We start from the raw sequence: 56,791 nt of genomic DNA, 5'->3' as shown, positions 1-56,791 counted from the left end.
GTCTCGCTCGGCCTGACCGGGCGACGCCGTGCGGCAGCCCTTGTCGACCCAGCCCTGGATCAGGCGCGGCTCGTCGCGCAGCAGCCCCCAGCCCCGGCGCAGCAGGGTCAGCGGCGGCTTGCGCGACTCCCCGAGGTCGCGCAGCAGGCGGAACCAGAACGTCATGAGCCGGGGCCTGCGCAGGCAGATCGCGTCGGCCAGGATGCCCTCGGCCCGGCAGGCCGCGACGAGCTCGGCCGCGAAGATCCCCTCCGCGATCACGAGGCGCGACCCGCTCACGTCGAGCTGCGTCGTGCCCGTGCGGCGCGACGTCGGGATGTCGTACACCGGGACGTCCGAGCGACCCGTCGTGACGAGCGCGAGCAGCGCCTCCATGGCGCTCGCCGAGTCCCAGCTCCCGGGGGAGTCCCAGTCGACGATCCCGAAGCGCTGCGGCATCCCGGGGTGGTCCACGTCGTGGTAGAAGTCGTCGAGCTCGACGACCGGCAGTCCCAGGCGCCGGGTGAGCGACGTCTTGCCCGAGCCCGACGGCCCCGTCAGCAGGACGATCCGACGGGGTGGGACACGCGTGCCCTCGGGCAGGTCGAAGAGGCCGTTCGTCACCCGACCATTCTCCCAGCCCGCAGACGCACCTGGTGCGCGGCGCCGTCGGGCACGGGCTGGGTCCGGCGCGGGCGCCGAACCTGCACTTTCGGTGGGAGCCCGTACGGGAGTACGTACGTACCGAACCGTGTGGGCGCCCCTGATGTGGGCGCCGCGACGCGCGGCCTAGCGTGACGGCACACGATGCCGCGGCAACGGTGCCGCAGCCGTGCTGGGGAGGCGGTCGATCATGCAACGCAGCAGACGGTCCGTGAGGCGGTGGCTCGCAGGAGTCGCCGCGACGGCAGTGGTGGCGGTACCGCTCGTCGCGCAGGTACCCGTGGCGTCCGCGGCCGAGGCGTGCGCGCCGGCGTGGTCGGCGTCGTCGGCGTACACGGGCGGGAGCGTCGCGTCGTACAGCGGGTCCAACTACAAGGCGTCCTGGTGGACCCAGGGCGAGACGCCGGGGACGCAGCAGTGGGGGGCGTGGAAGATCGTCGGGCCCTGCGGGACGGACCCCACGGGGACGACCGGCGGGACGACCGGCTCCACGGGTGGGACGACAGGGACGACCGGTGGCACGACCGGCTCCACGGGTGGGACGACAGGGACGACCGGCGGCACGACCGGCTCCACGGGCGGCACGACCGGAGGAGACCCGACCGGCGCCGACCCCGGCACCCCCATCTCCACGAACCCGCAGGAGAAGTGTCGCCCCGACGGGCTCGCCGTCAACAAGACCGTCGACGTGCCCTACTGCGACGTGTACGACGAGGCCGGGCGGGAGAAGCTGCCCAACGGGCTCGACCGCCGCGTGATCGGGTACTTCACGTCGTGGCGGACCGGCAAGGAGGGGACGCCGTCGTACCTGGCGAGCGACATCCCGTGGACCAGGCTGTCGCACATCAACTACGCGTTCGCGCACGTCGGACCGGACTCGAAGATCTCGGTGAACGCCGAGTCGGCGACGAGCGAGGCGACGGGCCTGACGTTCGCGGGCGCCGAGAACGCGCTCGACCCGACCGTCCCCTACAAGGGCCACTTCAACCAGCTCACCAAGTTCAAGAAGCAGCACCCGGGCGTCCGCACGCTCGTGTCGGTCGGCGGCTGGGCCGAGACCGGCGGCTACTTCGGGGTCGACGGGAACCGCGTCGCCTCCGGTGGCTTCTACACCCTGGACACGCAGGCCGAGTACGACGCGTTCGCGGCGTCCGCGGTCGCGATGGTGCGGACCTACGGGTTCGACGGGATCGACATCGACTACGAGTACCCGACCTCGAACGTCAAGGCCGGCAACCCGGACGACTTCCAGATCGCGGACGCCCGGCGCGGGCAGCTCTGGAAGAACTACGAGCAGCTCATGAAGACCACGCGCGAGGCCCTCGACAAGGCCGCCGCGCAGGACGGCGAGTACTACATGCTGACCATCGCGGCCCCGGCGTCCGGGTGGCTGCTGCGCGGCATGGAGGTCTTCCAGATCATGCCGTACCTCGACTACGTCAACGTGATGTCCTACGACCTGCACGGGACGTGGAACGACTTCGTGGGCGGCAACGGCGCCCTGTTCGACGACGGCAAGGACGGCGAGCTGGCGGCCGCAGGCGTCTACGGTGCGTACGACGGGATCGGGTACCTCAACGCCGACTGGGCCGCGCACTACTTCCGCGGGGCCGTGCAGGCCGGGCGCATCAACATCGGTGTCCCGTTCTACACGCGCGGCTGGACCAACGTGCAGGGCGGGACCAACGGCCTGTGGGGCAAGGCGGCGCTGCCCGACCAGACCAAGTGCCCGCCGGGCACCGGGCCCTCGCTGGGCGGCACGTCCAAGTGCGGCAACGGCGCGGGCGGGATCGACAACATCTGGTACGACGTCGACAAGGCCGGGGCGAAGATCCCCGCGGGCGGCAACCCGATCTGGCACATGCTGAACCTGCAGAACGGCAAGGTCGGCTCGTACGCGGCGGCCTACGGCGCACCGACCGGTCCGCTGACCGGGACCTACCAGCACAACTTCGACCCGGTCACCAAGACCGAGTGGTGGTGGAACGCGCAGACGAAGTCGTTCATCTCGGGCGACTCCGACCAGGCGATCCAGGCCAAGGCCGACTACGTGGTCGCGGGTGGCTACGGCGGTCTGATGATCTGGGAGCTGGCCGGGGACTACGGCCTGGACGCGGCGAGCGGCGAGTACGGCATGGGTGACAGCCTCGTGACGCGCATGCACTCGACGTTCTCCACCGCGGCACCCTACGGAGCGGCCAAGTCCAAGACCGCGACGCCGGCGCAGGCGATCGACCTGGGGGTGTCCTTCTCGGAGTTCGCGCTCGGGGACAACAACTACCCGATCAACCCCCGGGTGACGTTCTCCAACAGGTCGACGGTCGCGATCCCGGCGGGGTCGACCATCGCGTTCGATTTCGCGACGACCACGTCCGCGACGATCGGCGAGCAGAACGGCTGGGGCATCACGACGGTCGCGGGGCACTCGGGCAACAACGTGGGCGGGCTCAAGGGGGACCTGCACTCGGCGACGCTCAAGGTGCCCTCGGGCGGCATCCCGGCGGGCGGCTCGGCGTACACCAAGCTGTCGTGGCGGCTGCCCATGGCGCAGATCTCGAACGTCCGCGTGACGATCGGGACGAACACCTACGCCACGACCTACGACCACCCGCGCGGCGTGAAGGTCGTGACCCCGGTGGTCTCCGGCGGGACGACGGGCGGCACCCCCGGGGGCACCCCGGGCGGGAGCACCGGCGGTGCCGGGTGCTCGGCGGCCCCGTGGGTCGCCGGGACGGCGTACAACGGCGGAGCGCAGGTCACGCACGCGGGCCACAGGTGGTCCGCGAGGTACTGGACGCAGGGCAACGCCCCCGTGGCCAGCGACTGGGGGCCGTGGAAGGACGAGGGGGCGTGCTGATCCCTTGAGGCCGGTGCCGAGGTAGAGGGATCGCGTCGAGGTAGAGGGTTGGAGCCCTCTACCTCGACGGCGGCCCTCTACCTCGCGCACGTCGCCGGGCCGGCGGGCTCGCGGCCGGGCCACCGGTCGTAGGCTTCCCGGGTGACCTCCGCCGACGCCCTCGCCGCCACCGCCCTCGACTCGATGCGGTCCTGGAGCCCGCTCAGCCCGGCGCAGGCCGCACTGCGCGAGGAGTACGTGGCCTTCGTCGAGGAGGGCAGGGGCGACGTGATCTTCCGTGGCGGCGCCGAGCACCTGACGGGGAGCTGCTTCGTGCTGACCCCGGACCTGCTGCACGTGCTGCTGTGCTTCCACCGCAAGGGCCAGTTCTGGGTCCAGGTCGGCGGGCACGTCGAGCCGGGGGACGAGAGCCTCGCGGCGGGGGCGTTCCGGGAGGCCCGGGAGGAGAGCGGGATCGTCGGGCTGGTGCCGTTCGAGCCCGACGGCGCCCCCGTGGACCTGCACCGGCACGCGCTGTCCTCGCGCTTCGGGACCTGCCTGGTCCACTGGGACGTGGGCTATGCGGCGTTCGCGGAGCTCGATGCCCTGCCCGTGGTCAGCGACGAGAGCGAGGCCGTCGCGTGGTTCCGGGTCGACCGGCTCCCGCCCGACACGCCCGACGACTTCCCCGTGCGGCTCCGCACCGTCCTCGAGGAGATGACGCACCGCCGTCGGGCGTCCGCCTGACACGTGACCCCAGGGTCATGTGTACGCTTGTACACATGACCTTCCCGGACCCTTCCGACCAGCGCACCATGCGCGAGCGCATGCTCGCGGGCGACCTCTACCTCGCCGACGACCCGCAGATCGCGGCCGACTCCGAGCGCGCCATGTCGCTCAGCCACCGCCTCAACACCCTGGACCCGAACGACGGCACGGCCCGTCGCGAGGTGCTGACCGAGCTGCTCGGCGCGTTCGGCGAGGGCAGCGACATCCGCCCCCCGTTCCGCTGCGACCTCGGCTACCGGACCACGATCGGCGCCCGCGTCTTCGTGAACTTCAACCTCGTGTGCCTCGACGTCGCCCCCGTCACGATCGGTGACGACGTGCTCATCGGCCCGAACGTCCAGCTCCTGACGCCCACGCACCCCGTCGAGCCCGGCCCGCGCCGCGACAAGTGGGAGGCCGCGCAGCCCATCACGATCGGCGACAACGTGTGGCTCGGCGGCGGCGTGACCGTGTGCCCGGGTGTGACGATCGGCGAGAACACGGTCGTCGGCGCCGGGTCCGTCGTGACCCGCGACCTGCCCGCGAACGTCGTGGCCGTGGGCAACCCGGCCCGCGTGCTGCGCCACATCGACGAGTGACCGGCGTGCGCCGCGTCGACCCCGACCGCAAGGACCGGATCGTCGACGCGGCCCTCGACGTGATCGCCGAGCACGGCGTCGCGGGCACGACCCACCGGGTGGTCGCCGCCGCGGCCGACGTGCCCCTGGGGTCCATGACGTACCACTTCGAGAACCTCGACGAGCTGCTGCGCCTCGCGTTCGAGCGGCACGCGGTCCAGGCCGCGGCGCGCTTCGAGGCGGCCATGGCTGCCGTCCCCGAGGGCGGCGACCCGGTCGAGGCGATCGTCGCGCTCGTGTGCGACGAGTCGGGGAACTACCAGCGGGACCTGCTGGTCGCGCTCGAGCTCTACGTGCTCGCGGCGCGCAAGCCCGCCTTCCGCACCGTCACGCAGCGGTGGATGGCCGCGAGCCGGGCCGCCCTGCGCCGGCACGTGGACGCGGACGTCGTGCCCGACCTCGACGCCCTCATCGAGGGGCTCGTGCTGCACTCCGTGCTGTCGACCGGGCCCGACGGGCGGCCACCGCTCGACCCCGAGCGCGTGCGCCGCGCGGTGCGACGCCAGGTGGGCTGAGCACCCGCTCGCGCTGCCGAGCATGCGGTCGTGGTCCGGTTCGGGCTCGATACCGACGCCAACCGCATCCTCGGCACCGAGCGGGGGCCCGGGCAGCGAGGGAGCGAGCGCTCAGCCCAGCAGGATCACGTGGAGCGTCCGCGGCCCGTGCACGCCCTCGACGCGCGAGAGCTCGATGTCGCTCGTCGCGCTCGGCCCTGAGATCCACGTCTGCGGGCGCGTGGGGTGCGCGGCGAGGATCGTCACGGCCTCGGGCAGCGTGTGCACGACCTGCTCGGTCCGCACGACGCACACGTGCAGGTCGGGCACCAGGGTGATCGCGCGTCGCCCCTGGTCGTCCTCGCCGTCCAGGACGATCGTCCCGGTGTCCGCGACGGCCAGCCGCGAGGCGGTCAGGACCGCGTCGACCTGGTCGAGCTCGGCCGCGGTCCGCCGGTCCTCGCGCGAGTCCTGCACGACGGCGGTGCCGTCCCCGAGCGTGCCCGTCCAGCCCGCGGGCACCCCCGGGGGCACGACGACGGAGCGCGCGTCGGCGAGCAGCTCGCCCACGGTGCGGGCCAGGTCGGTCTCGGTCGCGGCCCGGTGCACGATCGCGCGGTAGTCCACGAGCCGGTCGACGAGGATCTCGACCGCCTCGGCCGACCCGGGGGAGTGCTCGCCCGTCGTCCGGTACTCACGTGAGATCGGCGCCTGTGCGGCCACGGCGTCCCCGAGGTGCGCGCCGTCGGTGATGACGGCCGCGCGTACGCGGGCCAGGATGTCGTCGCGCGCGCTCATCGGGGGCCTCCGGTCGTGTCGGGCGAGGCGGGGTCCTCAGGCGAGGCGGGAGGGGCGGGCTCGTGCGCAGCGTGGTCGGTGGCCCACCACTCGCGGAAGCTCTGCTTGGGCAGGACGGGCAGGTCACGGGCGTCGGTCCACCTCGAGCCCGGGAACGGCAGCGACGTGATGCGGCCCTTGCTGCCGCCCAGGACCCGGGTCACGCCGCCGGCCTTCTCGGCGAGCTCGAACCGGCCGGGCTTGGCCATGACGAACGACGCGGCCTTCATGGCCGCTCCCCAGGCCGTGGGTCGGCCCCGGTCCTGGTCGACCTCGCGCGCGCGCAGGTGCACGAGCAGCGACGGGATGTCGATCTTGACGGGGCACACGTCGTAGCACGCACCGCACAGCGTCGAGGCGTACGGCAGCGAGTTGTTGGGGTCCGACCTCCCCGTCGACCCCGTGAGCTGGGGCGTGAGGACCGCACCGATGGGGCCCGGGTAGACCGAGCCGTACGCGTGCCCGCCCACGCGCTCGTACACCGGGCACACGTTGAGGCACGCCGAGCAGCGGATGCAGTGCAGCGCGGCGCGGCCCACCTCGTCGGCCAGGGCCTTGGTGCGCCCGTTGTCGAGCAGGACCAGGTGGAACTCCTGCGGCCCGTCGCCCGGGGTGACCCCCGTCCACAGGGAGGTGTACGGGTTCATGCGCTCGCCGGTCGAGGACCGGGGAAGGAGCGCCATGAAGACCTCGAGGTCCTGGTACGTCGGGATGAGCTTCTCGATCCCCATGACGGTGATGAGGGTCTCGGGGAGCGTGAGGCACATGCGCCCGTTGCCCTCGGACTCGACGACCGCGAGCGTGCCCGTGTCCGCGACGGCGAAGTTCGCGCCGCTGATCGCGACCTTCGCGGAGAGGAACTTGCGGCGCAGGTGCGCCCGGGCGGCCATGGCGAGCTCGCGCGGCGCGTCGGTCAGGTCGGGTGGGGCGTCGCCCATGCGCTCGAGGAAGATCTCGCGGATCTCGGAGCGGTTGCGGTGGATCGCGGGCACGAGGATGTGCGAGGGCATGTCGTCGGCGAGCTGCACGATGAGCTCGGCGAGGTCGGTCTCGAACGCCGCGATGCCCTCGTCGGCCAGCGCCTCGTTGAGCCCGATCTCCTGCGTGACCATCGACTTGACCTTGACGACCTCGGTCTCGCCCGTGGCCTTGACCAGGTCCGCGACGATGCGGTTGGCCTCGGCGGCGTCCCGGGCCCAGTGCACGACGCCGCCGCGAGCGGTCACGTTGCGCTCGAGCTCTTCGAGGAGGTGCGGGAGGTCGCTCATGACGTGGGCCTTGATGGTCGAGCCCGCGTCGCGCAGGGCCTCCCAGTCGGGCACCTCGCCGACGACGGCCGCGCGCTTGGCCCGGATGGTCGAGGTCGCGTGGGCCAGGTTGCGGCGCAGCTGCGTGTTCTGCAGCGCCTGCCTGGCGGCCTCGGGGAAGGTCTCGCCCCAGCGCAGCGGCGCGTCGGGGTGAGGCACGTCGTCGGCCCAGCCGGGGCCCGCGGTGGTGCCGGGAGCGCCGTGGTGCGTGCCGCCGTCGGGCAGGGTCTTCGCGCCCCGACGGGTGGGGAACCCCAGGAAGGTGCTCATCGCGCGGCCTCCTCGTCGTCCGGGCGAGCGTGGGCGCCCGCCGGTTCCGCCACGAGCGTCGGCGCGTCCTGCGTCGAGGCCAGGATCTCCGCGAGGTGCATGGTGCGCACGCCCGTGCGCAGCTTCGAGAGGCCGCCGCCGATGTGCATGAGGCACGAGTAGTCGCCCGCCGTGAGGACCTCGGCGCCGGTCGACTTCACGTTCGACATCTTGTCGCTGAGCATCGCGGTCGACGTCTCGGAGTTCTTGAGCGCGAACGTCCCGCCGAACCCGCAGCAGCTCTCGGCGCCGGGGAGCTCGACGAGGTCGATCCCGTCGACGGCCCGCAGGAGCTGGAGGGGCTTGTCTCCCACACGGATCATGCGCAGCGAGTGGCACGTCGGGTGGTAGGTGACGCGGTGCGGGAAGTGCGCGCCGACGTCGGTCACGCCGAGCACGTCGACGAGCAGCTCGGACAGCTCGTAGGTCTTGGCGGCCAGGGCCTCGGCGGTCGCGCCCAGCTTCTCCTGCCCCACGCGCCGGCACACCATGGCCTGCTGGTGGCGGATCGAGCCGGTGCACGAGCCCGACGGCACGACGATCGCGTCCCACTCCCCGTCGAGCGCGGGCGCGAACGTCTCGACGTGGTTCTGGATGACGGGCACGGCCTCGTCGAAGTAGCCGGTGTTGACGTGCATCTGCCCGCAGCACGTCTGCTGCTCGGGGAAGTAGACCTCGTGGCCGAGGCGTTCGAGGAGCTGGACGGTGGCCCGGGGGGCCTGGGGGAACATCGCGTCGGCGATGCAGGTGGCGGCGAGGGCGATACGCACTGGGGACTCCAGCCGGGCAGGGGGCGGTGGGATTCAGTCTGGTCCCGGCGGACGGCGAGTGCCCGTCGGAGGTGCTGTGCGGCCCTCCCGTCCCCTGCTCGGCGATGAGCAGGCTGTGGTCTGACCACATATTGTCCGAGCCACTGTAGACCATCGCGTCGCTGTGGTCGGACCACATCGGCAGGGTGGGTCAGAACGGGCCCGACACCGCGGCCACGCTCGTCCGGCCAGCCTCGCGCGGCACTACGCTGACCCCGTGCGCACCCACGAGATCGTCCTCGCCCGGATCGAGGCGGACCTGACCGCCGGCCGCTGGGGCCTCGGCGAACGTCTCCCGGCCGAGCGCGCGCTCGCCGAGGAGCTCGGCGTCTCGCGCCCCTCGGTCCGCGAGGCGCTGCGCGTCCTGGAAGCCATGGGCATCGTCCGCACCGCGGTCGGTTCGGGGCCCGACGCCGGCGCCACCGTCATCGACCGGCCCGCCGCAGGCCTCGGTGCAGCCGTGCGGCTGCACGTCGCGTCCGGGACGCTCGTGGTCCGGGACGTCGTGGAGACCCGGGTGCTGCTGGAGACGTGGGCGGTCGGGCAGGCCGCTGCGAAGGCCGCGGGCGCGGGGCTCGCCGAGGCTGTCGCGCTGCTCGACGCCATGGACGACCCCGCCCTCGACGCGGCCCGTTTTCGCGAGCTCGACGCGGCGTTCCACGTGGAGCTCGTCCGGCTCGCGGGCAACGCGCTCGTCGAGGCCGTCATGACCGGGCTCCGCGGGGCGATCGAGTCCTACGTCGAGGCCGGCACGGAACGGCTGGAGGACTGGCCCCGCACCGCGGTGCGCCTGCGCGCCGAGCACCGCACGATCCTCGACGCGGTCGCGAACGGTGACGGGGCGGGCGCGGTCGTGGCCGTGCGCGAGCACATCGAGGGCTTCTACCGCGAGGCGGGGTTGTGAGCCGGACCCCGGGGCGCGGCGCCCGCCCGTGGGCCGCCACGTCGTAGTGTTCCTCTGGGCCTACCCGGTCCGCCGCCCACCCACGAAGGACCCCGCATGACCATCGATCACCTGGACGTCCTCGCCGCGGCGCAGCGCATCTCGGGGCAGGTGCGGCCCGTCGCGCTCGCTCCCATGGACCCGGGTGCCCTGGGTGCCGCGACGGGTGTGTTCGCGCTCGAGCTCATGCAGCACACGGGCTCGTTCAAGGCGCGCGGCGCCCTGAACTTCGTGGGTGCTCACCTCGACGCGGGCACGCTGCCCGAGGCCGGGATCGTGATCGCGTCGGGCGGCAACGCGGGCATGGCGAACGCGTGGGCGGCGCGGGCGCACGGGGTCCGGGCGACGGTGTTCGTGCCCGAGACCGCGCCGCCGGTCAAGGTTGCGCGACTGCGCACGCTCGGCGCAGAGGTCCACCAGGTCGGGTCCGAGTACGCCGAGGCCCTCGACGCCGCGCAGCGCTTCGCGGCCGAGACCGGCGCCCTGGCGTCGCACGCCTACGACAACCCCCTGATCGCGGCCGGCGCGGGCACGCTCCTGCAGGAGATCGTCGCGGCCCGCCCGGACGTCAGCACGGTCGTCGTCGCCGTCGGCGGTGGCGGGTTGTTCAGCGGGGTGGCCGCCGCGGCGCGGCCGCACGGGATCCGGGTCGTGGCGGTCGAGCCCGTCGGCGCGCAGGCACTGCACGCCGCGCTCGACGCCGGCCGCGTGGTCGACGTCCCCGTCGCGTCGGTCGCGGCCGACTCGCTCGGCGCCCGCCGGACGTCCGAGACGGCGCTGTCGCTCGCGCGGCACGGCGACGTCCGCTCGGTCCTGGTGTCCGACGACGCGATCGTCGCCGCGCGCCGGCACCTGTGGGACGAGCGGCGGCTCGTCGTCGAGCACGGGGCCGCGGCGGCGCTCGCGGCGCTCGAGTCGCGCACGTACTTGCCCGATCCCGGCGAGCGCGTCGCGGTCGTGCTGTGCGGGGCGAACACGGACCCGGCGGACCTGGCGCGCTGAGCGGCCGTCAGAGCGAGCGTGGCCCCGGGCGCACGCTCGCCCTGACACCCGTGCCCGACGGCGGAGCGCACCCCGGGGGCCGGCCGGCGTGAGGTCAGGCCCCGCTCTCGATGCCCGACGGCAGTGCGTCGTCGGCCCACGTGCCCGGGGTGCCGACGCGCCAGAGCGGGCGTGCCGCTGCGATGACGGCGACCGTGGCGACGAGCAGCCCGGCGAGCGCCACGAGCGCGGTCCCGATCCCGAACCGGTCGAGCAGCCCGGCCCCGACGAGAGGGATCAGGGGTCCGGCGGCGAGCCCGGTCAGTCCCATGATCGAGGCGAGACGTCCCTGCATCTCGAGCGGGGTGATCGCCGCGGCGTAGCCTGCGAGGCCCGCGTTGACGGCCGGGACCAGGAGGACGGCGAGCGGCAGCACGGCCACGTAGGCGGGGTACGTCTGGAGTGCGGCCATGAGGGTCGCGCCGACGGCGAGGGTGACCAGCGCGGCGACCGTGAGCGCCCCGGCCCGGACGCGCGCGACGAGCCGCGGTGCGAGCACGGCCCCGACGAGGATGCCCACGCCGACGGCGAGGTCGATGACCCCGATGAGGACGGGGGCGACCCCGGTCCGGACGAGCTCGAGGTTGATCCCGACGAGCAGCCCGCCGAACGCGACGTTGATGACGACGAAGAGGCCCAGGAGCGTCCGGAAGAGCGGGACCGACCAGACGAAGCGCAGCCCCTGGCGCAACGCCTCGACGGGTCGGGTCGCGCGGGCCTCCGCGGTGTCGCCGTTGAGGGGCTCGCGCACGGCCCACGTGCATGCCGCGGTCGCGGCCGACCCGATCGCGGCCGCGACGAGGGGGACGGCGTGCCCGACGGCGAAGAGCAGGCCGCCGACGGGACCCGCGAGCAGGCTCGCGACGGCGTCCCGCCCCTGGGACGCGGCGAGCGCCGTCGGGAGCTGAGGGGTCGGGACGACCGAGCGGAAGGCTCCGCTCGTCGCGGGATCGACGAAGGCTCCCACGACCGAGGCGCCGAACAGCACCAGCGCGAGGTGCCAGGCGGTGAGCGATCCGAGCGCTGCCGCGACGCCCACGGTCACCCAGAGCGCGGCGCCGACGGCGCTCGCGGCGACGATGAGCCGGCGCCGGTCCACGCGGTCCGCGACGACGCCGGCCGGGAGCGTCGCGAGCAGGGCCCCGACCTGGCCGACGGCGGCGACGGCTCCGGCCTGGAGGACCGACCCGGTCAGCGAGTAGGCGACGAGCGGGACGGCGAACAGGGCGAGGCCGGCTCCGAGCGACTCGGTCGTCAGCCCGGACATCAGGAGCATGTACGACCGGTTCCGCAGGAGGGGCGGAGGGGAGGGCGGTGCCTCGACCTGCGTCTCTGGCGAGATGGGCTCCTCCGATGCGGGGGAGCGCAGGGGCGAGGCCGCCGGGGCCGCAGGGTGCGTCGAGGCGCGGGGAGGTGGCGGCGTGCTCTGGGTGGTCGACATGCGACACACGGTAATCTCGCAACAACTAATGCGCAATGATCATTGCGCAAGTGGTCGTGCGGACGGCGACGGCGTTGCTAGCCTCGGGGGATGCGCGAGACCTTCCACGTCCAGGACCCCACGGCGCTCCGGGCCGTCGCGCACCCCATGCGGCAGCGGATCCTCACGGAGCTCGCGGCCCTCGGGCACGCCCGGGCTGCGGATCTCGCGCAGGCGATCGGAGAACCCGCGAACTCCATCAGCTTTCACCTGCGGGTGCTGGCCAAGGCGGGCATGATCGCCGAGGCTCCTGAGCACGCTCGCGACCGGCGCGACCGCGTGTGGACCAACGTCGCCGAGAGCTACGTCGTCGACCCCGGGTCGCCCGAGGCCGTCCGGGAGGTCGTCCGCCCGGCGCTGGTGTGGGCCGAGCGCCTGTTCGTCGAGGCGAACGACGAGAAGGCCCGGCGGGGCGACCGGTTGCTCGCGATCAACGCGCTCGTCCTCACGCCAGGGCTGGCCGCGGAGATGACGCAGGACCTGGCGGACCTGCTCGAACGCTGGGCGGACCGCGCGCTCACCGAGGCCAAGGAGTCGGCCGACCCTGCGCGGCGCGCCTACCAGGTGCTCGCGGTGCTGGCTCCCCACGGGCAGGACAGGAGCGACGACACGCACTGAGGTGCCGTCACGTCGTCCCATGCGCCGGGCGTCAGCCGAAGATCTCGTCCTCGAGCAGGACCACGTCGTCGAGGCGGTTGCGCACCGACGTCACGCGCCAGCGGTCCGGGAAGAGCGCCAGGTACTCGCCGTCCTCGCGCTGGAGGACCTCGACGCCCGGCTGCTCGTTGAGCTTCGCGACCCAGTCCTTCGTGGTGCGCAGCGCCATCGAGTAGCCCAGACGGTCGAGCGTCACGGGCGCGTTGAACTCGGTCGCCATGCGGTGCTCGGCGACCTCGAACTGCATGGGGCCGACCACGGCCAGGACGGGCGCCTGGTCACCGCGCAGGTCCGAGCGCAGGACCTGGACGACGCCCTCGGCGCCGAGCTGCATGACGCCGCGCTGGAACTGCTTGTAGCGCGAGACGTCCTTGGCGCGCATGACCGCGAAGTGCTCGGGCGCGAACGTCGGCAGCGGCGGGAACTCGACCTTCTTGTCCAGGTACAGCGTGTCGCCCACGCGCAGGCCGGCGGCGTTGACGAGGCCCACGACGTCGCCCGGGTAGGCCGTGTCGACGATCGTGCGCTCGCGCCCGAAGACCTGCTGCGCGTACTTGGTCGCGAAGGGCTTGCCCGTGCGGGCCGAGCTCACGACCATGCCGCGCTCGAACACGCCCGAGCAGATGCGCGCGAACGCGAGGCGGTCACGGTGCGCGGTGTCCATGCCGGCCTGCATCTTGAAGACGAACGCGCTGAAGGGCGCCTCGACGGGACGCGTGTCCTCGTTCACGGTGACGCGCGGCGAGGGCGAGGGGGCGACGTCGACCAGGACGTCGAGCAGCGCGTGCACGCCGAAGTTCTGCACCGCCGAGCCGAACAGCACCGGGGTCGTCTGACCGGCCAGGAACGACTCCTGGTCGTGGTCGCCGTTGGTGTCGGCGAGCAGCTCGGCCTCCTCGGTCGCGGTCGTCCACGCGTCACCCTCGCGGGCCAGGGCCGCGTCCGGGTCCATGATCTCCTCGGGGGCGATCGTCGTGCCGCCCGCGGTGCGCGTGTAGTGCACGTACTGACCCGTGCGGCGGTCCAGGACGCCGCGGAAGTCGCCGCCGACGCCCACGGGCCACGTGAGCGGCGTCGGGACCAGGCCCGTGCGCTCCTGGATCTCGTCCATGAGCTCGAGCGCGTCCTTGCCCGGACGGTCCCACTTGTTGATGACCGTGATGAGCGGGATGCCGCGGTGCTTGCAGACCGCGAACAGCTTCATGGTCTGCACCTCGAGGCCCTTGGCGGCGTCGACGAGCATCACGGCCGCGTCGACCGCGGACAGCACGCGGTACGTGTCCTCGGAGAAGTCCGCGTGACCCGGGGTGTCGACGAGGTTGATCATGGCGTCGCGGTACGTGAACTGCAGCGCGGCCGACGTGATCGAGATCCCGCGGTCCTGCTCCATGTCCATCCAGTCGGACACCGTGCGCCGGCCCGCCTTGCCGTCCGCGCGGCCCGCCTCGCGGATCGCGTTGGCGTGCAGGGCGAGCGCCTCGGTGAGGGTCGACTTTCCCGCGTCCGGGTGGCTGATGACCGCGAACGAGCGGCGGCGCGAGGCCTCCGCGAGGACGGTCGCCTGCTCCTTCACCGCGGTCGCCGGTGAGGCGGCCGCGGGGGCGGTGGTGCTGGAGGTCGTGGTGGGCTGGTCCGCTGAGGGCACTGGAACGTCCTGTGGCTTCCTGCAGTTTCCTGCGCGATCGAGGTCGAGGGGGCGGGGCGCATCCGCGCGGGACGCAGCACCCAGCTCTCCATTCTCCCGCGAGATCGAGGCCGCGCTGACCACGTGCCGAGCACCCCGGTCGACTGGCCGCGGCGGGGGCCGGGTCGCTCCGCTGCGGAGACCCGCTCACTCCGGTGCGGGGTCGCCCCGGCTGAGCCGGATCTCCTCCAGGTCGAGCCGCGCCTGGACCTGGCGCAGGACGGTGTCGTCGATCGCGCGCTGGTCGCGCAGGCGCACGACCGTCTCGCGCTTGCGGGCCAGCAGTGCGAGGCGCAGCTCGGTGTACTCGTCGTCGAGGCGCACCGCGGGGTCCGGCTCCCCGCCCTCGTCGCCCTCCGCGTCCCGGGCGCGCAGCAGCGTCAGGTGTTCCTCGTACTCACCGCGCAGGCGGTCGACGACCGACGGGTCGGTGCCGAGCGCCGCCGCGACGTCGGGCAACGCGTCGAGGGCCTCCTGGGCGGCCGTCTCGTCGGCGAGCCGGCGCTCGCGGGCGACCCCGTCGTCGTCGGGCAGGCGCGCCCACCGGATCGTGGGGGCCAGCAGGAGGCCCTGGACCACGAGCGTCGTCGCGACCACGCCGCACGTGATGAACACGATGAGGTCGCGGTCGGGGAAGGGCGCGCCCGAGCTCAGGGTCGTCGGTACGGCGAGCGCCGCGGCCAGCGAGACCGCGCCCCGGAATCCCGCGACGGTGCTGACCGCTCGCGCCCGGTTCGTGACGCGCCGCCCGCGTTGGGACGGACGCCGGTCGACGAGGCGGATCGTGTACGCCGAGAGCACGAGGAAGCCGAACCGGACCACGAGGATGACCGCGCACACGACCGCGACACCGACCACCGCCGTCACGAGGTCCTCCGAGACCAGGTTGCGCACCGCGGACTGCGCCTCGAGCCCCACGAGCACGAACAGCGACGCGTTGATGAGGTACGTCGAGACCGACCAGAACGCGACGGTCTGCTGCCGCGTCGCCGCGCGCCCGATCCGCGGCCCGACCTGGCTCATGACCAGCCCGCACACGACCACGGCCAGCACCCCGGACGCCTCGATCAGCTCGGCGAGCAGGTACGCCGTGAACGGGATGAGCAGGACCACGACGTTGCCCAGCAGGGGGTCGTCGATGCGGCGCCGGGCCAGCACCGCGAGCCACGCGACGAGCAGGCCCACCGTGATGCCGCCGCCGTACGCGAGCACGAACAGCCACGTCACGTGCCCGGCGCTGAGCGTCTCCTCACCCACTGTCACGCCCACCGCGACGCCGTAGAGCACGAGGGCGGTGCCGTCGTTGACGAGGCTCTCGGCCCGCAGGACCGTGACCGTGCGTCGGGGCAGGGCCCGCGCGAGGACCCCCACGGCGGTCGCGTCGGTCGGCGCGACGGCCGCCCCGAGCACCCACGCGGGACCCCACGGCAGGCCCAGCGCGTGGGCCGCCGCGGCGACCGCGGCAGCCGTCACGACCACGAGCAGCGTGCTCGTCAGGACGATCCCGCGAAGCGTCGCGCGGATCTCCCGCAGCGAGATGGTGATGGCCTCCCAGTAGAGGAGCACCGGGAGGAACACCAGCAGCATGAGCTCGGGCGGCAGGTGCACCTGCCGCAGCGCCGGGACGAACCCCAACGCGATCCCCGCGACGAGCAGCAGGATCGGGTCCGCGACCCGGGTACGGCGCGCGAGGATCCCGCACACGACGATGACCACGCCGAGGACCACGACGAGCTCGAGTCCGATCACGGCCGCCTCCTCCTGGTCTCGGCCCCGTTGGCGACCCGAAGACCCGGCCGCCGGTACCCCGCGCTACTTCGCCGTCGGGACCGGGTGCCCCTCCGAGGCCTGCACGACGACGATGCCGCGCCCCGTGAGACCGAGCTGGTACGCCTCGCCCGACCCACGGCCGACCGCCGCGGAGAGCTTCGCGGTCTTGCGGATCGTGGACGTGAGCGAGCTCGACCACAGGACCGCGGCCTGCATGTCGACGTACGTGGGCTCGTCGACGTCGAGGACCACGGGCGTCCCGTAGGCCGTCACGGCGAGGGACCCCGTCCCGGTGAACGTCGTGTTGAACAGTCCGCCGCTCATCATGGACGCGCCCTCGACGCGGTTGATGTCCCAGGTCAGGGTGCTCTCGAACGCCAGCACGTTGGACCCGTTGACCGTGACGGCCTCGTCCTCCAGGTGCAGGACGAACACCTGGTCCGCGTCCTGCGCGAGGAACACGTCGCCGCTGCCCGAGACCTTCATGAGGGACATGCCCTCGCCCGTGAAGGCCTTCTTGAACATCTTCGCGACACCGCCCGAGCCCTCGTACGCGAAGTCGACGTCGCCCTGGTAGGCGACCATCGAACCCTGCCGGGCGTAGAAGAACCCGCCCGTGCCTGCGAGGTCGACCTTGAGCATGCGGTCGTTCTGCAGCTGGAAGCTTCCCGGTTCGCCCGGCTGTTCGGTGTGGTTCATGAGTGTGCTGCGCATGGGACAGATCATCCGGCAACGGGGAGACCCGTGCACGTGTCAGCGCTCGACGATCGTCGTCACGACGCCGGTCACGGCCGGTCGTCGCGGCGTGGAACCGAACCCGAACCGGACCGGCGGGTCGACGTCCCGCAGGTCTCCCAGCGACTCGCCGGCCCACTCGGTGCGGGCGCCCGTGATCTCGTGCACGTCCGTGGCGCCGTAGTGCTCGACCCGACCGGGTCCGGCGCTCCCGCGCGTCCGGACACCGCGGAGGAAGACCCGCGCGACGGGGTCGGTGAGGACCGTCGTCCGGTGGGAGGCGGCGACCCGACGGGGCACGACGCGGAGCACGCGGCCGAGCGCGGTGCGGCGTCCGACGTCGACCCGCGCCTCGAGCGGCCCGGCGACGACCTGCCAGTGCTCGGGCCCGTCCCCGCGGCTCACGGTGACCGGGCACACCTCGACCCGGTCGAAGCGGTACGTCGTCGCGACGAGACTCGCGACCTGGTGCGACGGGGCGAGGAGGATGCGCTCGCCGTCGGGCCGCTCCACCATGACGTCGGCGAACGCGCCGAACGGGGACACGTCCCACCTGCCGACGACCAGCCGCGTCCCCGACGCCGTGCCCCACCCGGCGATGCGGCCGCGGAACCGCTGGACGCTCGACATCCACCGAAGCCTAGATCGCCGGAGCGAACCCGGTCGAGAAGACCGCCGCGACGACCGCGACGACGGTCACGAGCACGAACGCCACGAAGAGGGCCCGCTCCGTCCCTGGGCGCCGCTGCCGGACCGGATGGGTCGGGCGGACCGGTGCAGTGGGGGCCGTCGGGCGCGCTGCCCCCGAGGGGCTCGTCGCGGCGTCGTCGGGCATCGCAGCAGTCTGGCAAGTCCGGGACGATCCCGCCAGGCCCGACGGCGCCACGCCCGTCCCGCGCGCGACCGGCGCGCCGCCACCACCTCAGGCCGACCGGAGAGACCATGGCGGGATGAGTGCTGACAGCGAGGTCGCCGACCGGGTACGGGTCGTGACGGGCAAGGGTGCGGTCGAGGGGACCGTCGCGGACGGCGTCGAGCGGTTCCTCGGGGTGCCGTACGCGGCGCCGCCCTTCCGCGGCCGCCGGTTCGCGTCGCCCGAGCCGGCGGAGCCCTGGGACGGGGTGCGGGACGCGACCCGGTACGGGGCCACGTCGCCGCAGTCCCCGTATCCGGGTGCGCTCGGCGAGCTGCTGCCGACCGTGACGATCGACGGCGAGGACGTGCTGCACGTCAACGTGTGGACCCCGGCGGAGCGGGGCACCGAGCTGCTGCCCGTCCTCGTGTGGGTGCACGGCGGGTCGCTCGCGCACGGGTCGAACGCGCTCGCGGGCTACGACGGGACGCGGTTCGCGCAGGACGGCGTCGTGTTCGTCGGGGTCAACTACCGGCTCGGCGCCGAGGGGTTCTCGGTGCTCGACGGCGCCCCGCGCAACCTGGGCCTGGCCGACCAGCTCGCGGCGCTGGCCTGGGTCCAGGACGAGGTCGCGGCGTTCGGCGGCGACCCGCGGCGCGTGACGCTCGCGGGCCAGTCCGCGGGCGCCAACACGGTCGCGGCGATCCTGGCCCACCCCTCGGCACCGGGGCTCGTCGCGCGCGCGATCGTGCAGAGCGGGCCGCTGTCCGCGCAGCCGGCCGCCCGGGCAGGGCGCATCACGCGCGCCATGGGCAAGGACCTGGCCGTCCCGACGACGAGCGCGGGTTTCGCGACCGTCCTGCCCGAGGCGCTGGTCGCCTCGCAGGACCGCGTCACTGCGGGGGCGACCCCGCTCACGGGAGGTCCGGGGTTCGCGCTGTGCCTCGACGACGACCTGGTGCCCCGCACCCCCGAGGACGCGCTCGTCGAAGGGGCCGGGCGCACGATCCCGCTGCTCGTGGGCGCCACGACCGAGGAGTACCGCCTCTGGTTCGTGCCCACGGGACTGCTCGGCACGTTCAAGCGCCTGCACCTCGCGGTGGCCCGTCGCAAGGTGGGGATCTCTGCCCGGGCCGTGCGGCTGTTCCGGCGCAACCGGCCCGGCGCGTCGGTCGGGGTCGTCCTCGGGGCGCTCGCCACGGACGTCCTGCTGCGGGTCCCGCTCCAGCGGGTCGCCGACGCCCGCCGGGCCGTAGGCGCGCAGACGCACGTCTACGAGTTCGCCTGGCGCAGCCCGGTCGCGGACCTCGGTGCGGCCCACGCCGTCGAGCTGGGATTCGTGTTCGACGGCCTGGCGACGCCGGACTCGCGCGCGCTCGCCGGGCCCGACGCCCCGCAGTCCCTCGCGACCGCGATGCACTCGGCCTGGGTGGGGTTCGCGACGACCGGCGACCCGGGCTGGCAGTGCTGGGACGAGTCTCGCCCCGTGCGGGTCTTCGACGGCGAGGGCGACCCCGTTGTCCTCGCGCCGCGCGACGACGAGCGGGCCGCGCTCGACCGTCGCTAGCCGGCGCACGGCCCCGCCGGGCGCCGACCATCTACGGACGGCTACGCGAGGACGAGCTTCTCGCCGTCCACCGGGTGGTCGGCCATCGCGACGCTGTGGATCGCCGGGTCGTCGTAGGTGTTCCAGTAGTAGGTCGCGGTGCTGGAGGAGAAGAGCCCGGTGTAGACCGTGATCTCGAACTCGCCCGACCCCATCGCGGCGCACCCGTCGACCATCGCGACCTGCTGCAGCGTGTGGAAGGCCCTGCTCACGTTCTCCGCCTCGGTCCCCTTGGTCGGGTACTGGGCGTTGACGTAGGCGGCGCGGACGAACCGGGAGGGCGAGTAGTAATCCCCGGGGATGCCGCGCATGTGCGAGCCCGAGCCGAACGGGGTGAGGCGCGCCCTGCCCAGCTCGGTCTCCGGGGGGAACTCCGGGGAGGTGTTGAGGTAGTTGCGAAGGTTCTCGTGGTGCCACGCGAACCCGGGCTGGTTCGTCAGGACGTCGACGTCGTCGTCGAAGACCTGCATGCCCTCGCTCGTGTGCTCCACCACGATCGAGCGCTCCCCGTCGGCGACGATCCAGTGGAGCAGCGAGCTCGGGTACTTGTCGTTGATCGGCTTGTCGACGATCACCACGTGCGCGAGAGCCGCCTCGACCTCGTCCACGCTCGCGAACTGCGAGCACACCCACAGCGGGAACTCGTACGCGGCGACGTTGACCGAGCCTTCGACAGGTCCGGGGGCGTACGCCGCGTACCCCGGGAAGTTGAGCCCGGCCACGGCCAGCCCCGCGTCGTTCCCGCAGTCGAAGTAGAGCGGGGTGTCCTCCTCCACGATGCCCATGCCGATCGTCGCGTGCTCGATGCCGGGCACCGCGCCGAACGGCGACCTCGGCGCGTAGCCGGTGGGGGTCAGCACCACCTGCTGGCCGTAGCCGCTCGTCCAGTCGAGGTTCCGTGCGAGGTAGACGCTGCCCTGGCCGTCCGAAAACCTGATTCCCGTACACATAGCGATGCTCCCGTCGTCGGTGCGGATCGCGGCGGACGCGGCTCGCCATGCCTCCGCGTCGTGCCCCCGTCCTTCCATGGTCGGCTCCGACGGGCGGTCCCGCTCATCGGGGCGCAGGTCCGCTCCCGGGCAGGAGACGCCGACGACTTGGTCGATCCGCCCACCCGGGGGAATGATCGACCCATGCTCACCCTCACCGGAGCCGCCGGCTCGCGCATCGTCGGGATCGGCCACCACCAGCCTGAGCGGACGCTCACCAACGACGACATCGCCCAGCTGGTCGAGACGAACGACGAGTGGATCCGGTCCCGCACGGGGATCGTCACGCGGCACGTCGCGGCCGAGGACGAGACCGTGGCGGACATGGCCACCGCCGCCGCCCGGCACGCCCTGCAGGACGCCGGTGTCGCGGCGAGCGAGGTCGACATGGTCATCGTCGCGACGGCCACGGCGCGTGACCGGTCGCCCAACACCGCGGGCCGCGTGGCGTACAACCTGCGCACGGGTGTCATGCCCGGCCAGTCCACGCCCGAGGAGGAGGACGCACCCGACCTGCGCGGCGTCGTCGGGCCCGTGATCCTGGACGTCAACGTCGCGTGCTCGGGCTTCGCGCACGCCCTGGCGCTCGCGGACCAGGCGATCCGCACGGGCTCCGCGACGACCGCCCTCGTGATCGGTGCCGAGAAGCTCACCGACTTCACCGACTGGACCGACCGCGTGACGTGCATCCTCACGGCCGACGGCGCGGGCGCGTTCGTGGTGCAGGGCACCGACACCCCGGGGATCGGGCCGGTCGCGTGGGGCTCGGAGCCCGAGCTGACCCCCGCCGTGCTCATCGAGGCACCGGACGAGAAGTTCGTGCAGGACGGTCGCGCGGTGTTCCGCTGGGCCATCACGCGTGCGGCGGACCGGGCGCGGGCCGCGGTCGAGAAGTCCGGCCTGACGCTCGACGACATCGAGGTGCTCGTCGCGCACCAGGCGAACCTGCGCATCATCGAGCCGCTCGCCAAGGCGCTGGGCCTCGAGGACAAGGTCGTCGTCACGGACATCACCGAGTCGGGCAACACGTCGGCCGCGAGCATCCCGCTGGGCCTGTCGAAGTGGTGGCACTCGGGCAAGATCCCGGCGGGTGTGCCCGCGCTGCTCATCGGCTTCGGCGGCGGCTTCGCGTGGGCCGGGCAGGTCGTGCAGACGCCCACGCGCTGAGCGTGGTCGGCGAGGACCGCGCCTGACGCAGCCGGCCCGCCGAGACGGCGGCGCACCGGCGTGCCACGCTGGGCGCATGGCTCGTGACCTGCGGGTGCGCCGACTGCGCCGCGAGGCGTGGGGGTTCGTCGTCGGGTCGGCGTGCTTCCTGGTCGGTGCGGTGCCGTTCTACGCGCAGGCCGTGGGGCCCGTCGTGGTCGGGGCGACGTTCTGCGTGGGCTCGGTCTTCTTCACGCTCGCGGCGGCGATCCAGCTCAGCCTCAGCGGTCGCCGCGTGCCGCGTCGGGGCACGAACCCGGCCGACCGCTGGGACTGGTGGGCCGCGGCCGTCCAGCTCGCCGGGACCCTCTTCTTCAACATCAGCACCGCGGCCGCGCTGGGCGCGGCGATCGCCGACCCCGCGCGCCTGGGCGCGGGCTGGCGGCCCGATGCCTACGGGTCGGTCGCGTTCCTCGTCTCGAGCGCGTTCGCGGTCGTCGCGACCCGGGACCGTGGTCACCTGTGGGACACCGACGCGCGCACGTGGCACGGGACGTGGTTGAACCTCGTGGGGTCGGTCGCGTTCGGCGCGTCGGCCGTGGGGGCGTACGTGGTGCCGCAGACGGACTCGCTCGTGAGCGCGTTCTGGGCGAACCTCGGGACGCTGCTGGGGGCGGTGTGCTTCCTGGTCGCGGCGCTGCTGTCGCGACGCACGATCGACGCCCCGGCTCCTGCGGCGTCGCCCGGTCCGCGTCCTGCTGCCTGAGGCGCGGCTAGCGCGGGCTGCGCGCCCGCGAGGACGCGGCGTCCATGCCCTGCACGACGACGGCGCACCGGTCCTCGTCGTGGCTCGCCCCGTCGGCGGCGCGGTCGAGCAGGCGGCGCAGGGTCGCGCGGTCGGCGGCGTCGAGGCCTCCGAGCAGGTCCTCCTCGGCTGCGGCGACGCGGGCGTCGAGGTCGGCGAGGACCTCCCGCCCCTTGTCGGTCGCGACGATGCGCCGGGTCCTGCGGTCGGTCGGGTCGGCCTGCCGCTCGACGAGGTCGCAGTCGACGTACTTGTCGATGAGGTAGGTCATGACGGTCCGGTCGATGCCGAGGCGTGCGGCGAGCGCGGCCTGGCTGGGCGGGGTGTCGTGCACGACGGCGGAGAGCACCTGGTAGCAGCGCGTCCCGTCGGGCAGGTCCTCGGCGAGCGAGTCGACGCGCGCGCTCCACTCGCGCAGGAGCGCGGTGAGCGGCCAGCCGAGGGGGCTGGGGGTGCGGGTGGTGTCCGGCGTCGCGAGGGTCACGGGACCAGGATACATCGGAATGATCTCGATGGAAGATGAGTTGCTGGTGATATCGTCTGTAACTCAGATGATCTTTGAAGACGACCGCCGCCCCCGCGGCACACGGAGCGCGCACGCATGACGGACTACGGCCACGACCTCATCCTCGGGACCTTCCTGACCCCGCAGAACAGCGACCCGCAGGCGCCCGTGCGCCTCGCGCAGATCACCGAGAACGCGGGGCTCGACCTCGTGACCTTCCAGGACCACCCCTACCAGGCGGGCTTCCTCGACACCTGGACCCTCATGACCTGGGTCGCCGCGGCGACCGAGCGCGTGCACGTCGCGGGCAACGTCCTCAACCTGCCGCTGCGTCCGCCGGCCGTCCTGGCCCGCGCGGCCGCGAGCCTCGACCTGCTCTCGGGCGGCCGGTACGCCATGGGCCTCGGGGCCGGTGCGTTCTGGGACGCGATCGAGGCCATGGGGACGCCGCGCCTCACACCGGGCGAGGCCGTCACGGCCCTCGACGAGGCCGTCGACATCATCCGCGGCATCTGGGACACGAGCGACCGCACGCCCCTGCGCGTGCACGGGACGCACCACCAGGTCGACGGCGCCAAGCGCGGCCCGGCCCCCGCGCACGACATCCCGATCTGGATCGGCGCCGTCAAGCCGCGCATGCAGCGGCTCATCGGCCGCAAGGGCGACGGCTGGCTGCCGTCGCTGTCCTACCTCCAGCCCGGCGACCTCGCCAAGGGCAACGCGGTGATCGACGAGGCCGCGGTCGCGGCCGGACGCGACCCGAGCGCGGTGCGCCGCATGGTCAACGTCAACGGCAGGTTTACCTCGAGCCGCCTGGGCTACCTCCAGGGCCCCGTCGAGCAGTGGGTCGAGGAGCTCGGCAACCTCGCGCTCGAGGACGGCGTCTCCGGCTTCGTCCTCGCGACCGACGACCCGCGCGAGATCCAGGTCTTCGGCGAGGAGGTCGCCCCCGCGCTGCGCGAGCTCGTCGCGGCCGAGCGCCGGTCCGTCGGCACGGCTCCCGCCGGTCGCCGTCGCGGCGCCCTCGCGCTGGCGGCCCGCCGCGACGGGATCGACTACGACGGCCTGCCCGACTCGCTGACCGAGCGCGCCGTCGAGCCCGGCGACCGCGCCTACGACACGGTCCGCCACACCTACATGCGCTCGGGCGCCCCGGGCATCGTGCTGCGCCCGCGCACCGCGGACGAGGTCGCCGAGGCCGTCGTCTGGGCCGGCAAGCAGGGCGTGCCGCTCGCGGTCCGCTCGGCGGGCCACGGCATCAGCGGTCGTTCCACCAACGACGGCGGCGTGCTCCTCGACGTCGGCGCCCTGGACCAGGTCACCGTGCCCGACGACGGCTCGCACCGCGTGCGCCTGGGTGCGGGCGGGACGTGGGGCCAGGTCGCCGAGGTGCTCTCCCCGCACGGCCTCGCGATCAGCTCGGGCGACTCGGGCGGCGTGGGCGTCGGCGGCCTCGCCACGACGGGCGGCATCGGCCTCCTGGGCCGCAAGCACGGCCTGACGATCGACCACGTGGTCGCCGCGGAGATCGTGACCGCGGACGGCCGGGTGCGCGTCGTCGACGCCGAGAACGACGCCGAGCTCTTCTGGGCCCTGCGCGGGGCCGGCGGCAACATGGGTGTCGTGACCTGGGTCGACGTCGAGGCGACACCCGTGACCGACCTCGTCTACTCGACCATGGTGCTCGACGCCTCGGACACCGCGGGCCTGCTCGAGCGCTGGGCCGCGACCGTCGAGTCGGCGCCGCGCGAGCTCACGAGCTTCCTGCACATGAGCGGGGCGCGCGGCGGACGTGGCCCCATGGCCCAGCTCATGACCGTGTGGGCCGACGACGACACGGGGGCGGCGATCCGCGCGCTCGAGGCCCTCGCCGACTCGGCCCCTCTGCTCGACCACCAGGCCGTGCTGACGCCGTACTCGGGCATCGTGCGCCGGGCCGACGCCCAGCACTCGGGCGGCGGAGAGCCCGGCTCGCGCTCCGGCCTGATCGAGCACGTCGACCAGGCCACGGCCCGCGACCTCGCCCGCTTCCTCGACGGCGGCGGCGCGCAGCTCCTCCAGCTCCGCGCGGTCGGCGGGGCGGTCAACGACGTCGCGCCCGACGCGACGGCGTACGCGCACCGCACGCAGAACTTCTCGGTCGCGGCCTTCGGGTCGCGCCGCGGACCCGGCGGGATCGACGGTGCGTGGGACGAGCTCGTCCACCCGCACACCGACGGGCTCTACCTGTCGTTCGAGACCGACCCGCGTCCCGAGCGCCTGCGCGAGGCGTTCCCCGAGCCGACGCTCTCGCGCCTGCGTCAGGTCAAGCGTCACGTCGACCCGACGAACCTGTTCTCGGCGAACTTCCCGATCCCGCCGGCCGACGCCTGATTCCCCGACGGGCCGCCGCCCCGACGGGCCGCGACCCCACGGGACACGACGCAGGGCCCGGAGCCGCCCCCTGACGGCTCCGGGCCCTGCGTCGTTCTCGTGTCGTCGCCGGTCAGCCCACGAGGTTGAAGTCCTCGTCGAGGACCGTCCCGCGGTGCGGCTTGTAGAGGTCGTACCCGCGCGGGTTGCACTGGAGACCGCCGTTGATGCACTGCTTCACGAGCGCGGCGAGCACGTCCGGCTCCCAGGCGTTGACGAAGTCGTAGTGCCACGACTGGTCCGATCCGCTGGCCAGGCGCACGTCCGACATGTCACCGCTTACGGGCCAGGCGATCTTGAACTCGAGCATGGGCACCGCGACCGGGTGGGTCAGGGGGCACTGCCCCGCGACCGGGTAGGCCATGTGCGTGCCGTGCCCCATGTGCGAGGCCGCGCCGGGCGTCAGGTGCTTGCCGTCCCAGCAGCTCGGCGACTGGTAGCGCAGGTTGAGCTGGCTGCCCGGGTCGCAGTGGTCCGGGATCGACCAGCTCTTGGAGATCTCGCCGCACTCCCAGCCCTCGACCGCGCCCGGGGCCGTCCGGAACGAGTCGACCGTGGCCATCATGTCGCCCGCGACGAACTCCAGACCTGCGGGGAACGGGACGACCTGGGTGTAGTCGTCGATCCCCGACTTGTAGTAGATGGTCATGGGGATGTCCGGAGCGATCGGCGTGTCCCCGCGATACAGCGCGGGGAACCAGTACGACGAGTGGTCCTGGGGGACCGTGCACGTCGAGTCGGTGCTCGCGAACAGCGACGCCGGGGTCGTGAAGGCGTTCGTCGACCGGTTGCCGACGAACGTGTGCAGGTGCGAGGCGCCCGGCTGGCTCGGGAAGACGATGGGGTCGTCGTTCGCGAAGTGCGAGAACGAGCAGTTCGCCTGGAACTCGTGGTGCGTGACCTCGTCGTCGAACCCCGGGGTCTCCGGGACCTCGACCGGCGTGCCGTCGCCGAAGACCTGGAGCTCGAACAGCGAGTAGCCGTAGCCCGTGGCGCGCTCGGTCCCGACGAGCTGGACGTAGCGTCCCGTCGCCTCGACGTCGAGCGACTGGAGCCCGCCCGTGCCGGCCGTGACGGTCACCGCCGTCGACCAGGTCGCGGCGTCGTCGGACACCTGGATCGTGAACGCCGTGCCGTACGCGGCCTCCCAGTCGAGGACCACCCGGTCGAGCGCGAACGAGCCGCCCAGGTCCACGCGGAACCACTGGTCGTCGCCCGGCGAGCTGGCCCACCGGGTCGACCGGTCGCCGTCGACCGCGAACCGCGGACCGAGCCCGCCGGACTCGGAGCTCGACGCCTCGGTCGCGGCGCCCTGCGAGAGCAGGGTCCCGGGTGCGGCGGTCGCCGGACCGGCCACGCCGAGCGCGACCGCGGACGAGGTGACCAGAGCGGCGACCGCGAGCGACCCGACCAGGGCGCGCGTGCGCCGTCGGGCACGGGGAGCCGGGCGGGACGTGTGTCCCCGCGCGAGGCGGGACGTGGGAACGGTGCGATGCATGCTTCCTCCTGTGACGTCGTCGTCGGGAGGTCGCGCCGGAGCGCGACGCGCCCACCACCGTGCGGTGGCCCCCGGGCGCGGGCCGGGGGGGAGCAGGGGCCGCTGCGCCCACCCGGGGTCTCGTCAGCGCCGGTAGACGCCGAGCTCGAAGAGCGAGTAGCCCCACTCCGTGCCGCGCTCCGTGAGGTTCAGGCGCACGTAGCGCCCGGTCCCCGCGACGTCGAGGTCGTCGACGCCGCCGTTGCCGCCCGTGACGGTCCTGACGGTCGTCCACGTCGAGCCGTCGGTCGAGGTCTGGACCTCGTACGACTTCCCGTAGGCCGCCTCCCACACGAGCTGGAGATGGTCGAACGACTGCACCGAGCCCAGGTCGACCTGGAACCAGGCCGTCGGGCCCCACTGGCTCGCCCAGCGCGTGCCCAGGTCGCCGTCGACCGCGCGGGCGGCCGAGAAGTCGCCGTTCCACGGGTCGAAGCTCGACGCGGTGGCGGTCTTGCCCAGCGCGACGTTCGTGCCCTGGACCGCGGGCGGCACCACGCGCAACGAGCGCGTCTCGACGCCCACGTTGCCCTGACCGTCCTCGGCGAACACGTAGACCTTCCACACGCCCAGGCGCTCGGGCGCGGTGACCGTGAACTTCCCGGGGGCGGTCTGCGTGAGCGCGGTCCACGCGAGCCCGCCCGCCCCGTCGATGTACTTGCTGTTGAAGAAGGCGACGTAGTCGATCGGGTCGCCGTCGGGGTCGGTCGCGGTCAGGTTCAGGTCCACCGAGGACCCGGCCACGACGCTCGTCGAGCCCGGGACGTCCATGCTCAGGATGCGGGGCGGGGTGTTCGTCGCGGTCGTGTCGACGCCCCACGCCTTGGCGATCGAGTAGTAGCCGAGACGCTTGTTGTCGCCCGGGATCACGTTGAACCAGACGCCGCCGAAGTCGCCCTCGGTGCCGTAGTGGAAGAACGTCGCGCCGAGCGCCTTGCCCTCGTGCTCCATGAGGCACTTCCAGGACGAGACGTACGCCGCGCCCTTCTCGATGTCGGTCGGCTCGTCGGGGACGCCGTTGACGTCGTCCGGCACCTCCCACTCGCCGGCCGCGCCGCCCTCGGTCAGCAGGTAGGGCTTGTCGTACCCGCCGGCCTCCCAGTTCTCACGGATGTTGCACACGTCGCCGTACGCGTTGATCGAGAGCAGGTCGAGGTCCGGGGCGTGGGCCTTGAGGTACGGCCAGGCGCCGGCCCAGGCGTCGGTGTTGGTCGTGGGGTGGTTCGCGTCGACCTGGTGGATCGCGAGGCTGACCTCGTTGACGAACGCGGCGTAGGCGTTGCGCTCGGCCTCGAGGACCGCGCCCGAGAAGCAGTTCTGCAGGCCCAGGATGGCCTCGTTCCCGATGTTCCACAGGAGGACGCCCGGGTGGTTCTTGTACGTCTCGACCCAGTGGAGGATGTCGGCCTTGGTCGTGGCCTTGTAGCTGGCGTCGGTCGTGTAGTTGATGCAGCCGCCCGAGCCCGGTCCGCCGCCCGGCAGCAGCCAGAAGCCCATGACCACGCGGACGTCGTGAGCGGCCGCTGAGTCGAGGAGCTGCTTCGTGTCGGCTCCCGTGCCCCACGTGCGGACCGTGTTCGCGCCCATGGCGACGAGCGGACCCATGTAGTGGTCCGCCGAGGCGAACGACGGACCCCAGGTGAAGCCCTTGACCGTGTAGGGCCTGCCGTCGACCTGGAGGTCCCAGTCACCGGAGCCGCCCACGACCTTGACGGTGCTCGGGCCGGAGTCCGGCACGGGCACGTTCGGGTGACCCGGGTTCACGTAGTCGGGGTCGGTCGGGTCGACAGGGTCGACCGGTCCGGCGCCCGGCGTGCCGAAGACCTTGAGCTCCCACAGGGAGCTCCCGTAGCCCGTGGCGCGCTGCGTCGCGAGGAGCCGGACGTAGCGACCAGCGCCCGAGACGGCGAGCGTCTGGTCACCGCCGGTCGAGCTCTGCGTCGAGTAGACGTCGGTCCAGGTCGTGGCGTCGTCCGAGACCTGGATCGTGTACGCCTTGGCGTGCGCCGACTCCCACTGGAGCTCGACGCGTGCGATCGCCGCACGCTGCTGGAGGTCGACCTGGATCCACTGAGGGTCGGACCAGGCGCTGGCCCAGCGGGTGCTGGCGTTCCCGTCGACGGCTGCCGAGGCGGGCGTGTAGTCGGCGTTCTCGACCGAGGACGCCGTGGCGGGCTTGCCCTGGGACAGGAGGGTCGGGGCCGCGTCGGCCGCTCCGACGGGCACGAGGGTCGCCGAGGCGACGAGCAGCGACAGCGCGAGCACGGTGAGGCTGCGCCGTCTCCTGTGCGGCGGGCGGGCAGGGGTGTGCGGGGGTCTCATGTTCTACCTCTCGGGGGAGACGGGAGTCCTGGCCGTCGTCGGCCAGGCTCCGGGAGTCAGTTCTTCGTCGAGCTGGATCCATCTGGGAGAGCGCTCTTACCCGAATTCGGAGTATTCCGACGTTCCTGAGGCCTGTCAAGGGAACGGTTCCCACATCGGAGGGGTCTGGGTGAATTCCGTCCCTCGGCACGAGGGGTGTCGGCGCGTCGGAATCGTGGGAATCAGAGGGATCGGAGACGGTCCCCACGTCGCACGACGTGGGAAAGCGCTATCCCGCAGGTGCTAGCGTCGCACCGTGACATCTCCTCGTCCTGCCGCCGGTCCGACGCTCGACGACGTCGCGCGCGTCGCCGGAGTCTCGCGCGCGACCGCGTCGCGCGTCATCAACGGCAAGCGCAAGGTCGCGCCCGAGCTCCAGGAGCTCGTGCTGAGCGCGGTCGCCGCGACGGGGTACGCCCCGCACCGGGCGGCCCGCACGCTCGTGACCCGCCGGACCGGGAGCGTCGCGCTCGTGATCTCCGGGACGGACCCCGAGACCGACCCTGCGACCGACCCCGGGTCGGGCGGGAGCCGCTACGCGGGTCACGTGTTCGACGACCCGTTCTTCGGGCGCATCGTCGCGGGCATCGTCCGGGCGCTGCGGCCGCACGACGTCCACCCGGTCCTCATGCTGGCCGAGGACGACGCCGCGCGGGCCCAGGTGGTCTCGTACGTGCGTCAGGGAAACGCCGACGGCGTCCTGCACGTCTCGACCCGCGCCGACGACCCGCTGCCCGCCCTCCTGGTCGAGGCCGGACGGCCCGCGGTGCTGTTCGCGCGTCCCGCGACGTCGCTCCCGCTCAGCTTCGTCGACCTGGCCAACCGCGACGGGGGAGCGCTTGCCGCCGAGCACTTCCTGGCCGACGGCAGGACCGCCCTGGCCGCGGTGTCGGGACCGCTCGGGGTGCCCGCGGCGAACGACCGGCTCGCCGGGTTCCGCGACGCGCTCGCGCGGCGAGGGCACGCCTACGTGCCCTCGGTCGAGGGGAACTTCACGATCGAGAGCGGCGACGCCGCGATGCGAGCACTGCTCGGGCAGGTGCCGGACGTCGACGCGGTCTTCGCCGGGAACGACCTCATGGCCCAGGGAGTGATCGACGTGCTCCGGGAGAGCGGGCGACGGGTCCCCGAGGACGTCGCGGTCATCGGGTTCGACGACACGGCGCTCGCGCAGCGTGCCCGTCCCGCGCTGACGACCGTGCGCCAGCCGGTCGAGGAGATGGCGGGGGAGATGGTCCGGCTCCTGCTCGAACGCATCGAGGACCCGTCGCTCGCGGTCCGCTCGGTCCTGTTCGAGCCGGCGCTCGTGGTGCGCGACTCGGCCTGAGGCGCCGGACCGAGGGAACGGCGGGGCCGACGGTCCGGCCGTCCCGACGACGAGCGTCGCGGGACGACCGGACCGGGCCGATCGGGCCGAGGCCGGGCGGCCGCGGCCCGTCAGGAGGTCAGCACGTCCTCCCGTCGAACGTCGCGGGCACGACGGTCGTGACCGGCTGCCCTGCCACGGTGCCGGTCGCGGTCACCGAGGTGCTGCCCGCCGCGACCGACGTCGTCCGGGCGTTGAAGGACTGTGCCGCGAGCCTGCCGCCCGCCACCTGGGAGAACGACTTGGTGCCGTAGGGCGTCGCGAGCGCGACGTCGACCGGGGTCCCCTCCTTGTTGGTCGCCGTGACCGCGAGCTGGACCTTGCCCGCCACGCAGCGCGTGACGGCCGAGGCCTGTACGTCGAGAGCCGGTGCGGGGGTCACGTCGACGCCGCCGTAGAAGTCGACGTAGCTCGGGATCGTGTCCGGGCCGTCGGCACGGGGGCCGACGCCGTTGATGACGGCGTCGAAGATGCCCTCGCCGCCGAGCGAGACGACGAGCAGGTGGTGCATCTTGACCCCGGCGACCTGCGGGACCTCGAAGCCGCCGTCGACGACGATCTCGGTCTCCTCGGTGTCGGACGTGAAGTTCGAGTAGGAGCCCAGGCCCCAGGCCTCGTGGTTCTTCACGTCGTCGGCGACCTTGTAGGCGGCCCAGCCGCGGGTGTCGCCGTTCTGCCAGGCCGCCTGGTCCGGGACGTCGTAGGGCAGCTCGTTCTGGTAGAACACGGTCCTGCCCCGCTCGCCGTTCCACAGGGTGTTGTACTTCTGGTAGTGCTCGACGAACAGGCCGTACGCCGAGACGTCGTCCCCGTTGACCACGAACCCGTAGTCGGACGTGTTGAGGTCCCAGCCGATGCCCTCGCCGTGGTCGCCGCGCCACGACCACACGTGGTCGACGATCGTGTCGTCGGCGTGGATGACCATGGCCGCGTCGACCTTGCCCGCGACGGCCCCGCCGACGCGCATGAACACGTCGTGCAGCACGATCGGGTCGTCCGAGTGGTCGGTGTGGACGCCCTCGTCGCCGACGACGAAGAGCGCCGGGGACTCGGTGACCGCGGCGTCGAACAGGATCCCCGCGACCGTGATGCCGTCCTCGTCGGCCACGTGCATGCCGACGCCCCCGTGCTCGGGGATGATCGTCGCGTAGCCCAGGCCGAGGACGACCGTGCCGGGGTCGTCCACCTGGATCGTCTGGTCCACGCGGTAGACGCCGGGGGTCAGGAGCAGGTTCTTGCCCGCGGCCAGGGCTGCGTTGATCTCGGCGGCCGTGTCGCCCTCCTTGGCCACGAAGAAGTCGTCGAGCGGGATCGAGGTGCCGGCCGTGTGGCCGTTCTTCCACGTGGTGCCGGTCGTGCCCTCGCGCAGCTCGGGGACGAACACGGCCCACTCGTCGCCGTCGAGGTAGAGGTACGGCTTCTCACGGACGGCGCCCGTGGTGTCGAGCGTCGTCACCGGGGGCGTCGGCCACGTCGCCGCAGTGGGCAGCGTGCCCTCGACGCCCGAGTAGACCATGTTCCAGACGCCGCCCTTCCACTCGCCGACCGAGCTGTCGCGGGCGTACCACTGCTGCTGCGTCCAGGACTCGACGACGCCGGTCACGTTCGAGTCGGCGATGTAGCCGCCCGAGGACCAGCCGTAGGCCGACGAGTCGAGCTGGAGCCCGCCGTTGACCTGGATGCGGCGGAACGGTGCCGCCTGGGACGTGGCCCAGCGGGCCATGCCGTCGTCGGGGGTGATCGACAGGTTCTCGGCCGAGCGCCAGAAGTTCTGGGTCGCGTTGCCGCCGAACCACTGCGCGTCGACCCAGTCCCCGCCCTTGACGGTCACGTCGGTCGGGTCCTGACCGACACCCGAGAGCGAGGTGTAGAAGCCGATGCGGGCGTCGACGTCGTACTCGCCGGGCGTGAACAGGAACTGGTAGCGGCCGGGGCCGAACTGGTCCTGCTCCTGCTGGGCGAACACGGTGTCGATCTGGTGCTGGATCGCCGAGTCCGGCATCGAGGGGTCGAACACGAGGACGTTCGGGCCGAACAGGTCGGTCGTCGGGTCGATCGAGGCACCGGGGGCGAGCACGCGGAACTCGTACATCGAGTAGCCGAACGTCGTGCCGCGGGCGAGGCCCTGCCACCGCACGTACCGGGCGGAGGTCGTGTCGAACGTGACGACGTCGGTCCCGCCGTCCTGGCCTCGCGCCTGGGCGGCCGTCGTCCACGTGGTGCCGTCGGTCGAGACCTGGACGTCGTAGTCCTTGCCGTACGCGCCCTCCCACAGGATGCTCACGCCGCAGACGTCGTTGGCCTCGCCCAGGTCCACCTGGAGCCACTCGTCGTCCTGGCCGGTCCAGGTCGTCGTGTTCAGCACGGAGCCCCAGCGGGTGCTCGTGTTCTGGTCGACCGCCTTGGCCGGGGTCGAGTCGCCCTGCTGGGAGGAAGCCGTCGCGGTCGCGCCCGCGGTCACGTCGGTCAGGCAGGCCGTGGGGCCGTTCGGGTCCGTGGGGTCGACCGGGTCCACCGGGTCGACCGGTCCGCCGGCGGGCTCGCCGAACACGCGGAACTCCCACAGCGAGTAGCCGTAGCCCGTGCCGCGGACGTCGCCGAGCAGGCGGACGTAGCGCCCGGTGCCGTCGACGTCGAGCACGTCGGCGCCCCCGTCGCCGTCGGTCACGGTGCGCACGGTCGTCCAGGTCGAGCCGTCGTCCGAGGTCTGGATGCGGTAGCCCTTGCCGTAGGCGCCCTCCCAGTCGAGCTCGACGCGGTCGATCGAGGCTCGCTGGCCCAGGTCCACCTGGATCCACTGCGGGTCGGTGGCCAGGCTCGACCAGCGGCTGCCGCCGTCGCCGTCGAACGCCTCGCCAGCCTGGTACCCGTTGGGCGACTGCGTCGAGGAGGCCGTCGCGGGCTTGCCCTGGGACAGCAGGGCGGGTCCGTCGGCCGCGGAGGCGGGCACGAGCGGGACGGTGAGGCCTGCGGCCGCGACCGCCAGGGCCAGGGCGGCTCCGGCGCCACGACGGGTGCGTGCTCTCCCGCGGTGCGGGACGGGTGCCGGTGGCGGCACGGTGGGAAGGGGCGAGAAGGGCATCGGTTCTCTCCTAGGTCGTCGTCGACCGCGTCCTGGCTCTACGTCGAGCGGGACGCACGGCGTGAGAGAGCGCTCTCTCACGATGTCGGTCAGTATTCAGGTGAGCGGGACCCTCGTCAAGAGAGCGCTCTCCCAGATGCGTTGCAGGCTCCGCGCGGAGCCCCGTCGCCCGCACCCCAAGCCCCACGCCCGACGGTGAGGCGCCCACCCGGGCCGCGCGCCGCCGTCGGGCACCGCGATGCACCAGGACCCGCGCCCGCGCTGCTAGCCTCGCCCCATGCGTGAGGACGGCCGAGTCTCGACGCCCCCGACGCTCGAGGACGTCGCCCGGGTGGCGGGAGTCTCGCGCGCCACGGTGTCCCGGGTGATCAACCAGCAGCGCCGCGTCGCCCCGGACCTGCGGGCCGTCGTCGAGAAGGCCATCGCCCAGACCGGGTACGTGCCCAACCGGGCGGCCCGCTCGCTCGTCACGGGACGCACCGGGACGGTCGCGGTCGTGATCTCGGGCGTCGACCCCGAGATCGAGGGCAACCAGATGACGGGACAGGTCTTCGCGGACCCGTTCTTCGGGCGGATCGTCGCCGCGTTCGTGCGCGCCCTGCGGCCCCACGACCTGCACCCCGTGCTCATGCTCGCCGAGACCGACGACGCCCGCGCCCAGGTCATGTCCTACCTGCGCCAGGGCAACGCCGACGGTGCGCTGCTCGTCGCCGCGCAGGCCGACGACCCCCTGCCCGGCATGCTCGTCGAGGCCGGCCAGCGCGCGGTCCTGTTCGCCCGCCCCGAGCCCGCGCTGCCCATCAGCTTCGTGGACGTCGCCAACCGCGACGGCGCGCGACTGGCCGCCCGGCACCTCATCGAGCGCGGGTGCGACGAGCTCGCCGTCATCTCCGGCCCGGTCGGCCTGCACGCCGCCGAGGAGCGCCTCGCAGGCTTCCGCGACGAGGTGTCCCGGCACGGTCGCGCGTACGTCCCCGCCGAGCCCGGGGAGTTCACGCTCGAGGGCGGCGAGGCCGCGATGGAACGCCTGCTCGACGCCGTCCCCGGCCTCGACGGCGTGTTCGCCGCGAACGACTACATGGCCCAGGGGGCAGTGCACGCGATCACGGCCCGCGGGCTGCGCGTCCCCGAGGACGTCGCCGTCGTCGGGTTCGACGACAGCTCGATCGCCCCGCTGTGCCGCCCGGCGCTCACCAGCGTGCGGCAGCCCGTCGAGGAGATGGCGGCCGAGATGGCGCGCCTGCTCGTCGGCCAGATCGCGGGCGAGCGGCAGGTGCGGTCGGTCGTGTTCGACCCGACGCTCGTGGTGCGAGACTCGGCCTGAGCACAATCCCGGTGACCGGGCCCGGACCCCGGGTGCAGAATGGCAGCATGCCTCTCGCACCCCGCTACCTCGCCGCCGACGACCGCTACGAGTCCATGACGTACCGGCGATCCGGTCGCAGCGGCCTCGCCCTGCCCGCACTGTCGCTGGGCCTCTGGCACAACTTCGGCGACGTGAACCCGTTCGACAACCAGCGCGCGATCCTGCGCCGGGCGTTCGACCTCGGGATCACGCACTTCGACCTCGCCAACAACTACGGCCCGCCCTACGGCTCGGCCGAGGAGAACTTCGGGCGCCACCTCGCGCGCGACCTGCGGCCCTACCGCGACGAGCTCGTGATCTCGAGCAAGGCCGGGTACGACATGTGGCCCGGCCCCTACGGTGACGGCGGCTCGCGCAAGTACCTGCTGTCCTCGCTCGACCAGTCGCTCGCTCGCATGGGCCTCGACTACGTCGACATCTTCTACTCGCACCGGTTCGACCCCACGGTCCCGCTCGAGGAGACCATGGGTGCGCTCCACACGGCCGTGGTGAGCGGGCGGGCGCTGTACGTCGGCGTCTCCAACTACTCGCCGTCGCAGACCCGCGAGGCCGCGCAGATCCTCGCCGACCTCGGCACGCCGCTGCTCATCCACCAGCCCAGCTACTCGATGTTCAACCGGCACGTCGAGCTGCCCGAGGCCGGGCACGACGACGGCGAGAACCTGCTCGACGTCGTCGAGGACCTCGGCGTCGGCACCATCGTCTTCTCGCCGCTCCAGCAGGGCCTGCTCACGGACCGTTACCTCTCGGGCGAGGTGCCCGCGGACTCGCGCGCCGCCGTCGGGCACTTCCTCAAGCCCACCGCCATCTCCGAGACCTACCTCGAGCGCGCCCGTGCGCTGAACGAGATCGCGGCCGGGCGCGGGCAGTCGCTCGCGCAGCTCGCACTGAGCTGGGTCCTGCGCGACGAGCGCATCACGTCGGCGCTCGTGGGGGCGAGCAGCGTCGCGCAGCTCGAGAACAACGTCGCCGCGCTCGACGCTCCCGCGCTCACGGCCGAGGAGATCGCGGCGATCGAGCCGTTCGCGGTCGACGGCACGACGCGCTGAGCCCACCCGCTCGACCTGGCAGCCGGACCCGAGGTTCGTCGGTCCGCGACGGTACGTCGCCCGACGGACCTCGGTCTCGGTCACCACGCAGCAGAGGACGCCGCGCACGTCGCGGCGTTCAGCTCCAGCGCTGGACCGCGAGCGGCGCGGCCTCCGCGAGCTCGCGGACCACGGGGTGCTCGCTCTCCGCGAGGACCTGCTGCAGCGGGCCGGACTCGACGAACTCGCCGTCGACCAGGAGGTGCGCGGACGACGTCATGCGGTGCACGAGCTCGAGGTCGTGCGACACCAGGAGCACACCCGTGCCGAGGCGCGTGGCCGTCTCCTTGACCCGCCCGGCGATCTCGCCGCGCATGGTCGGGTCGAGCGCCGTGAGCGGCTCGTCGAGGAGCAGCACGTCCGGGCGCGTCGCGAGCGCACGGGCCATGGCCACGCGCTGACGCTCGCCGCCCGACAGCGTGCGCAGCGGGCGGTCCGCGTACCGGTGCTCGAGGGCGACGAGGTCCAGCAGGTCCTCGATCGACTGCCCCGAGGGGCGCCCGCCCTTGCGTGCGTCGGTCAGCCCGGACTTGAGCACGTGCGTCACGGTGCTCGCGGGGTCGATGCCCGGCAGGCCGTCCTGCGACACGCGCCGCACCGCAGCCTTGAACGTCTTCTTGTCGCGCCGACCGAGGCGCGTCACGGTCCGCCCGCCCCACGTCACGGTCCCGCTCGACGGCTTGACCTCGCCCAGCAGCGCGCTCACGAGCGTCGACTTCCCGACGCCCGACGGGCCGACGATCCCCACGGGCTCCTGCCCCGCCGCGAGCTCGATCGAGACGCCGCGCAGGACGTCCTCGCCGCCGTGCCCGGCCCAGAGGTCGCGCGCCTGCAGGATGTGGCTGGTCGTCATGCCCGGTCCTTCCGAGGGTGGGTCAACCGATACGGGGGCATGGGTGTCCCCGGTGGTCCAACGAACGACGGTACCCGCGTTCTCCCGGTGGGCGGTGCGTCGCGGGTCACACCGTCCACCGGGGGCGCTGCCAGCCGCGACCGGTGCCCCGCGACGCCTCGGGGTGACCCGGTCAGTCGCTCGTCGTCCACGCCGACGGCGCCGCGACCACGTCCCGCAGCACGGTGCGTGCGCCGCCGATCATGGCCGCGTGCCCCGCGACGAGCGCGGGCCGCAGGTCGAGCTCGGTCCAGGGCGACGCGAGCACGCGGGTCGTGAGCTCGGTCGTCAGGGCCTCGCGCAGGTAGGGCAGCAGGTCGGTGTAGATGCCGCCCAGCAGCACGGTCTCGATGTCGACGAGGTTGACGAAGTTCGCGAGCGCGCGCCCCAGCGCGGTCCCTGCCGAGGTCGCGGCCTCGCGGGCCGACGGCGTGCCCTCCGCGAGCGCGTCGAGGAACGTCTCGACGGGCTCGTCCACGGGGATGCCGGCCGCGCGCAGCATCGCGTCCTTGCCCGCGTACTGCTCGAGGCAGCCCGTGGCCCCGCACAGGCAGCGCGGTCCGTGCGGGTCGACCACGACGTGCCCGATCTCGCCGCTCCAGCCCCGGTTCCCGAGGAAGAGCTCGCGGTCGATCACGATCGCGGAGCCGATGCCCACCTCGCCCGAGACGTAGAGGAACGACGACGGCACGGGGGGAGCGGCGTCGTCGGGCCTGCGGCCCTGCGTGCCCGCGACGAGCTGCGCGAGGCCCGCGAGGTTGGCCTCGTTGGCGATCTCGACGGGCAGGCGGTCGGGCAGGCCGAGCAGCGGCAGGGGCAGGAACGAGGACCAGCCGAGGTTGGGGGCGACCTGGAGGCGGCCCGCGCGGGCGTCGACCAGGCCGGGCAGCGCGAGGCGTGCGCCCGCGACCTGCATGTCCTGGGCCTCGACGTCCTCGACGAGGCGGCGTGCGAGCGCGCCGAGGCGCCCGAGGACCTCGGCGGGGTCGCTGCCGTGGAGGTCGCCCGGCACGACCTCCTGCGCGACGACCTGCCCCGTGAGGTCGAGGACGGTGCCGCCCAGGTAGTCGACGTTGACCTCGAGGCCCAGCCCGACGATGGTCCGCTCGGCGGGCGTGAGGGGGACGGCGGGGCGTCCGGCGCGCAGCGGAGTCACCGGTGGGAGCTCGCGGACGAGGCGGGCCTCGATGAGCTGGTCGACGAGCACGGACACCGTGGCGCGCGTGAGCCCGGTGGCGGCGGCGATGTCGGCGCGCGAGCGGGGGCGTGGCGCGTCGAAGAGCGCCTGGGAGACCAGGGCGAGGTTGTACTCGCGCAGGGTGTGCTGGCGGGCGGCCGTGGGGCGCGCCCGGGTGGGCGTCCTGACGCCGGTCGAGGACTCGTCGCGGTTCACGTCTTGACCTTACCGACAGGACCGCATAAGTTCATCCGTACAACAAATGACGGCCTGCTCGATGACGGAGCCGGCCCATCTCGACGAGGAGACTGTCGTGGCTGACGCGATCGACCAGAACATCAACTTTTCCTTCGGCCTGTGGACCGTGGGCTGGACCGGCCAGGACCAGTTCGGCGGAGCCAGCCGCCCCCACCTCGACCCGGCCGAGTCCGTGCGCAAGCTCGCCGACCTGGGCGCGTGGGGCTTCACGTTCCACGACGACGACGTCGTGCCCTTCGGCTCCGACGACGCGACCCGCGAGCAGCTCCTCGGCGAGGTCAAGAAGGCCGCCGACGAGACCGGCCTGACCATCGAGATGGTCACGACCAACCTCTTCTCCCACCCCGTCTTCAAGGACGGCGGCCTCACCTCGAACGACCGCGGCGTCCGCCGCTACGCGCTGCGCAAGGTCCTGCGCAACGTCGACCTCACCGCGTCGCTCGGCGCCAAGACGTTCGTCATGTGGGGTGGCCGCGAGGGCACCGAGTACGACGGTGCCAAGGACCTCCACTCCGCGCACGAGCGCTACGCCGAGGGCCTCGACCTCACGGCCGCGTACATCAAGGACCAGGGCTACGACATCAAGATCGCGCTCGAGCCCAAGCCCAACGAGCCCCGCGGCGACATCTTCCTCCCGACCATCGGCCACGCCCTCGCGCTCATCGCGAAGCTCGAGCACGGCGACATCGTGGGTCTCAACCCCGAGACGGGCCACGAGCAGATGGCCGGTCTGAACTACACGCACGGCCTCGCGCAGGCGCTGTGGGCCGGCAAGCTCTTCCACATCGACCTCAACGGCCAGCGGTCCATCAAGTTCGACCAGGACCTCGTGTTCGGCCACGGCGACCTGCTCTCCGCGTTCTTCACGGTCGACCTCATCGAGAGCGGCTTCCCCAACGGCGGACCCCGCTACGAGGGCCCCCGCCACTTCGACTACAAGCCCTCGCGCACCGAGAACGAGGTCGGCGTCTGGGACTCGGCCAAGGCCAACATGGAGACCTACTCGATGCTCGCGCGCAAGTCCGCCGAGTACCGGGCCGACCCCGAGGTCCAGGCCGCGTTCAGGCACGCAGGCGTGTTCGAGCTCGGCGAGAGCACCCTGGGTGCGGGCGAGACCGTCGCCGACCTGATCGCGGACCGTGCCGCCTACGAGGAGTTCGACGTCGAGGCCGCCGCCGAGCGTGACTTCGGCTTCGTGCGCCTCAACCAGCTCGCGCTCAAGCACCTGATCGGCTGATGGGCGGCTCTCCCGGGTCGCCCGCCGTCGTCCTCGTCGCAGGGGTCGACTCGTCGACGCAGTCGTGCAAGGTCGTCGTCCGTGACGCGCGCACCGGGGCGTTGGTGCGCTCGGGCTCGGCGTCGCACCCCGACGGCACCGAGGTCTCGCCCGACGCCTGGTGGGCGGCGTTCCGCACCGCGGCCGAGGTCGTGGGCGGGCTCGACGACGTCGCGGCCCTGGCCGTGGGCGGTCAGCAGCACGGCATGGTCGTGCTCGACGCCGACGGCGAGGTGATCCGCCCCGCGCTCCTGTGGAACGACACCCGCTCGGCCGGCGCCGCGCAGGACCTGATCAGTGAGCTCGGCGCCGGGGACCCCGGCGCCGGGGCCAAGGCGTGGGCCGAGGCCGTCGGGTCCGTGCCCGTCGCGTCGCTGACCGTGACCAAGCTGCGCTGGCTGCGCGACGCCGAGCCGCACAACGCGGCACGGGTCGCGGCCGTCGCGCTCCCGCACGACTGGCTGACGTGGCGGATCGCCGGCTACGGGCCGCGGAGCGAGGGCCTCGAGCCCGACCTCGGCGCGCTCGTGACCGACCGGTCCGACGCGTCCGGGACGGGCTACTTCGACGCCTCGGCCGACGGCGGGCGCGGTGCCTACCGCACCGACCTGCTCGAGCTCGCGCTCGGACGGTCGGACGTCGCCCTTCCCCGGGTCCTCGGGCCTGGGGAGTCTGGCGGTGTGGCGGCGGGGACGGCAGCCGGGGCGGGCGTCCCGGACGGGGCCCTGATCGGCCCCGGCGCGGGGGACAACGCGGCCGCGGCCCTGGGCCTCGGCATGCGCGCGGGCGACGTCGCGGTCTCGATCGGGACCTCGGGCGTCGTCTCCGCGATCGCGACGTCCCCCACGGCCGACGCGAGCGGGCTCGTCAACGGCTTCGCCGACGCCACGGGCAACTACCTGCTGCTCGGGGTGACCCTCAACGCGAGCCGCGTCCTCGACGCGACCGCGCGGGTCCTGGGCGTGGACCACGCGGGTCTGTCCCGGCTCGCGCTCCAGGCCCCGGCGGGCGCCGACGGCCTCGTGCTCGTCCCCTACCTCGAGGGCGAGCGCACGCCGAACCGGCCGGGCGCCAGCGGCACCCTGCACGGCATGCGTCTCGCGACCATGACGCCCGCGCACCTCGCGCGGGCCGCCGTGGAGGGCATGCTGTGCGGCCTGGCCGACGGGCTCGACGCCCTGCGCGCGCAGGGCGTGCAGGTCGAGCGCCTCCAGCTCATCGGCGGCGGCGCGCAGTCCGAGGCGGTGCGGCGCATCGCACCGCAGGTCCTCGGCCTGCCCGTCACGGTCCCCGAGCCGGGCGAGTACGTGGCCGACGGCGCCGCTCGCCAGGCGGCGTGGGTGCTGTCGGGCGAGGCGGAGGCTCCCCGGTGGGAGACGTCGTCGAGCACGGGGTACGACGCGGACCCGGAGCCCGGGATCCGCGCGGGGTACGCGGCGGTGCGCGACCTGACCTGAGGTCGGGGGTGCTCTCGGCGCACTTCGCGCCGTGGTCCCCGTGACCGCGACGAGGGGCCGCCGTTCCTGCGGGAACGGCGGCCCCTTCGCCGTGCACGGCTCGGTGCGCCGCTCAGCGGCGACGGCGGGCGAGGTACCAGGCCCCTGCGGCCGCCGCGGCGAGCGAGGCCGCCGCCACCGCCGCGAGGGTCTGCGCGAGGCTCGCGCCCGCAGGCCCGGAGCCGGTGCCGGGCCCGCCCGGCGCGACCGGCTGAACGGCAGGCGGGGCGAGCGTCGCGGTGGTCGCGACGAAGCTCGGCGCAGGATGTGCGCCTGCCGGGTCGGTGTCGACCCAGTCGTACGAGCCCTCGGTGCACGTCTGCGTCGTGGGGAACCAGAAGGCCTGCCCGGCGGTGCCCGTGACCCTGGCGACGAGCTCGAACCGGGCAGCGGTGCCGTCGGCGACCGGGGTCCCCTCCCAGCGGACCCCTCCCGGTTCCTGGGTCGACACCCATCCTTCCGGCTCGGCGGTCGAGACGGCCTCGACCCCTGCGGGGAGCGTGACGTCGAGGCCCGTCGTCGGGGCGCCGTCGCACCCGTGCTCGAAAGAGAACGTGAGCGTGGTGGTGCCGTCCCCGTTCGGCGTCGCGGTCTCCAGGAGGACGTGGGCCGCCGCGCCCTGCACGCCCGTCACGGTCAGCAGCGCAGCGAGGCCCAGGGCCGCGGCCGCGCGCGCACGACGCCGCCGCGCCGATGTGCGGTGACCGGCGGTGCCGGGGCCGTGGACCGCCGGGCCGGTGCCCGGCCGGGGAGGACGTGTCATGGGGAGACCTCCACGGGAAGCGTGACGACCGGGTTCTCGTACTTCGAGGTGCGGACGCCGACCGTGACGTCCCAGGCCCCGGCCATCGGCAGGTCGATCGAGGCCAGGTAGGTCCCGGGGCCCGTCCGCGTGACGGTGGGCGTGAAGGGACCGATGCCCAGCTCGGGCTGCGTGAGCCCCACCTCGGGGAGCGCGACGGGGTCGAGGGGGGCGCCGTCGGCGTCGAGCACGGTCAGCTCGAGCGAGTTGATCCCGAGCGCGCCCGGGGTGACCCTGGCCCGGAGCGACCCGGACCCGAGGGGTTCGTCGAACTCCTGGGCGGGCACCGTGCTCTGCGCCTGGACAGGGGCCCGGGTCCGCGCCTCGACCGGGCTCTGGGAGACGAGCACCCCGGTCACGACCAGCAGCACCGTGAGGATCGACGCCTCGGCGACGACCGTCCGGCGCAGACGCACGCGCCCCTCGGGGCCTTCCGCGACGTGCGGGACGAGCCCGTACCGGTTCCACGCCGCGATCGCCACGAGGCTCAGGGCCAGGGCGACCTTGACCAGGAGCGTCCGGCCGTACCCGGTGGTCACCAGCGCGTCGAGCGAGCCGAGGATGCGCCAGGCCAGCAGCACGCCGCTCAGGGCGAGCGCGAGGACGAGCCACGCGCCCACGGTCGAGAAGCGCAGGACCGTGCGCGCCGAGCGCTGGGCAGACGCCCCCGACGAGCGCGCGAGCAGGAGGCACAGCCCCACGATCCCACCGAACCAGACGGACCCCGCGGCCACGTGCAGCACGTCGGCGCCGAGCACGAGCCACGCCGGACCGAACGTCCGGGTGTGCCCCACGACCGCCAGCGACGTCGCGGCCAGCGCGGCGGCGCCGAGCGCGAGCGGGACGGGCCACCGCCGGCGTGTAGCCCGCCCCGCCCGGGGGCAGAGCACGGTCGTGACACCCAGCCCCACCAGGCCGAGGAGCGCGGCCAGGGCGGACTCGGACCCGAGGACCGCGGCCCAGACCTCCGGCTCCAGCAGCGCGTCGGCCCCGCGGCCCGCCTGCCACACGGCAGTGACCGGCACCGAGACGAGCAGCCCCGCCCCGGCGAGGACCGCGAGCCCGCGGCGCGTGCGGTCGAGCCGACGCCGCAGCACGGGCATGGCGCCCGGCGTCGCGTCGAGCAGCAGGAGCTCGAAGACCACGAGGCCGGACACCCCGAGCGTCCCGACGTAGACGAGCGCCTGGGACGCCCGACGCAGCGTCGAGACCGCTGCCGACGTCGACGGCTCAGGGGGTGCGGCGACGGTGTCGCTCGGTGCTCCGACCGAGAACGTGAACGCGCTCGCGACCGGGTGCGTGTCCCCGGACGTGACGCGCCAGCTCACGACGTACGTGCCGTCGTCGAGCACCGCGGGCACCGCGATCTCCACCCGGGAGTCGACCGCCGTGGGCGTGACGGCGACGGCCGTCCCCGCGGCGTCGAGCAGTGCGACGCCGCCGGGCGGCACCTGGACGGGTTCGTTGAACGTGAGGGTCAGCAGGGCGGGGGAGTCCTCGAGGACGGAGCCGTCCCGAGGATCGCTGTCGACGATCACGGCGTGGGCCGCGGCCGGGGAGGCTGACGCGAGCATCAGCACCACCCCGGCCACGGCCGACACCACGACCGCCGTCACCCCGCGCAGGACGCGGGCGACGTTCATGGGCCGCGTCAGGCCTTCGGGCGACGGGCGAACGCGGCGCCACCCAGGGCGAGCCCCGCCGCGCCGAGCACGAGCGCGACCCCGGACAGGACGAGGGGCAGCGTCGACGGCTCGTCCGCCGACCCGGCCGCATCGGCCGTGCCATCGGTACCGTCGGCGCTCGCGGCATCCGAGGTGGCCTCGTCGGAGACCGTCTCGACGTCCCCGTGCGCCTCCTCGGGCTCGGTGATCGTCAGGGTCGGGGCGGGGAGCTCGAGGTCGTGCGGGTCCTCGCCCTCGGCCGCGACCTGGACCCACGCGGACTCGCCCTCCTGGCACGTCTGGACCGTCGGGAAGACGAGGGTCTCGCCGACGGCGTCCGGGAGCTTGGTCGACAGGACGAGGGCGTCCCGGTAGCCGTCGGGCAGCGGGGTCCTCGCGGTGTAGACGATCTCGCCGACGCGCTCGGTGAGCTGGCCGCCGTGACCGTCGTCGATCGGGGTCGCGAGGGTCACCATGACCTTCTCGACGTCCCAGCCGGGGTTGACCGTGGGGGTCACGCTCGTGATCGGCTCGGGGATCTGGATCGAGACCTTCGTCGTCGACGACTCGCCGCAGCCGTGCGGGACGCCGAACGTCAGGAGGGCGTAGGAGCCCGCGGTGGTCGTGTCGGGGTTGACCGACACGTGGGCGGACGCGCCGCTCGCGCCGAGCGCGAGGAGCAGGGTCGTCGCCGCGGCGACGGTGAGGAGCTTCGGTGAACGCTTCATGATCTTCAGGCACAGGCCTTCCGTGGTCGAACGCAGGGTCGCTCCCGCCGCGGGCACGGCGGTCCCGCGGTCGGTGGACGCACGGGGGCGCGGCTCGACGACGTGTGCGCCGTCGAGGCGGCAGGGAGCGGATCGCGGCGGGGAGCCGCGACCGAGGTCAAGGTGCTGCGTGGACCAGGACGGGCGGGGCACGGCCCATGACCGCACCGCGGCCGGGGGCGGCGGGGGCAGGGTGGGCCGAGGCGAGGACGAGGACGCCCCGCCCCCGGGAGGCGGGGCGACGCAGGAGGCGAGGTACCGAGCGCATGGTCAGCCAGGACCACAGGGCCCACAGCGCCCGGTCGGCATGGGTCAGGAGCACCGAGACGACGAGGGTCGCGAGCACGTGCGCGGCGAGCATGGGCACGGGGTTCTCGGTGGCGTGCACGTGCGCGGGCGCCGGGGACGCCGCGAGGAGCGCGCACTGCTCGAACGTGTAGTGCAGGACGACCTGGCCCAGACCGAGGACGCCCAGCAGGAGCGGCAGCGCCAGGCGGCGGCCCAGGACGCCGCGCAGCATCACGGCCGTGAGCATCACGAGGACCACGACCGGGACGGCTCCCGGTGCCGCGCCCCCGGCGAGGCGGTGCGAGACCAGGGACAGCCCGACGACCGCGGTGGCGAGCAACCCTGCTCGAACCCCGCGCAGCAGACCGACCGCCGGCGACAGCACGCGACGACTGTAGCGGTCGGAGCGTCAGAAAAGGACCCCTTGTCCAGGAATGCGTCCGGTGACCGCGGTGGGCCGATCCCCGACGGCCGGTCGGGCTAGCCGTAGAGCCGCGGTGAGTAGCCGTCGAGGCACAGGGCGACCCGGTGGGATCCGCCGCGCGTAGACGAACGGGTCCCCGTCCCGGGCGCGCCCCCAGGCCCGGTAGGTCCGCTCGAGCGTCGCCTGGAACAGTTCCTCGGCGCGGTGGTGGTCCCCGCTGATCAGGAACGCGATGCGCTCGAGCCGCCCGCCGTGCGTCTCGACGAAGTCGACGAACTCGGCGTCCCGCCGGACCCGTCCCGCGGACAGGTATCGCTCGGCGGCATCGTCCGACCAGAGCGCTTCCTCGTCCATGAAGGCCTCAGCGCTGGTCATGTCTGTCTATGCTCCCCGTCATACCCCTCCACCACGCAGCGGGCGGCCGATCGGTTCCGTCCCGGCGGGACGATTCTCGTGCAGTCGCCGGAGTGCGACGGTGGACGACGAAGGGGCCGCCGTCCCGGGAGCAACGACGGCCCCTTCGACGCAAGACCCTGAGGCGAGCGTCAGACGTTGAAGCCCAGCGCGCGCAGCTGGTCCTTGCCGTCCTGCGTGATCTTCTCGGGGCCCCACGGCGGCATCCAGACCCAGTTCATGCGGAAGCCGTCGACGAGCCCGTCGAGGGCCTGCGCCGACTGGTCCTCGATGACGTCCGTGAGCGGGCAGGCCGCCGAGGTGAGCGTCATGTCGATGACAGCGTGGTTGTTCTGGTCGACCTGGATGCCGTAGACGAGGCCGAGGTCGACGACGTTGATCCCGAGCTCGGGGTCGATGACGTCGCGCATGGCCTCCTCGACGTCGGCCGCGGTCGGCGGGGTCGGCGCCGCAGCGGCGGCGGGGGTCTCGGTCGTCATCGGTTCTCCTGGGGTGCCTGAGGTGACTGGGCGGGCAAGGGGGTGTCGGCCGAGGACTGGTCGGCGGTGGTGGCGCTCGGGCCGACGAGGACTCCCGACGTCGCCAGGGTGTCACGCAGCGCGGCCCAGCCGAGCAGCGCGCACTTGATGCGGGCCGGGAACTGCGCGACCCCGGTGAAGGCCGTGGCGTCCCCGAGCTCGTCCTCGAGGTCCTCGTCGAGTCCCTTGCCGCGCGACTGCATGAGCTGGCGGAAGAGGTCGCCGAGGTGCTCGGACTCCGCGACGGGTGCGCCCGTCACGAGGTCGGTGAGCACCGACAGCGAGGCCTGCGAGATGCTGCAGCCCTGGCCCTCCCAGCTCACGCTCGAGATGGTCGGGACCTTCGGGTCGGCGGTGTCGAACTCGACGCGCATCGTGACCTCGTCGCCGCACGTGGGGTTGATCTGGTGCGACTCACCGTGGAGGTGCCCCTCCGACAGGTCGACGAACCCTCGCCCGTGCGGGGACTTCGCGTGGTCGAGGATGACCTGCTGGTACATCTGCTCCAACGAGCTGCTCATTGCTGGGGTCCTGCTCCTTCGGTACATCCTGCGGTGCGCTGGAAAGCGGGGACGAGACAGGCCGCGAGACGCCCACGGTCGACGTGGACGTGCGCGTGTCAGTCCACTGAGAAGAACGCCCGGACCCCCGCCAAACCTTCCCGGAACGCCGTGACGTCCTCGGACGTCGTGTACACCGAGGCCGAGGCGCGCGCCGTGGCGGCGATCCCGAACCGGCGGTGCAGCGGCTGGGCGCAGTGGTGACCGACCCGCACGGCGATGCCAGCGGCGTCGAGCACCTGGCCCACGTCGTGCGCGTGGACGCCCTCGACGACGAACGAGACGACCGCGAGGCGGTCCTCCGGCACCGCCGGGCCGATGATCCGCACGCCCGGGATGTCGGCGATCGAGAGGAGCTCGACCGCGAGGTCGTGCTCGTGGGCCGCGACGTTCTCCATGCCCAGCTCGTCGAGGTACTGCGCGGCGACGCCGAGGCCGACGATCTGCGCGACGGCCTGCGTGCCGGCCTCGAAGCGCTGCGGCGGCGGCATGTACGTCGCCTCCGTCATGGTGACGACCTCGATCATCGACCCGCCGGTCGTGACCGGGGGCAGCGCCTCCAGCAGCTCGCGGCGCCCGTAGAGCGCCCCGATGCCCGTGGGCCCCAGCATCTTGTGCCCCGAGAACGCCGCGAAGTCGACGTCGAGGGCGTGCAGGTCCACGGGCAGGTGCGGCACGGACTGGCACGCGTCGAGGAACGTGAGCGCCCCGACCTCCTTGGCCCGTGCCACGATCGGCGCGACGGGCGTGATCGCGCCCGTCACGTTGGACGCGTGCGTGAACGCGACGACGCGCGTGCGCTCGGTGATGACCGAGTCCGCCTCGTCGACGCGGATGCGCCCGTCGTCGTCGACGCCGAACCAGCGCAGCACGGCGCCCGTGCGCGCGGCGAGCTCCTGCCACGGCACGAGGTTGGCGTGGTGCTCGGCCTCGGTCAGGACGATCTCGTCGCCCGGCGCCAGGGCGAAACGGCGGGCAGCCTCTCCCCCACGACCGATCGTCGCGTTCGACAGCGCGTACGTGACGAGGTTGATCGCGGCCGTCGCCCCGGACGTCCAGACGATCTCGTCGGCGTCGGCCCCCACGAAGCGGGCGACCGCCGACCGGGCGTCCTCGAACGCCTCGGTCGCCTCCTCCGCGAGCTGGTGCGCGCCGCGGTGCACCGCGGCGTTGCGCTCCTCGTAGAAGTCGACCTCGGTGTCGAGGACGACCTGCGGCTTCTGCGACGTGGCCCCCGAGTCGAGGTAGACGAGCGGACGGCCACCCCGCACCGTGCGGGCGAGCAGCGGGAAGTCGGCTCGCACGGCGGCGAGCTCGGTGGCGCTCAGCCCTGCCCGCACGGTGTCGGTGGTGGTCATCGGATGTCTCCTCAAGGTGTCAGGTGCCCGCCGGCGGACCGGCGGGCGGCAGGACAGGTCAGGCCGTGGCCGCGCCCGTCGTCAGGAAGCGGTCGTAGCCCTCGTTCTCGAGGCGGTCGGCGAGCTCCGGGCCACCCTCCTCGGCGATGCGGCCGTCGACGAACACGTGCACGAAGTCCGGCTTGATGTAGCGCAGGATGCGCGTGTAGTGCGTGATGAGCAGCACGCCGACGTCCGTGGACTCCTTGGCGCGGTTGACGCCCTCGGAGACGATGCGCAGCGCGTCGACGTCGAGGCCCGAGTCGGTCTCGTCGAGGATCGCGATGCTGGGCTTGAGGAGCTCCATCTGCAGGATCTCGTGGCGCTTCTTCTCACCGCCGGAGAAGCCCTCGTTGACCGAGCGCTCCGCGAAGGACGAGTCCATGCGCAGGTTCTCCATGGCGCCCTTGACGTCCTTGACCCACGTGCGCAGCGCGGGGGCCTCGCCGTCGATCGCGGTCTTGGCGGTGCGCAGGAAGTTCGAGACGGACACGCCGGGGACCTCGACCGGGTACTGCATGGCGAGGAACATGCCCGCGCGGGCACGCTCGTCGACGGTCATCGCGAGGACGTCCTCACCGTCGAGCGTCACGGTGCCGCTCGTGATCGTGTACTTGGGGTGGCCGGCGATCGAGTACGCGAGGGTCGACTTGCCCGAGCCGTTGGGGCCCATGATCGCGTGGGTCTCGCCCGCGTTGATGGTCAGGTCGACGCCGCGCAGGATCGGCTTCGGCCCTTCCTTGGTCTCGACGCTGACGTGCAGGTCGCGGATCTCCAGAGTGGACATGTGGTGTTCTCCAGTATTCGAGAAAGTTCAGGGGGTCAGGACGGGGAGACGGTCTGGTCGATGTCGACGAGCACGCGCTCGCCGTCGATCGTGACCGGGTAGACGGGCACGGGGCGCATCGCGGGCAGCGCGGTGGGCATGCCGGTCCGCAGGTCGAACTGCGAGCCGTGCAGCCAGCACTCGATGAAGCAGCCCTCGACCTCGCCGTCGGACAGCGAGACCGCGCCGTGGGAGCAGATGTCCGAGATGGCGTGCCAGTTCCCGTCGCCGTCGCGGACGACCGCGACCTCGACGGGGCCGCTCTCGCCCTCGAGCTCCACACGCAGCGCCTCCTCGGGCGCCACGTCGTCGGTCATGCAAGCAAGCTGTGCAGTCATGCGGGTCGGGTCACCGGCCTTCGATGACGCTCATCGACTTGGCGAGCTCGGCCTCGATCGACTCGAGCAGGCGCTCCTCGACCGAGGGGACGCCGATCTCCTGGATGAGCTCGGCGAAGAAGCCGCGGACCACGAGGCGACGCGCGTCGGTCTCGGGGATGCCGCGCGCCTGCAGGTAGAAGAGCTGCTCGTCGTCGAAGCGACCGGTGGCCGAGGCGTGCCCGGCCCCCTCGATGAGGCCGGTCTCGATCTCGAGGTTCGGCACGGAGTCCGCGCGCGCACCGTCCGACAGGACGAGGTTGCGGTTGAGCTCGTAGGTGTCGGTGCCCTCGGCCTCGGTGCGGATCAGCACGTCGCCGACCCAGACCGTGTGCGCGCCCTCGCCCTGCAGCGCGCCCTTGTACGTGACGCGCGACTTGCAGCTCGGGACGGCGTGGTCGACGAAGAGGCGGTGCTCCTGGTGCTGGTCGGCGTCCGCGAAGTACAGGCCGACCATCTCGACCTCGCCACCGGTGCCGGTGAACTCGGCGTCGGGGGTCACGCGGACGACGTCGCCGCCGAACGTCACGACGACGTGCTTGAGCTTGGCGTCGCGGCCGATGCGTGCGCGGTGCGAGCTCGCGTGCACGGCGCCCGCGCTCCAGTCCTGCACGGACACGACCGTGAGGTGCGCGCCGTCCTCGACGACGATCTCGACGGTCTCGGTGAGCGTCGCGGAACCGACGTGGTCGATGACCACGACGGACTCGCTGTGGCGCTCGGCCTGGATCAGCAGGTGCGTCGCGGTGGGCTCGTCGGACAGGCCCTCGATGCGCACGGACGTGACGTCGCTGGCCACTGCCTCGGCCGGGATGGTGACGACGGTCGCCTCGTCGAACGCGTTCCACGCCGTCACGGCGGTACGGTCGCCCGGGACGCCCGCGCGGCCGAGCCGCTCGTCGTCGCGGCCGACGATCTCGACCGTGACCTCGGGCGCGTCGACCACGGTCGTGCGCACGCCGGCGCTGCCGAGCGTCGTCGAGAACAGCGGGGCGAGTCGCTTGACCGGGGAGAAGCGCCACTCCTCCTCGCGGCCCGTGGGCTCGGTGATGACGGCCGGGTCGAACGAGGTGATGCGCTCGGCGCGGGAGCCCTGCGGCGTGCCGCCGACCCCGTGCGAGTGAGCGCCGTCCTGGACGGCCTGGGAGTGGTCCGTGCTCAGGCCGACCGGCTCGGTCTGTGTGGTGCTCGCAGTAGTAGTCATTTAGCCGACGGACCCTTCCATCTGCAGTTCGATGAGGCGGTTGAGCTCGAGCGCGTACTCCATGGGCAGCTCACGGGCGATGGGCTCGACGAACCCGCGCACGATCATGGCCATGGCCTCGGTCTCTGCCATGCCTCGGGACATGAGGTAGAACAGCTGGTCCTCGCTCACGCGCGACACGGTCGCCTCGTGACCCATCGAGACGTCGTCCTCGCGGACGTCGACGTACGGGTAGGTGTCGGACCGGGAGATCTGGTCGACGAGCAGCGCGTCGCACAGAACGGTGGAGGCGGAGTGCTCCGCTCCCTCGAGGACCTGGACGAGGCCGCGGTAGGACGTGCGCCCACCGCCGCGCGCCACGGACTTCGAGACGATCGAGGAGGACGTGTTGGGGGCGGCGTGCACCATCTTGGCGCCCGCGTCCTGGTGCTGGCCCTCGCCCGCGAACGCGATCGACAGCGTCTCGCCCTTGGCGTGCTCGCCGAGCAGGTAGATCGCGGGGTACTTCATGGTGACCTTGGAGCCGATGTTGCCGTCGACCCACTCCATCGTCGCGCCCTCGGCGGCCGTCGCACGCTTGGTGACGAGGTTGTACACGTTGTTCGACCAGTTCTGGATGGTCGTGTAGCGCACGCGGGCGTTCTTCTTGACGATGATCTCGACGACCGCGGAGTGCAGCGAGTCGCTCGAGTAGATCGGGGCGGTGCAGCCCTCGACGTAGTGCACGTACGAGCCCTCGTCCGCGATGATCAGCGTGCGCTCGAACTGGCCCATGTTCTCCGTGTTGATGCGGAAGTAGGCCTGGAGCGGGATCTCGACGTGGACGCCCGGGGGGACGTAGACGAACGAGCCGCCGGACCACACGGCCGAGTTGAGCGCGGCGAACTTGTTGTCGCCCGAGGGGATGACGGTGCCGAAGTACTCCTGGAAGAGCTCGGGGTGCTCGCGCAGCGCGGTGTCGGTGTCGAGGAAGATGACGCCCTGCTTCTCGAGCTCCTCGTTGATCTGGTGGTAGACCACCTCGGACTCGTACTGGGCCGCGACGCCGGCGACGAGGCGCTGCTTCTCCGCCTCGGGGATGCCGAGCTTGTCGTAGGTCTCCTTGATGTCCTCGGGCAGGTCGTCCCACGAGGTCGCCTGCTTCTCGGTGGACCGCACGAAGTACTTGATGTTGTCGAAGTCGATGCCCGACAGGTCGCTGCCCCAGTTGGGCATGGGCTTCTTGTCGAACAGGCGCAGGGCCTTGAGGCGGTAGTTCAGCATCCACTCGGGCTCGCTCTTGAGCGCGGAGATGTTGCGCACGACCGCCTCGGAGAGGCCACGCTGCGCCGTCGCGCCGGCGTCGTCCTTGTCGTGCCAGCCGTAGCCGTAGGAGCCGATCGAGGCGATGATCTCCTCGTCGGACTGGCCGGTGCTCTGGGACACGCCGGCGGTGTCCTGGGTGGGAGCGCTCATGTCATTCCTTCCACGTTCCGTCGACGACGGAGGGGGGCGGTGGGGCGGTGGTCGATGAACCTGTCGGTTCGGGGTGTCGTGCTGGGGGGTGCGCCGGGGCGCGCGGTCCGCGCGCGGTGGCACGGCGTCCGGTGGTCTGGTGCCCGACGGCGTCGCTCGCCTCGGGTACGCGGGTCGCCGCAGGGAGCACGGGGACGTTGGTCGTGCAGGCGTGCCCGCCGCCCGCGAGGGTCGCGAGCCGCTGGACGTGCGAGCCGAGGAGCTGGGAGAAGACCTGGGCCTCGGCGTCGCAGAGCTGGGGGAACTCCTCGGCGACGTGCTGGACCGGGCAGTGTCCCTGGCAGAGCTGCACGGTCGCGGTGCCCGCGACGGGTCGCACGCTCGCCGCGAACCCGTCCTCCGCGAGGACGGCCGCGAGCTGCTCGGCCCGGCCCGCGACGTCGTCGGCCGTGATGCGGCTCGCGTAGCGGTCGGTGAGCTCCTCGAGGCGACGGTGGGCGAACTCCTCGACCGCGTCCTCCCCGGCGACGTCGCGCAGGTAGCGCAGCGCCTGGGTCGCGAGGTCGGGGTAGGCGCCCGAGAGCTCGGACTGGCCGCGGTTCGTCGCGACGTAGTGGCGGGCAGGGCGCCCGCGCATCCCGGTGCCCGCGCCCGACTCGTGGACGGCGATGAGCCCGTCGGTCTCGAGCTGGGCGAGGTGACGGCGGACGCCTGCGGGCGTGAGGCCGAGGTCGGTCGCGAGCGAGGCAGCGCTCACGGGACCGTCGGAGACGATGAGCGCGAGGACGCGCTCGCGCGTGGTGCCGTCGCCGTCGACGGGGACGTGCGTGTCGTTCGGGCCCTGGAGGGCGACGGGTCCGGCGGGCGGCACGGCGCGGGCGGTACGTGCGTCGTCGCTCATGCCTCACCTCCACGTCGTCGGCCTGCTGGGTTCCTTCCGCCTGGTCCGCGGGCGCGCACGGTCCCGGGAGGCGTCATCGATATAGGTAACAGTCTCATGCGCTAATTGTTCCGACGCAAGCAAGGCGTACCTCACAGCCGCCCCCAGCCCGCTCCCCTACAATCGCCACCGTGCCCGACTCCCCCGCCGTCGTCCTCCAGGACGTGGTCAAGCGTTATGACGGCCGGGCGGTCGTCGACCACCTGAGCCTGACCGCCTCCCGAGGCGCCGTGACCGCCGTCCTCGGCCCCAACGGGGCCGGCAAGACCACCACGATCGAGTGCTGCGAAGGCCTGCGCGCCCCCGACGAGGGCAGCGTGCAGGTCCTCGGGCTCGACCCGCTGCTGAACGCGCGCGACCTGCGCCCGCGCGTCGGCGTCATGCTCCAGGACGGTGGCCTGCCCACGGGCGTGCGCGCGCTCGAGATGCTGCACCACGTCGCGTCGATGTACGCGAACCCTCGCGACGTGGCGGAGATCACGGAACGCCTGGGGCTCGCGAGCTTCGCCCGGACGACGGTCCGGCGGCTGTCGGGCGGCCAGCGTCAGCGCCTCGCGCTCGCCGCGGCGATCGTGGGCCGCCCCGAGGTCGTGTTCCTCGACGAGCCGAGCGCGGGCATGGACCCCCAGAGCCGGCACGCGGTGTGGGAGCTCGTGCGCGAGCTGCGCGCGGACGGCGTCGGGATCGTCCTGACGACCCACCTCATGGACGAGGCCGAGGACCTCGCGGACCACGTGTACATCGTGGACCACGGACAGGTCATCGCCTCGGGCGCGACCTCCGAGCTCCTGCACGCGGGCCCGTCCGCGGACGGGAACCGCACGCTGCGCCTCGAGGCACGCGAGGGCCTGGACACCGGTGCGCTCCGCAAGCGGGTCGAGTCCGGCCCGACGACGTCGCCCGCCTCCGCGTGGACCGTCACCGAGACGCAGCCCGGCTCGTACAGCGTGACCGGGCCGGTCGACCCGTCGACCGTCGCCCTCGTGACCGCGTGGCTCGCGGACGAGGGCGCGCTCGCCTCGCGCCTCACGATCGGCCGCCGCACCCTCGAGGACGTGTTCCTCGACCTGACAGGACGAGAGCTCCGATGACCGACCAGACCACGGCCGGACCGGTCGCCTCGGACCCCGCCGCGCCGGCCCCGACCGACGGGGCCGCCCCCGCATGGCGCCGGGTCGCGTCGCAGACGGCGTTCGAGACGCGCATGATCCTGCGCAACGGCGAGCAGCTGCTCGTGACGATCATCCTGCCCGTGATGCTGCTCGTCGGGCTCGCGCGCACGTCCTTCATCGACCTCGACACGCAGGGGTACTCGCGCATCGACTTCGTGACACCGGGCGTCCTGGCCCTCGCCGTCATGTCGACGGCGTTCACGTCGCAGGCCATCGCGACGGCGTTCGACCGCCGCAACGGCGTCCTACGGCTGCTGTCCACGACGCCGCTGGGCCGCGGAGGCCTGCTCGCGGGGAAGATCCTCGGGGTGCTCGCGGTCGAGGTGGTCCAGGTGGTCGTGCTCGGCGGGGTCGCGCTCGCGCTCGGCTGGTCCCCGGACCCGGCGGGCATCCTGCCCGCGCTGCTCGCGGTGCTGCTCGGCACCGCGGCGTTCACGAGCCTCGCGCTCCTGCTCGCGGGGACGCTGCGCGCCGAGGGCGTGCTCGCGGTCGCGAACCTGCTGCTCGTCCTGCTGACCGTCGCGGGCGGCGTGCTCGTCCCTGCGTCCCAGCTCCCCGGGGCGCTCGAGCAGGTCGCGCTGCTGCTCCCGTCGGGCGCGCTCGGCGAGGCGATGCGGGGCGCGCTGCTCCTCGGCGAGGTGCCCGCGTTCTCGGTGGTCGTGCTGCTCGGCTGGACCGCGGCCCTCGGGTGGGGAGCGGGCAAGCTGTTCCGCTGGCACTGACGGTCCGCCTGCCCTGAGCCGCTCAGCGACCGACGGGCGTCTCGCGGGCCGGGTCGGACCCGGCCGGGCCGGCCCAGGACTCCTCAGGCGCCGGGCCAGACCCCTGCGGCCTCCACCGCCGTGGCCGGCAGGCGCAGCCACTCCAGCACGCCGGTCCACGCCTTCTCGTCGATCGTCGTTCCCGTGCACTCGAAGGACAGGACGGTGCTGGCCCGCATCGTCACCCCGGAGTAGCTCGTGAACGTCCTCGCCCGGGCGAGGACCCTGCTCCGGACGGGCGATCCTGCGCGCTCGACGGTCCAGTCCTGCGTCGCGACGTTCGTCCCCTTCCGTGGCTCTGTCCGCTCCTCCCCGAACACGAGGGACTCCGACTCCGCGGACACGTTCTTCGCGCCTTGCTCGGCGGCGAGGACGTCCCGGAGCGCCGCGAACGACGCGTCCCGCGCGGCGCCGGGGACGTCGTCGGTCGGTCCGTCCGTCGGGGCCGCGAGCGTACGGCTGGACAGGGCGCACCTCCCGTTGGAGCTCAGGACGGTCCAACCGTCCCGGGCCTGGAACCGGTGGGACGCCGAGAAGCCCTGGGGCTGGAGCACCATGAGCGGGGTGTAGGTCTCGACCAGCACCCGGCGCAGCTCCTCGGGGTCCGGCACGTACTCGTCGGGGCTGTCCGCGGGTCCTGTCACCGGGGACGGTTCCTGGGCGCCGTCCCCCGTTCCGTCCGCGGCGGGCGACGTCGGGCTCGGCGTCGGGTCCGGCGGTGCGCTCGTCCGGCTGCGGTCCGCCTCGTGTGCTGCAGTCGGGCCGGGCTGCGGCTCTCCGCCCGAGGTGCAGCCTGCGAGGACGACCAGGGTCAGGGTCGTCGCCAGCAGGCGGCCGGGCCGGGCGACGACGGACGGACGGCGAGCAACCATGCGAACCCCCTGGACGGTCGAGAAAAAGTCTCGTCAGAGTATCGGTCTTGTCAAGAACTCGCCGGGTAGACGCTCGCCTCCGGGAACGTCGTCGCCCGGTCCCCCGCAGCGCCGCTGCCGATCCGGGCCAACATCACACCCGGAGGCCGGGTCCGGATAGCGGGGGCCGCTCCCCGCGCGGCTACCTTTGGACGGTGAGCAGCGCAGAACTCGCCCCCGTACCCACCTCCCCCGCCTGGTACGCGAAGGTCGACCGGTTCCGCCGCTGGACCCGTCCGGTCCTCGTCGCGAACCTCGTCGGCCAGATCGGCATCATCGTGACCGGGGGCGCGGTGCGCCTGACGGGCTCGGGGCTCGGCTGCTCGACGTGGCCGCTGTGCGAGCCCGGGAGCTTCACGCCCGAGTTCCACTCCGCGATGTCGATCCACCCGATCATCGAGTTCGGCAACCGCACGCTCACGGGCGTGCTCGGGATCATCGCGGTCGCGCTCCTGCTGCTCGTGTGGACGGACGCCTCGCGCTCGTCCTCGTACCGACGCCTCGGCTGGGCACCGCTCGGTGGTGTCGCGGCACAGGCCGTGATCGGCGGCATCACGGTGCTGCTGCACCTGCACCCCGCGGTCGTCGGGTTCCACTTCCTCGTCTCGGCCGCGCTCGTGTGGGTCTCGGCGTACCTCCTCTACCGCCACGGCGAGGGCGACAAGACCCCGGTGACCGTCGTCGACCCGGGCACCCGTGTCGTGGGCCGCGTGCTCGCGGCCGTCTCGGTACCGCTCCTCGTCCTGGGCGTCCTGGCCACGGGCTCGGGCCCGCACGGGGGCGACGACGAGGTCGCGTACCGCTTCGCGCTCGACCCGGCGCTCGTCAGCAAGCTCCACGCGGCCTCGGTGTGGCTGTTCCTGATCGTGCTCGTCGTGCTCGCGGTGCGGGTCCTCCGGCAGACGGACGCGCCCGCCCGAGCCCGCAAGGCCGTCGTCGTGCTGATCGCGGTGACGCTCCTGCAGGGCCTGATCGGCTACGTCCAGTACTTCACGGGACTGCCGGAGATCCTGGTCGCGGCGCACATGCTGGGGGCGGGTCTGCTCGTCACGTCGCTCACCTGGACGCTGCTCTCGTTCCGCGTCCGCGACTGAACGCTCCGAGCGCCGCCCGCGGCGTTCGAGAAGGGCCGCCGTCCCCTCGGGG

At 73.0% G+C, this 56,791-nt stretch carries 50 protein-coding genes (1 of these 50 cut by a window edge); 19 read left to right on the top strand and 31 right to left on the bottom strand.

Annotated elements, in window-relative coordinates:
* Positions 1-603: the 5' portion of a uridine kinase family protein gene (locus tag H9652_RS11985; protein WP_191796452.1), read on the bottom strand. The gene continues 24 nt to the left of window position 1, outside the view; 603 of the gene's 627 nt are visible here — the first part of the coding sequence; the start codon lies at positions 601-603; the stop codon falls past the left edge of the window.
* 229 nt (positions 604-832) lie between these two features.
* On the opposite strand from H9652_RS11985, the gene H9652_RS11980 reads away from it, so the two are divergent.
* The 4 genes from H9652_RS11980 to H9652_RS11965 all read left to right on the top strand — a co-directional run bounded on the left by H9652_RS11980 (position 833) and on the right by H9652_RS11965 (position 5,399).
* A complete protein-coding gene (locus tag H9652_RS11980; RefSeq protein WP_225228138.1) occupies positions 833-3,499 on the top strand; it encodes a glycosyl hydrolase family 18 protein in 2,667 nt (888 codons plus the stop codon).
* A 141-nt stretch (positions 3,500-3,640) separates the two neighbouring features.
* Complete coding sequence (locus tag H9652_RS11975; RefSeq protein ID WP_191796451.1) at positions 3,641-4,225, top strand: NUDIX hydrolase; 585 nt, start codon at positions 3,641-3,643, stop codon at positions 4,223-4,225.
* Between the two features lie 35 nt (positions 4,226-4,260).
* On the top strand, positions 4,261-4,845 hold the full coding sequence (locus H9652_RS11970; protein WP_210411027.1) for a sugar O-acetyltransferase: 585 nt from the start codon (positions 4,261-4,263) through the stop codon (positions 4,843-4,845).
* A 5-nt stretch (positions 4,846-4,850) separates the two neighbouring features.
* Positions 4,851-5,399, top strand: a complete 549-nt coding sequence (locus H9652_RS11965) for a TetR/AcrR family transcriptional regulator (RefSeq protein WP_318244139.1) — start codon at positions 4,851-4,853, stop codon at positions 5,397-5,399.
* Positions 5,400-5,510: 111 nt separating this feature from the next.
* On the opposite strand, the gene H9652_RS11960 is transcribed toward H9652_RS11965, so the two are convergent.
* The 3 genes from H9652_RS11960 to H9652_RS11950 are packed head-to-tail and all read right to left on the bottom strand — an operon-like array spanning position 5,511 to position 8,601.
* Positions 5,511-6,176 carry a LutC/YkgG family protein gene (locus H9652_RS11960; protein WP_191796449.1) on the bottom strand — a complete coding sequence of 222 codons (666 nt, stop codon included), beginning with the start codon at positions 6,174-6,176 and terminating at the stop codon, positions 5,511-5,513.
* Complete coding sequence (locus H9652_RS11955) at positions 6,173-7,792, bottom strand: LutB/LldF family L-lactate oxidation iron-sulfur protein (protein ID WP_191796448.1); 1,620 nt, start codon at positions 7,790-7,792, stop codon at positions 6,173-6,175. The genes H9652_RS11960 and H9652_RS11955 overlap by 4 nt, the downstream gene beginning before the upstream one ends.
* Positions 7,789-8,601, bottom strand: a complete 813-nt coding sequence (locus H9652_RS11950; RefSeq protein WP_191796447.1) for a (Fe-S)-binding protein — start codon at positions 8,599-8,601, stop codon at positions 7,789-7,791. Before H9652_RS11950 ends, H9652_RS11955 begins: the two co-directional genes overlap by 4 nt.
* A gap of 256 nt (positions 8,602-8,857) precedes the next feature.
* On the opposite strand from H9652_RS11950, the gene H9652_RS11945 reads away from it, so the two are divergent.
* Together H9652_RS11945 and H9652_RS11940 are read left to right on the top strand one after the other, a co-directional pair.
* Positions 8,858-9,544, top strand: coding sequence for a FadR/GntR family transcriptional regulator (locus H9652_RS11945; protein WP_191796446.1), 687 nt, complete (start codon positions 8,858-8,860; stop codon positions 9,542-9,544).
* Positions 9,545-9,640: 96 nt separating this feature from the next.
* Entirely contained in the window at positions 9,641-10,585 is a 945-nt protein-coding gene (locus tag H9652_RS11940) for a threonine/serine dehydratase (RefSeq protein ID WP_191796445.1), read from the top strand.
* Positions 10,586-10,679: 94 nt separating this feature from the next.
* On the opposite strand, the gene H9652_RS11935 is transcribed toward H9652_RS11940, so the two are convergent.
* Entirely contained in the window at positions 10,680-12,065 is a 1,386-nt protein-coding gene (locus tag H9652_RS11935) for an MFS transporter (RefSeq protein WP_191796444.1), read from the bottom strand.
* A gap of 90 nt (positions 12,066-12,155) precedes the next feature.
* Here H9652_RS11935 and H9652_RS19815 point away from each other — a divergent pair, with 90 nt between their 5' ends.
* Positions 12,156-12,722, top strand: coding sequence for an ArsR/SmtB family transcription factor (locus H9652_RS19815; RefSeq protein WP_225228137.1), 567 nt, complete (start codon positions 12,156-12,158; stop codon positions 12,720-12,722).
* 31 nt (positions 12,723-12,753) lie between these two features.
* Here H9652_RS19815 and H9652_RS11925 read toward each other — a convergent pair whose 3' ends face one another.
* The 5 genes from H9652_RS11925 to H9652_RS11905 all read right to left on the bottom strand — a co-directional run bounded on the left by H9652_RS11925 (position 12,754) and on the right by H9652_RS11905 (position 17,785).
* The gene (locus H9652_RS11925; protein WP_318244140.1) at positions 12,754-14,334 is read right to left on the bottom strand and encodes a peptide chain release factor 3; all 1,581 of its coding nucleotides are present in this window, start codon (positions 14,332-14,334) and stop codon (positions 12,754-12,756) included.
* Between the two features lie 258 nt (positions 14,335-14,592).
* Entirely contained in the window at positions 14,593-16,194 is a 1,602-nt protein-coding gene (locus tag H9652_RS11920; protein WP_191796442.1) for a Na+/H+ antiporter, read from the bottom strand.
* Positions 16,195-16,257: 63 nt separating this feature from the next.
* Entirely contained in the window at positions 16,258-16,929 is a 672-nt protein-coding gene (locus tag H9652_RS11915; RefSeq protein WP_191796441.1) for an AIM24 family protein, read from the bottom strand.
* A 39-nt stretch (positions 16,930-16,968) separates the two neighbouring features.
* Positions 16,969-17,580, bottom strand: a complete 612-nt coding sequence (locus H9652_RS11910; RefSeq protein ID WP_191796440.1) for a hypothetical protein — start codon at positions 17,578-17,580, stop codon at positions 16,969-16,971.
* Between the two features lie 10 nt (positions 17,581-17,590).
* The gene (locus H9652_RS11905) at positions 17,591-17,785 is read right to left on the bottom strand and encodes a hypothetical protein (RefSeq protein ID WP_191796439.1); all 195 of its coding nucleotides are present in this window, start codon (positions 17,783-17,785) and stop codon (positions 17,591-17,593) included.
* Positions 17,786-17,900: 115 nt separating this feature from the next.
* Between H9652_RS11905 and H9652_RS11900 the strand changes: the two genes are divergently transcribed.
* Positions 17,901-19,370, top strand: a complete 1,470-nt coding sequence (locus tag H9652_RS11900; protein ID WP_191796438.1) for a carboxylesterase/lipase family protein — start codon at positions 17,901-17,903, stop codon at positions 19,368-19,370.
* 41 nt (positions 19,371-19,411) lie between these two features.
* Here H9652_RS11900 and bsh read toward each other — a convergent pair whose 3' ends face one another.
* Positions 19,412-20,437 (bottom strand): choloylglycine hydrolase, encoded by a 1,026-nt coding sequence (bsh, locus tag H9652_RS11895; protein ID WP_225228136.1) that lies wholly within the window; start codon positions 20,435-20,437, stop codon positions 19,412-19,414.
* A gap of 105 nt (positions 20,438-20,542) precedes the next feature.
* On the opposite strand from bsh, the gene H9652_RS11890 reads away from it, so the two are divergent.
* Positions 20,543-21,565 (top strand): beta-ketoacyl-ACP synthase III, encoded by a 1,023-nt coding sequence (locus H9652_RS11890; RefSeq protein ID WP_191796437.1) that lies wholly within the window; start codon positions 20,543-20,545, stop codon positions 21,563-21,565.
* 76 nt (positions 21,566-21,641) lie between these two features.
* Positions 21,642-22,310 (top strand): hypothetical protein, encoded by a 669-nt coding sequence (locus tag H9652_RS11885; RefSeq protein WP_191796436.1) that lies wholly within the window; start codon positions 21,642-21,644, stop codon positions 22,308-22,310.
* A 7-nt stretch (positions 22,311-22,317) separates the two neighbouring features.
* Here H9652_RS11885 and H9652_RS11880 read toward each other — a convergent pair whose 3' ends face one another.
* The gene (locus H9652_RS11880; RefSeq protein ID WP_318244138.1) at positions 22,318-22,833 is read right to left on the bottom strand and encodes a MarR family winged helix-turn-helix transcriptional regulator; all 516 of its coding nucleotides are present in this window, start codon (positions 22,831-22,833) and stop codon (positions 22,318-22,320) included.
* Between the two features lie 117 nt (positions 22,834-22,950).
* On the opposite strand from H9652_RS11880, the gene H9652_RS11875 reads away from it, so the two are divergent.
* Entirely contained in the window at positions 22,951-25,227 is a 2,277-nt protein-coding gene (locus tag H9652_RS11875; protein WP_191796434.1) for an LLM class flavin-dependent oxidoreductase, read from the top strand.
* A gap of 112 nt (positions 25,228-25,339) precedes the next feature.
* On the opposite strand, the gene H9652_RS11870 is transcribed toward H9652_RS11875, so the two are convergent.
* The gene (locus tag H9652_RS11870; protein WP_191796433.1) at positions 25,340-26,764 is read right to left on the bottom strand and encodes a DUF1996 domain-containing protein; all 1,425 of its coding nucleotides are present in this window, start codon (positions 26,762-26,764) and stop codon (positions 25,340-25,342) included.
* Positions 26,765-26,887: 123 nt separating this feature from the next.
* Positions 26,888-29,125: a discoidin domain-containing protein gene (locus tag H9652_RS11865; protein ID WP_191796432.1), complete on the bottom strand. Its 2,238-nt coding sequence runs from the start codon at positions 29,123-29,125 to the stop codon at positions 26,888-26,890.
* Positions 29,126-29,420: 295 nt separating this feature from the next.
* On the opposite strand from H9652_RS11865, the gene H9652_RS11860 reads away from it, so the two are divergent.
* On the top strand, positions 29,421-30,491 hold the full coding sequence (locus H9652_RS11860; RefSeq protein WP_191796431.1) for a LacI family DNA-binding transcriptional regulator: 1,071 nt from the start codon (positions 29,421-29,423) through the stop codon (positions 30,489-30,491).
* A gap of 118 nt (positions 30,492-30,609) precedes the next feature.
* Here the strand turns inward: H9652_RS11860 and H9652_RS11855 are convergent, their stop codons facing one another.
* Positions 30,610-33,612, bottom strand: a complete 3,003-nt coding sequence (locus tag H9652_RS11855; RefSeq protein ID WP_191796430.1) for a discoidin domain-containing protein — start codon at positions 33,610-33,612, stop codon at positions 30,610-30,612.
* A 277-nt stretch (positions 33,613-33,889) separates the two neighbouring features.
* Here H9652_RS11855 and H9652_RS11850 point away from each other — a divergent pair, with 277 nt between their 5' ends.
* The gene (locus H9652_RS11850; RefSeq protein WP_191796429.1) at positions 33,890-34,936 is read left to right on the top strand and encodes a LacI family DNA-binding transcriptional regulator; all 1,047 of its coding nucleotides are present in this window, start codon (positions 33,890-33,892) and stop codon (positions 34,934-34,936) included.
* Between the two features lie 47 nt (positions 34,937-34,983).
* Entirely contained in the window at positions 34,984-36,027 is a 1,044-nt protein-coding gene (mgrA, locus tag H9652_RS11845; RefSeq protein ID WP_056649576.1) for an L-glyceraldehyde 3-phosphate reductase, read from the top strand.
* Between the two features lie 118 nt (positions 36,028-36,145).
* Here mgrA and H9652_RS11840 read toward each other — a convergent pair whose 3' ends face one another.
* Complete coding sequence (locus H9652_RS11840; RefSeq protein ID WP_138825891.1) at positions 36,146-36,919, bottom strand: ABC transporter ATP-binding protein; 774 nt, start codon at positions 36,917-36,919, stop codon at positions 36,146-36,148.
* Positions 36,920-37,091: 172 nt separating this feature from the next.
* A complete protein-coding gene (locus H9652_RS11835) occupies positions 37,092-38,351 on the bottom strand; it encodes an ROK family protein (protein ID WP_191796428.1) in 1,260 nt (419 codons plus the stop codon).
* A gap of 61 nt (positions 38,352-38,412) precedes the next feature.
* Here H9652_RS11835 and xylA point away from each other — a divergent pair, with 61 nt between their 5' ends.
* Positions 38,413-39,630 carry a xylose isomerase gene (gene xylA / locus H9652_RS11830; RefSeq protein ID WP_191796427.1) on the top strand — a complete coding sequence of 406 codons (1,218 nt, stop codon included), beginning with the start codon at positions 38,413-38,415 and terminating at the stop codon, positions 39,628-39,630.
* Positions 39,630-41,126 (top strand): xylulokinase, encoded by a 1,497-nt coding sequence (xylB, locus tag H9652_RS11825; RefSeq protein WP_191796426.1) that lies wholly within the window; start codon positions 39,630-39,632, stop codon positions 41,124-41,126. Before xylA ends, xylB begins: the two co-directional genes overlap by 1 nt.
* 112 nt (positions 41,127-41,238) lie before the next feature.
* Here xylB and H9652_RS11820 read toward each other — a convergent pair whose 3' ends face one another.
* From H9652_RS11820 to H9652_RS11760, 13 genes are all read right to left on the bottom strand, one after another.
* Positions 41,239-41,928, bottom strand: coding sequence for a DUF1775 domain-containing protein (locus tag H9652_RS11820; RefSeq protein ID WP_191796425.1), 690 nt, complete (start codon positions 41,926-41,928; stop codon positions 41,239-41,241).
* Complete coding sequence (locus tag H9652_RS11815; RefSeq protein WP_191796424.1) at positions 41,925-43,610, bottom strand: copper resistance CopC/CopD family protein; 1,686 nt, start codon at positions 43,608-43,610, stop codon at positions 41,925-41,927. Before H9652_RS11815 ends, H9652_RS11820 begins: the two co-directional genes overlap by 4 nt.
* 8 nt (positions 43,611-43,618) lie before the next feature.
* On the bottom strand, positions 43,619-44,359 hold the full coding sequence (locus tag H9652_RS11810; protein ID WP_191796423.1) for a YcnI family copper-binding membrane protein: 741 nt from the start codon (positions 44,357-44,359) through the stop codon (positions 43,619-43,621).
* Between the two features lie 157 nt (positions 44,360-44,516).
* Positions 44,517-45,071 (bottom strand): hypothetical protein, encoded by a 555-nt coding sequence (locus H9652_RS11805; protein WP_191796422.1) that lies wholly within the window; start codon positions 45,069-45,071, stop codon positions 44,517-44,519.
* Between the two features lie 24 nt (positions 45,072-45,095).
* On the bottom strand, positions 45,096-45,485 hold the full coding sequence (locus H9652_RS11800) for a sigma factor (RefSeq protein WP_225228135.1): 390 nt from the start codon (positions 45,483-45,485) through the stop codon (positions 45,096-45,098).
* 170 nt (positions 45,486-45,655) lie between these two features.
* Positions 45,656-46,003 carry a metal-sulfur cluster assembly factor gene (locus tag H9652_RS11795; RefSeq protein WP_191796421.1) on the bottom strand — a complete coding sequence of 116 codons (348 nt, stop codon included), beginning with the start codon at positions 46,001-46,003 and terminating at the stop codon, positions 45,656-45,658.
* The gene (gene sufU, locus H9652_RS11790) at positions 46,000-46,563 is read right to left on the bottom strand and encodes a Fe-S cluster assembly sulfur transfer protein SufU (RefSeq protein WP_191796420.1); all 564 of its coding nucleotides are present in this window, start codon (positions 46,561-46,563) and stop codon (positions 46,000-46,002) included. The genes H9652_RS11795 and sufU overlap by 4 nt, the downstream gene beginning before the upstream one ends.
* Before the next feature lie 98 nt (positions 46,564-46,661).
* The gene (locus H9652_RS11785; protein WP_191796419.1) at positions 46,662-47,960 is read right to left on the bottom strand and encodes a cysteine desulfurase; all 1,299 of its coding nucleotides are present in this window, start codon (positions 47,958-47,960) and stop codon (positions 46,662-46,664) included.
* 58 nt (positions 47,961-48,018) lie between these two features.
* Complete coding sequence (gene sufC / locus H9652_RS11780; protein ID WP_138824653.1) at positions 48,019-48,786, bottom strand: Fe-S cluster assembly ATPase SufC; 768 nt, start codon at positions 48,784-48,786, stop codon at positions 48,019-48,021.
* 35 nt (positions 48,787-48,821) lie between these two features.
* Positions 48,822-49,163 (bottom strand): non-heme iron oxygenase ferredoxin subunit, encoded by a 342-nt coding sequence (locus H9652_RS11775; RefSeq protein ID WP_030152220.1) that lies wholly within the window; start codon positions 49,161-49,163, stop codon positions 48,822-48,824.
* Positions 49,164-49,173: 10 nt separating this feature from the next.
* The gene (gene sufD, locus H9652_RS11770) at positions 49,174-50,406 is read right to left on the bottom strand and encodes a Fe-S cluster assembly protein SufD (protein WP_191796418.1); all 1,233 of its coding nucleotides are present in this window, start codon (positions 50,404-50,406) and stop codon (positions 49,174-49,176) included.
* Positions 50,407-51,861: a Fe-S cluster assembly protein SufB gene (gene sufB / locus H9652_RS11765; protein ID WP_191796417.1), complete on the bottom strand. Its 1,455-nt coding sequence runs from the start codon at positions 51,859-51,861 to the stop codon at positions 50,407-50,409.
* A gap of 1 nt (position 51,862) precedes the next feature.
* Positions 51,863-52,762, bottom strand: a complete 900-nt coding sequence (locus tag H9652_RS11760) for a helix-turn-helix transcriptional regulator (RefSeq protein ID WP_191796416.1) — start codon at positions 52,760-52,762, stop codon at positions 51,863-51,865.
* 170 nt (positions 52,763-52,932) lie between these two features.
* On the opposite strand from H9652_RS11760, the gene H9652_RS11755 reads away from it, so the two are divergent.
* Positions 52,933-53,892, top strand: coding sequence for an ABC transporter ATP-binding protein (locus tag H9652_RS11755; protein WP_191796415.1), 960 nt, complete (start codon positions 52,933-52,935; stop codon positions 53,890-53,892).
* Entirely contained in the window at positions 53,889-54,695 is an 807-nt protein-coding gene (locus H9652_RS11750) for an ABC transporter permease (RefSeq protein ID WP_191796414.1), read from the top strand. The genes H9652_RS11755 and H9652_RS11750 overlap by 4 nt, the downstream gene beginning before the upstream one ends.
* An 83-nt stretch (positions 54,696-54,778) precedes the next feature.
* Here the strand turns inward: H9652_RS11750 and H9652_RS11745 are convergent, their stop codons facing one another.
* Positions 54,779-55,606: a hypothetical protein gene (locus tag H9652_RS11745; protein ID WP_191796413.1), complete on the bottom strand. Its 828-nt coding sequence runs from the start codon at positions 55,604-55,606 to the stop codon at positions 54,779-54,781.
* A 194-nt stretch (positions 55,607-55,800) separates the two neighbouring features.
* Between H9652_RS11745 and H9652_RS11740 the strand changes: the two genes are divergently transcribed.
* Positions 55,801-56,739 (top strand): COX15/CtaA family protein, encoded by a 939-nt coding sequence (locus H9652_RS11740; RefSeq protein WP_191796412.1) that lies wholly within the window; start codon positions 55,801-55,803, stop codon positions 56,737-56,739.
* Positions 56,740-56,791 lie beyond the last annotated feature (52 nt).

It is taken from the genome of Oerskovia rustica, assembly GCF_014836555.1.
Classification (GTDB): Bacteria; Actinomycetota; Actinomycetes; order Actinomycetales; family Cellulomonadaceae; genus Oerskovia; species Oerskovia rustica.
Note: the sequence above shows the minus strand (reverse complement) of the source record. Positions and strands in the feature narration are given on the sequence as shown.

Excerpts from the sequence above, each read along its gene's own strand:
- H9652_RS11885 (WP_191796436.1), top strand. The coding sequence starts at position 21,642 with ATGGCTCGTGACCTGCGGGTGCGCCGACTGCGCCGCGAGGCGTGGGGG.
- H9652_RS11745 (WP_191796413.1), bottom strand. The coding sequence starts at position 55,606 with ATGGTTGCTCGCCGTCCGTCCGTCGTCGCCCGGCCCGGCCGCCTGCTG.
- sufB (WP_191796417.1), bottom strand. The coding sequence starts at position 51,861 with ATGAGCGCTCCCACCCAGGACACCGCCGGCGTGTCCCAGAGCACCGGC.
- H9652_RS19815 (WP_225228137.1), top strand. The coding sequence starts at position 12,156 with ATGCGCGAGACCTTCCACGTCCAGGACCCCACGGCGCTCCGGGCCGTC.
- H9652_RS11890 (WP_191796437.1), top strand. The coding sequence starts at position 20,543 with ATGCTCACCCTCACCGGAGCCGCCGGCTCGCGCATCGTCGGGATCGGC.
- H9652_RS11820 (WP_191796425.1), bottom strand. The coding sequence starts at position 41,928 with ATGACACGTCCTCCCCGGCCGGGCACCGGCCCGGCGGTCCACGGCCCC.
- H9652_RS11750 (WP_191796414.1), top strand. The coding sequence starts at position 53,889 with ATGACCGACCAGACCACGGCCGGACCGGTCGCCTCGGACCCCGCCGCG.
- H9652_RS11795 (WP_191796421.1), bottom strand. The coding sequence starts at position 46,003 with ATGACGACCGAGACCCCCGCCGCCGCTGCGGCGCCGACCCCGCCGACC.
- H9652_RS11800 (WP_225228135.1), bottom strand. The coding sequence starts at position 45,485 with ATGACCAGCGCTGAGGCCTTCATGGACGAGGAAGCGCTCTGGTCGGAC.
- H9652_RS11875 (WP_191796434.1), top strand. The coding sequence starts at position 22,951 with ATGACGGACTACGGCCACGACCTCATCCTCGGGACCTTCCTGACCCCG.
- H9652_RS11815 (WP_191796424.1), bottom strand. The coding sequence starts at position 43,610 with ATGAACGTCGCCCGCGTCCTGCGCGGGGTGACGGCGGTCGTGGTGTCG.
- bsh (WP_225228136.1), bottom strand. The coding sequence starts at position 20,437 with ATGGAAGGACGGGGGCACGACGCGGAGGCATGGCGAGCCGCGTCCGCC.
- H9652_RS11910 (WP_191796440.1), bottom strand. The coding sequence starts at position 17,580 with ATGTCGAGCGTCCAGCGGTTCCGCGGCCGCATCGCCGGGTGGGGCACG.
- H9652_RS11870 (WP_191796433.1), bottom strand. The coding sequence starts at position 26,764 with ATGCATCGCACCGTTCCCACGTCCCGCCTCGCGCGGGGACACACGTCC.
- H9652_RS11960 (WP_191796449.1), bottom strand. The coding sequence starts at position 6,176 with ATGAGCGCGCGCGACGACATCCTGGCCCGCGTACGCGCGGCCGTCATC.
- H9652_RS11810 (WP_191796423.1), bottom strand. The coding sequence starts at position 44,359 with ATGAAGCGTTCACCGAAGCTCCTCACCGTCGCCGCGGCGACGACCCTG.
- H9652_RS11900 (WP_191796438.1), top strand. The coding sequence starts at position 17,901 with ATGAGTGCTGACAGCGAGGTCGCCGACCGGGTACGGGTCGTGACGGGC.
- sufC (WP_138824653.1), bottom strand. The coding sequence starts at position 48,786 with ATGTCCACTCTGGAGATCCGCGACCTGCACGTCAGCGTCGAGACCAAG.
- sufD (WP_191796418.1), bottom strand. The coding sequence starts at position 50,406 with ATGACTACTACTGCGAGCACCACACAGACCGAGCCGGTCGGCCTGAGC.
- H9652_RS11760 (WP_191796416.1), bottom strand. The coding sequence starts at position 52,762 with ATGAGCGACGACGCACGTACCGCCCGCGCCGTGCCGCCCGCCGGACCC.
- H9652_RS11970 (WP_210411027.1), top strand. The coding sequence starts at position 4,261 with ATGACCTTCCCGGACCCTTCCGACCAGCGCACCATGCGCGAGCGCATG.
- H9652_RS11940 (WP_191796445.1), top strand. The coding sequence starts at position 9,641 with ATGACCATCGATCACCTGGACGTCCTCGCCGCGGCGCAGCGCATCTCG.
- mgrA (WP_056649576.1), top strand. The coding sequence starts at position 34,984 with ATGCCTCTCGCACCCCGCTACCTCGCCGCCGACGACCGCTACGAGTCC.
- H9652_RS11915 (WP_191796441.1), bottom strand. The coding sequence starts at position 16,929 with ATGCGCAGCACACTCATGAACCACACCGAACAGCCGGGCGAACCGGGA.
- H9652_RS11855 (WP_191796430.1), bottom strand. The coding sequence starts at position 33,612 with ATGCCCTTCTCGCCCCTTCCCACCGTGCCGCCACCGGCACCCGTCCCG.
- H9652_RS11865 (WP_191796432.1), bottom strand. The coding sequence starts at position 29,125 with ATGAGACCCCCGCACACCCCTGCCCGCCCGCCGCACAGGAGACGGCGC.
- H9652_RS11850 (WP_191796429.1), top strand. The coding sequence starts at position 33,890 with ATGCGTGAGGACGGCCGAGTCTCGACGCCCCCGACGCTCGAGGACGTC.
- xylB (WP_191796426.1), top strand. The coding sequence starts at position 39,630 with ATGGGCGGCTCTCCCGGGTCGCCCGCCGTCGTCCTCGTCGCAGGGGTC.
- H9652_RS11980 (WP_225228138.1), top strand. The coding sequence starts at position 833 with ATGCAACGCAGCAGACGGTCCGTGAGGCGGTGGCTCGCAGGAGTCGCC.
- xylA (WP_191796427.1), top strand. The coding sequence starts at position 38,413 with ATGACGGAGCCGGCCCATCTCGACGAGGAGACTGTCGTGGCTGACGCG.
- H9652_RS11840 (WP_138825891.1), bottom strand. The coding sequence starts at position 36,919 with ATGACGACCAGCCACATCCTGCAGGCGCGCGACCTCTGGGCCGGGCAC.
- sufU (WP_191796420.1), bottom strand. The coding sequence starts at position 46,563 with ATGAGCAGCTCGTTGGAGCAGATGTACCAGCAGGTCATCCTCGACCAC.
- H9652_RS11955 (WP_191796448.1), bottom strand. The coding sequence starts at position 7,792 with ATGAGCACCTTCCTGGGGTTCCCCACCCGTCGGGGCGCGAAGACCCTG.
- H9652_RS11935 (WP_191796444.1), bottom strand. The coding sequence starts at position 12,065 with ATGTCGACCACCCAGAGCACGCCGCCACCTCCCCGCGCCTCGACGCAC.
- H9652_RS11785 (WP_191796419.1), bottom strand. The coding sequence starts at position 47,960 with ATGACCACCACCGACACCGTGCGGGCAGGGCTGAGCGCCACCGAGCTC.
- H9652_RS11775 (WP_030152220.1), bottom strand. The coding sequence starts at position 49,163 with ATGACTGCACAGCTTGCTTGCATGACCGACGACGTGGCGCCCGAGGAG.
- H9652_RS11905 (WP_191796439.1), bottom strand. The coding sequence starts at position 17,785 with ATGCCCGACGACGCCGCGACGAGCCCCTCGGGGGCAGCGCGCCCGACG.